Raw genomic sequence first — 54,035 nt, forward strand, 5'->3', positions numbered from 1 at the left:
CCCGGAAGCTAAGCCTTACAGCGCCGATGGTACTGCAGGGGGGACCCTGTGGGAGAGTAGGACACCGCCGAACAATTTTTGAGAAAACCCCCGGCCGGGGATACCGGTCCGGGGGTTTTCTGCGTTTGGGGGGTATTCAGGAACGGCCTTTATCCTCGACCGTTCCTTTTTGCCCTTCCCTTTTTACAGGCGTCCCGCCGATTTCAGAGCCAGGTAGGCGTCCGCCAAGGCCGGTGCCAGGTCGTCCGGTGTCGCGTCGACGACCGTTACGCCGTGGCGGCGCAGTTGCTCCGCTGTGCGGTGGCGTTCCGACTGGGCCTGGGCGGCCGCCGCGGCCTCGTAGACGGCGTCCGTGGTGCCGCGCGCCTTGGCCATGCCGGCGATGTGCGGGTCCGCCACGGAAGCCAGCAGCACCGTATGGCGTTGCGTGAGCTGAGGGAGGACCGGGAGCAGGCCCTCCTCGATCGGTGCCGCGTCCAGAGTGGTCAGCAGGACGATCAGGGAGCGGCGCGGTGCCGTGCGGAGTGCGGTGGCGGTCAGGCCGCGGGCGTTTGTTTCGACGATCTCCGGTTCGAGCGTCGCCATGGCGTTGACCAGGGCCGGCAGGACATCGCCGGCCGCGCGGCCCTGGACGAGCGCGCGTACCCGGCGGTCGTAGGCCAGGAGGTCGACGCGGTCACCGGCGCGGGAGGCCAGGGCTGCCAGGAGCAGGGCCGCGTCCATGGAGGCGTCGAGGCGGGGGGCGTCGCCGACGCGGCCCGCCGAGGTGCGGCCGGTGTCGAGGACCAGGAGGATGTGGCGGTCGCGTTCTGGGCGCCAGGTGCGTACGGCGACGTTGGTCTGGCGGGCCGTGGCGCGCCAGTCGATGGAGCGGGTGTCGTCGCCGGGTACGTACTCGCGCAGGCTGTCGAACTCCGTGCCCTCGCCGCGGGTGAGGACGCTGGTGCGGCCGTCGAGTTCGCGCAGGCGGGCCAGCTTCGACGGCAGGTGCTTTCGGCTGGTGAACGGGGGCAGGACGCGTACCGTCCAGGGCACCCGGTGGCTGCCCTGGCGGGCGAAGAGACCCAGAGGGCCGTACGAGCGGATGGTGATCCGTTCCGCCTGGCGGTCGCCGCGGCGGGTGGGGCGCAGTCGGGTCGTGACGCGGCGGCGTTCGCCCGCGGGCACCTTCAGGCGGTGACGGGAGGCTTCCACTTCCGTGCCGGGCTGCCAGCTGCTCGGCGGCCAGGCGTCCCGGAGGTGGGCGCGCAGCGGTCGGCGGGACGGGTTGGTGACGGTGAGGGTGACGTCCGCCGTGTCGCCGAGGCGTACCGAGGTGGCGCCCGAGCGGGTCAGGCCCAGGCGGCGTACGGGGGCTGCCAGGGCGTAGTCGCAGGCGCAGGCGACCGCCAGGGGTGCGTTGACCGCGAGGATGCCCGTCCAGCTCGAGTCCCAGATGCCGACGGGGAGGGATCCGAGGGCCGCGAGGAGCGCGGTGCGTCCGGTGAGTGCCATCAGCGGGGGACGGGGACGTGGGTGAGGATCGCGTTGATGACGGAGTCGGCGGTCACGCCCTCCATCTCGGCCTCCGGGCGCAGCTGGACGCGGTGGCGGAGGGTGGGGAGGGCGAGGGCCTTCACGTCGTCGGGGATGACGTAGTCGCGGCCGGTCAGCCAGGCCCAGGCGCGGGCCGTCGAGAGCAGCGCGGTGGCTCCCCGGGGGGAGACGCCGAGGCTGAGGGACGGCGATTCGCGGGTGGCCCGGCAGATGTCGACCACGTAGGCGGTGATCTCGGGGGAGACCGTCGTCCCGGCGACCGCGGTGCGGGCCGCCTCCAGGTCGGCGGCGTTCGCGACGGGGCGTACGCCGGCGGCGCGCAGGTCGCGCGGATTGAAGCCCTGGGCGTGCCGGGTGAGGACGTCGATCTCGTCCTGGCGGGAGGGGAGAGGGATGGTCAGCTTGAGGAGGAAGCGGTCCAGCTGGGCCTCGGGGAGGGGATAGGTGCCCTCGTACTCGACGGGGTTCTGGGTCGCGGCGACCAGGAACGGCTCGGGGAGGGGGCGGGGGGTGCCGTCGACGGTGACCTGGCGTTCCTCCATGGCCTCCAGGAGGGACGACTGGGTCTTCGGGGGCGTGCGGTTGATCTCGTCGGCGAGGAGCAGGTTGGTGAAGACCGGGCCGGGCTGGAAGGAGAACTGGGCGGTGCGGGTGTCGTAGACCAGGGAGCCCGTCACGTCGCTGGGCATCAGGTCCGGGGTGAACTGGACGCGCTTGGTGTCCAGTTCGAGTGCCGAGGCGAGGGTGCGGACGAGGAGGGTCTTGGCGACGCCGGGGACGCCTTCGAGGAGGACGTGGCCGCGGCAGAGCAGGGCGACGACGAGGCCGGTCACGGCGGAGTCCTGGCCGACCACGGCTTTGGCGATCTCGGCGCGCAGGGCCTCCAGGGAGGCGCGGGCGGCGCCGGGGTCCCCGGTGTGCGCGGCGTTGTCAGTGGTCGGGTCCATCATGGACGGCGTACCTCTCTTTCGAGGGCGTCGAGTCGGTCGGCGAGGGCGATGAGTGCCGCGTCGTCGCTGGGCGGCGGGCCGAAGAGGAGGGTGTGCAGGGCCTGTCCGTCGCCGTGCAGGTGGGCGGACAGGGCGGGGAGCAGTGCTTCGGGCGTGTGCGCCTGGGCTACGGGGACGCCGGCGAGGGGGGCGAGGCGGGTGCGGGTGGTGGAGCGAAGAGCGGCGGCCGCGCTGTCGCGGGCGTTCGCCGTTCGGTAGAGGCGGGCGCGGCCTTCGACGGTTTCGGAGGCGCGGATCGCCACGGGGAGTTTCTCGGGCACGAGGGGGCCGAGTCGGCGTGCCCGCCAGAGCGCGGCCAGGGCTGCCGCGACGAAGAGTTGCAGCGTGCCCCAGAGCCAGCCGGAGGGGAGCAGGTCGAAGAAGCCGCGCTGCTCGTCGGGGTCGGCGGCCGAGGCGTCGGAGAGCGAGGGGAGGTACCAGACCAGATGGGGGCGGGAGCCGAGGAGTTGGAGGGCGAGCGAGGCGTTGCCCTCGTCGTCGAGGCGGTCGTTGAGGAGGATGTCGGGCGCGCCGAGGACGACGGTGTCGCCGCCGCCGGAGGCGTCCGGGAGGCGCAGCAGGGTGGCGAGGCGCCGGCTGGGGTAGCACTCGTCGGCGTCGAGGTGGGTGGTGGTGTAGCGGACGCCGCCGGTGTCGGCACTGCCGGCGCGGCGGGCGGCGGGCAGCGAGCAGTCCGGTTCGAGCGTGGAGTCGAAGCTGGTGGCGGGGGAGGCGGTGACGCCGGGCGCGAGCCGTTCGACGGCGCCGCCGCCGGGGGCGACGAGGACGGTGCGGCCGCCGGTGTCGGCGAAGGCCGAGCGCAGTCGCTTCTGTTGACGCTCGGTCAGCAGGTCGGGGGCGGCCACCAGAAGGGTGGTGTCGGGGCCGACGGCGTCACCGGCCTGGGCCAGGGTGGTGACCACGCGCGTGGAGACGCCGCGGTCGGCGAGGAGTTCGGCGACGGCGCGGCTGCCGCCGGGGTCGGCGGAGCGCGGGTCGAGCTCCCCGTGGTGGGCGTCGGAGCGGATCACGGCGAGCACGACGGCCGCCGCGAGCAGCAGCACCACGGCGAGGGCGATGCCCCGCGCGCGGGTCCACACCTGGCGGGCGGTGGGGGAGGCCGAGGTGGACGGAAGCGTGGCCTCGGTCGTCATCCGACGGCTCCCTGGCGGGCGTTGTGGTCCGTGCTGTGGGTGCTGGTGCTCGCCAGTGCCGGCTTGGTGCGGTCGAGGTCGCGGTCGAGGTCCGCGATCCGGTGGTACGACTGCTCGGTCCCCGCGCGTCCGCCGTACGTCACGTCGTCGAAGTCCCGGGCGGCGGCGCGCAGCTGGTCGGTGTGGGCGGGCAGGGCGAGGCCGGCGTCCGAGGCGGCCTCGTCGGCGGTGCGGCCCGGGCGGACGTCGAGGAGGGCGCGCTCTTCGAGGGCGCGGACGATGGCCCGCATGCGTTCCTGGACGGCCTGGTTCCAGTGGCCCTGGGCGGCGTGCGCCTCGGCTGCGGCGCGGTGCTCGGCGGCGCTGCGGGGGCGGTCGTCGAACAGGGCGGGAGCGGAGGCGGGCCGGCGGCGGGGTGTGCCGAGCCGCCACCACAGGGCGCCCAGGACGGCGAGGACGGCCACGATGACGACGAGCAGGCCGAGCGTGCCTCCCGGGGTGGCCGTCGAGGCGGCGCCGAAGAGGCGGTCGACCCACTCCCAGAACGCGTTCAGGGCGCGCTCGAACAGGCCGGGGTCGTTCTCGTGGTACATGCGCTTGGACAGCTCGCGCCGTGCCGCCTCCCGCGCGGGGTCGCGCGGGAGGGTGACGGGCGGCTCGTCGCCGGAGCGCAGCAGTGTTCCCGCGCCGGTGTGCGACAGCGCAGTTGTGAGAACTCCCCCCGTGGAACTCACCGCATCAGCTCCCCGGGGTCGCGTCGGAGCCGTAGCCCCGGACGCCGGCGGCGCGGCCCAGTTCGAGGTCGAGGGCTTCGCGGCGGATGCGCTGGTCGATGTAGAGGAGCACGGTCACGCCGGCGTTGATCGGGAAGGTGATCATCGAGCCGATCACGGCGCCGATGCCGCTGACGACGAGGAACGTCCAGCCGACGTCGCCACCGCTGTTGAGGAAGCCGGAGACGCCGTCCCCGCTGAGGGCGGCGGCGAGGAAGGTGAACGGGATGATCACGATGGACGCGACGACGTTCGCGATGAGCGTGGCGAGCAGCTGGATGCCGAAGACCCGCCACCAGGAGCCGCGGACCAGCTTGGCGGAGCGGCCCAGCGCCTTCTTGATGCCCTGCTTCTCCAGCATCAGGGCCGGGGAGGCCAGGGAGAAGCGGATCATCAGCCACAGCGCGACGACTCCGGCGCCGAGCATGCCGAGGATGGTCAGCGCGGCTCCCGCCTCGTCGCCGCCCGCGATGATGACGAGGATGCCGGGCAGCGCACCGGCCGCGACGACGCCCAGGGTGACGAGGAGCAGCAGGAGGATCAGGCCGAACAGCCTCGGTACCTGCGGGCGGGCGTCGCGCCACGCCTCGCCGATGGCGACCGGCCTGCCGAGTACCGCGCGGCTGGTGACGGTCGTGAGGAGGGCGGTGGCCAGGACGGTGCCGACGAGGGACACCAGGAAGACGACGCCGGTGTTGAGCATCGTGTCGCGCATGGCGCGGCCCAGTTCGCCGACGGTGGCGTCCGGGTCGCTGAGGGCGTCGGTGCTGGTGTTGTCCAGGGCGAGGCCCTGAAGCAGGACGACGATGATCTCGGTGAGGACGGCGACGGTCAGGGAGATGCCGAGGACGGTGCGCCAGTAGGTGCGCATGGTGGAGACGGCGCCGTCGAGGATCTCGCCCACGCCCAGCGGGCGCAGCGGGATCACGCCGGGCTTGGCCGCGGGCGGGGGGCCGCCCCAGCCGCTGCCCCAGGCGCCGTGGCCACCGGGGCCGCCGTATCCGCCCGGATGGCCGCCTGGGCCGCCGGGGGGCGGGGTTCCCCAGCCCGGAGCGTGCGGTGGGGGCGGCGGGGTCTGGCCGGGTGCCGCGGGGCCGGTGGGAGCGGACCACTGGGCCGGTGGCGGCTGTTCCTTCGACCACTTCGTGCCGGGGCCCTGCGGCTCCTGGCCGGGCTGGTCCGCGGGCTGCGCGGGGCCGGGCCGGTCGGCGGGTTCGGCGGGGCCGGACGCGCCGGGCTCCTGCCCCTCGGACGAGGTGGATCCGGGCGAGGCCCAGCCCGGAGTGTCGTTCATCGTGGCTCCTTCACGGTGCCCGTCCGCGGTCGCGGCGGCGGGTTGGCAGCCATCGTGCCATGGGGTGGTCATCGCGTGACCGGCAGCGGCATGAGCTGCATACCTTCAGTTGTCCGCGTCACAGGGGGCAGACTGGCGGCATGGCTGATCAGCACGCGCAATCAGGCGAGGACAAACGGCCGAACGACAAGCCCGCGATTCGCTGGGAGGAACCACCCGAAGGTCCCGTACTGGTCCTTCTCGACCAGACGAGGCTGCCGGCAGAGGAGGTCGAACTCGTCTGCACGGATGCGTCGGCCCTGGTCGACGCGATCCAGTCGCTCGCCGTGCGCGGGGCGCCGCTGCTCGGCATCGCGGGCGCGTACGGCGTCGCGCTCGCCGCCGCGCGCGGCTACGACGTGGGCGAGGCGGCGAACGTCCTGGCGGGTGCCCGCCCGACGGCGGTGAACCTGGCAGTCGGCGTGCGCCGGGCCCAGGCCGCTCACGAGGCCGCACTGGCGCGGGGCGGGAGCACCGGTCAGGCTGCCGAGGCGGCACTGGCTGCGGCGCGGCAGCTGCACGAGCAGGACGCCGAGGCCAGCGCCCGGATGGCGCAGCACGGCCTGGCGCTGTTGGACGAGCTGCTGCCGGCCGGCGGGCACCGGATCCTGACCCACTGCAACACCGGTTCGCTGGTGTCGGGCGGGGAGGGGACGGCGTTCGCGGTGGCGCTGGCGGCGCACCGGGCGGGGCGGCTCAGGCGGCTGTGGGTGGACGAAACACGCCCGTTGCTGCAAGGTGCTCGCCTGACGGCGTACGAGGCGGCCCGCAGTGGAATCGCGTACACGCTCCTCACGGACAACGCGGCGGGCTCCCTGTTCGCCGCCGGAGAGGTGGACGCGGTGCTCATCGGGGCGGACCGCATCGCGGCCGACGGGTCGGTGGCGAACAAGGTGGGGAGCTATCCGCTCGCGGTGCTCGCGCGGTACCACCACGTGCCGTTCATCGTGGTGGCGCCGGTGACGACGGTGGACTTGGGTACGCCCGACGGTGCGTCCATCGAGGTCGAACAGCGCCCCGGCTACGAGGTGACCGAGATCACAGCGCCCCAGGTGCCGGTGACAGGAGCGGGGGGCGGGATTCCGGTGGCGCCGCTGGGGACGCAGGCGTACAACCCGGCGTTCGACGTGACGCCTCCCGAGCTGGTGACCGCCATTGTCACGGAGGAGGGCGCCGTGTCGCCCGTGACGGCTGAGGCGCTAGCCGAGATGTGTGCCAGGTCACGCCAGGTAACGATTAGCTAATGGGATGATTGCGTTTATGAAGGGACGAGTCCTTGTCGTCGACGACGACACCGCACTTGCCGAGATGCTGGGCATCGTGCTGCGTGGTGAAGGTTTTGAGCCGTCTTTCGTAGCCGACGGCGACAAGGCGCTGGCCGCTTTCCGTGAGACCAAGCCCGATCTGGTGCTCCTGGACCTGATGCTGCCCGGCCGGGACGGCATCGAGGTGTGCCGCCTGATCAGGGCGGAGTCCGGGGTGCCGATCGTGATGCTCACGGCTAAGAGCGACACCGTCGATGTCGTGGTGGGCCTGGAGTCGGGCGCCGACGACTACATCGTGAAGCCGTTCAAGCCGAAGGAGCTGGTCGCCCGCATCCGGGCGCGGCTGCGGAGGTCGGAGGAGCCCGCTCCCGAGCAGCTCGCCATCGGTGACCTCGTCATCGACGTGGCCGGTCACTCCGTGAAGCGGGACGGGCAGTCGATCGCGCTGACGCCGCTGGAGTTCGACCTGCTGGTCGCGCTGGCGCGCAAGCCGTGGCAGGTGTTCACCCGGGAGGTCCTGCTGGAGCAGGTCTGGGGCTACCGGCACGCGGCGGACACCCGTCTGGTCAACGTCCATGTGCAGCGGCTGCGTTCCAAGGTGGAGAAGGACCCGGAGAAGCCGGAGATCGTGGTGACCGTCCGCGGTGTCGGGTACAAGGCAGGACCGAGCTGACATGTCCAAGGACAGTGCCGCTTCGGCGCCGGGCCGTTCCGGAGCCCGGGCGGAGCGGCCTGTCGGCCGGAAGGCGCCGGGTTCCCGCTGGGACCGCTTCCTGGAGGGTGGGCTGCTGCAGGGCGGGGTGCAGGGCAGCCCGGTCCTCCGTCTGCTGCTGCGCTGGATACGCCGGCCCCTGCTGCCGGTCGTGCGGCTGTGGCGGCGCAACATCCAGCTCAAGGTCGTCGTCACCACGCTGCTGATGTCGCTGGGCGTCGTCCTGCTGCTGGGCTTCGTCGTCATCGGGCAGGTCCGCAACGGTCTGCTGGACGCCAAGGTCAAGGCGTCGCAGAGCCAGGCCACCGGCGGTTTCGCGGTGGCCAAGCAGAAGGCGGACGAGGCCGCGAGCGGGCCCGCCGACGACGCGACCACCCCGGACGGCCGTTCCGCGCAGAACGTCATCCAGTGGATGAGCGACCTCGTCTATTCGCTGTCGAGCGGCGGCCAGGGCGCCTTCGACGTGGTGACCCTCCCGCCGTCCGGCGCGGAGAGCGACACCGGCGGACGCGGGCCCCGGGCCTCCGGCGGGGTGGACCCGACGGCGAGCGTGCCCGAGGAACTGCGAGAGCGGATCGACCGCAGCACGAGCGCCGCGCAGAGCTACACCCGCATCGTCTACAACCCCAACACCGGCAAGGAGTCCCAGCCGGCCCTGGTCATCGGCAAGCAGGTCAACGACCCGAACAGCGACCCGTACCAGCTGTACTACCTCTTCCCGCTCACCCAGGAGGAGAAGTCGCTCAGCCTGGTCAAGGGGACGCTCGCGACGGCCGGGCTGTTCGTCGTCGTGCTCCTCGGGGCGATCGCCTGGCTCGTGGTGCGGCAGGTCGTCACGCCCGTACGGATGGCGGCGAGCATCGCCGAGCGGCTGTCCGCCGGGCGGCTCCAGGAACGTATGAAGGTCACTGGCGAGGACGACATCGCGCGGCTCGGCGAGGCCTTCAACAAGATGGCGCAGAACCTGCAGTTGAAGATCAACCAGCTGGAGGACCTGTCGCGGATGCAGCGCCGGTTCGTCTCGGACGTGTCGCACGAGCTGCGTACGCCGCTGACGACCGTGCGGATGGCCGCCGACGTCATCCACGAGGCACGGGAAGACTTCGACCCGGTGACCGCGCGGTCGGCGGAACTGCTCGCCGACCAGCTGGACCGCTTCGAGTCGCTGCTCGCGGACCTGCTGGAGATCAGCCGCTTCGACGCGGGCGCCGCGGCTCTGGAGGCCGAGCCGATAGACCTGCGCGACGTCGTCCGCCGGGTGGTCAGCGGTGCCGAGCCGCTCGCCGAGCGCAAGGGCTCGCGGATCCGGGTCGTCGGCGATCAGCAGCCCGTCGTGGCCGAGGCCGACGCGCGGCGCGTGGAGCGCGTCCTGCGCAACCTCGTCGTCAACGCCGTCGAACACGGCGACGGCCGGGACGTGGTCGTGAAGCTGGCCGCCGCGGGCGGCGCGGTGGCCGTCGCGGTGCGCGACTACGGCGTCGGGCTCAAGCCAGGTGAGGCCACGCGCGTGTTCAGCCGCTTCTGGCGGGCCGACCCGGCACGCGCGCGTACCACGGGCGGTACGGGACTGGGGCTGTCCATCGCCCTGGAGGACGCGCGGCTGCACGGCGGCTGGCTGCAGGCGTGGGGCGAGCCCGGTGGCGGCTCGCAGTTCCGGCTGACACTGCCGAGGACCGCCGACGAACCGCTGCGGGGCTCCCCGATACCGCTGGAGCCGACGGACTCGCGGCGCAACCGCGGCCTCGACGACGCCGGTCTGCCCCGAGGCGGCGGGGACGGCGACACGGCCGCCACCGTGCCCGTGCGGCAGCCGGGGCAGCAGGGGACCACGGGTTCCGCCCGCGACCCGATCGGGCAGCGCCTGTCCGCCGCGGCGCCCACGGCCGATCCGACCGCGCTGCCCGGCAACGGCGCGCGCGTGGTGCCGCGGGCCGCGGCGGGGACCTCAGGCGTCTCGGGACCGTCGGACGACTCGGGCGTGGGCCCGCACGACGGGCCGGCCGAGTCGCCCTCCGGGGCCGTGAACGGCCAGGACGACGTACACCGGGAAGACACGCCCACGGCACGGAGCCAGGACGCGAGCCGGCCGGCCGGTGGGCCGCAGGACCTGCACAGGCAAGGGGAGGCAACTCGTGGGCGCTGACCGCGTGGGAGGCGGCCGTCGGCAGCCGGGACGCGCGGTGGCGTACGCCGTGTGCGGCGCCGTGCTGCTGTCGGGGTGTGCCTCCATGCCCGACAGCGGGGACCTGCGGGGCGTGGAGTCCACCCCGCGGCAGGACACGCAGGTGCGGGTGTTCGCCATGCCGCCGCACGAGAACGCGTCGCCGTCCGAGATCGTGCAGGGCTTCCTCGAGGCGCTGACCAGTGACGACCCGAACTACGAGACGGCCGGCAAGTACCTCACCGAGGAGGCCGCGCGCACCTGGCGCCCCGAGCTGTCCACGACGGTGCTGGCGGACGCGCCGGAGACCAGGGCCGAACCCGTGGGCGGCCGTGAGGACGGCGAGGAGTTCGCGTTCACGATGACCGGCACCAAGGTCGCCACGGTGGACGCCCAGCAGTCGTACGTGCCCGTCACCGGCTCCTACAGCAGGCCGGTGCACCTGACGAAGGACCGCGAGAGCGGGCAGTGGCGGATCGACGCGTTGCCGCAGGGCGTCGTGATGGGCAGGTCGGACTTCCAGCGCAACTACATGTCGGCCAACAAGTACTACTTCGCGTCGAACGCCGAGGCCGGGGAGGGCCGGCAGCCGTCGGCCGTCGCCGACCCCGTGTACGTGCGCCGGCGCGTGGATCCGATGACGCAGATGGCGCGCTCGCTGCTCAACGGGCCGACGAGCTGGCTCGGACCCGTGGCCAGGTCGAGCTTCCCGACGGGGACGGATCTGCGGAAGGACGCCCCCGCGCTGACGCCCGACGACCAGAACAAGGTGACCGTGCCGCTGAACGCCCGCGCGGCCCGGGTCGGCCCGGGCAAGTGCGACGAGATGGCCGCGCAGATGCTGTTCACGCTGCAGAACCTCACGCCGACCGTCGACGAGGTCGAACTGCGGTCGGGCGGGAAGCAGTTGTGCTCGCTGACCGAGGCGCGGGCCGAGGCGGTGGCCGCGCTGGGCTCGCTGCAGCACCCCGACTACCTGTACTTCGTCGACGACGACCACCGGCTGGTGCGGCTGCCCACCGGCGTCGGCGCCACCAGGGCCGAACCGGTGCCGGGCGCCCTCGGCGAGGGCAGCACCGCGCTGCGCACGGTGGCCGTCTCCCGCGACGAGCACACCGCGGCCGGGGTGAGCCTGGACGGCAAGACGCTGTACGTCGGGGCGCTCGTGTCGGGCGGTTCGCTCGGGGAGCCCGTGTTGCGCAGCCGGGGCAAGACCGAGGAGGACCGGCTGACGGCGCCGAGCTGGGACGCGCGGGGCGACCTGTGGGTGGCCGACCGTGATCCCGCGAAGCCCCGGCTGCTGCTGCTGGAGAAGGGCGCCGGCGAGCCGGTCGAGGTGGAGACGTCCGGCCTCGACGGGCGGATCCGGGCCGTTCGCGTGGCCGCCGACGGGGTGCGGATCGCGCTCGTCGTGGAGCAGGACGGCAAGCGGTCCCTGCTCATCGGGCGGATCGAACGGGGCGAGAAGTCGGACGAGCGGCCGGCGGTCACCGTCCTCGAACTGCGCTCCGCGACCCCCGAACTGGAGGAGGTCACGGCCATGTCGTGGGCCGGTGACAGCCGGCTCGTGGTGGTCGGGCGCGAGGAAGGCGGCGTGCAGCAGATGCGGTACGTCCAGAGCGACGGTTCCACGCCCGAGGGGCAGGCGCCCGCCGCGCTGACCGGCGTCGAGGAGATCGCCGCGTCCCAGGACGACCGGCTGCCGCTGGTGGCGAACTCGGAGGACGGGATCGTACGGCTGCCGTCGGGCGCCCAGTGGCAGAAGGTGACGGAGGGGACGGCGCCGGTCTATCCGGGGTGACGGGGGCGGGCCGCGGGGCCGCAAGCCGGTGACTGCCGCCCCGAGTTGACCCGGACCCGAGTCCGCGGACGGGCGGCCGGAGTTTTCCACAGGCGGTTGTCCACAGGGGTGGCCCGGTCTCGTCGGTCTTGGCACAGTGGTGGGCATGCGGGGGTGGTGGCAGGACCTCACCGACCTGGTGCTGCCGGCCGAGTGCGGAGGCTGCGGAATGCCTCGCACGGTGCTCTGCCCGGAGTGCCGTGCCGCCCTGAACGGGGCCGTACCGAGCCGGGTGCGACCGGTGCCGGAGCCGCCCGGGCTGCCGGTGGTGCACGCGGCGGCCCGGTACGCGGACGAGGTGCGGGCCGTGCTGCTGGCCCACAAGGAGCGCGGCGCGCTGACACTCGCAGGCCCGCTCGGTACGGCTCTGGCGGGAGCGGTGCGGGCGGGGCTGGAGGAGGGCCGGGACGCTGATCCGGGGGCCCCGGTGCTGCTCGTTCCGGTGCCGTCCGCCGGCGGGGTGGTGCGGGCGCGTGGGCACGACCCGGCGCGGCGGATCGCGCTCGCGGCGGCGGGCGGGCTGAGGCGGGCCGGGACGCCGGCGCGGGTGGCCGCCGTGCTGCGCCAGCGGCGTGCCGTGGCCGACCAGTCGGGGCTCACCTCCCGGCAGCGCATGGCGAATCTGGCGGGGGCGCTGACCGTCGTCGCCGGTGGCGCCGGGCTGCTCGCCGGTGGTCGGGTCGTGCTCGTCGACGACCTGATGACGACCGGCGCGTCCCTCGCGGAGGCGGCGCGAGCCGTGCGGGAGGCGGCGGGGCGGGCGGCCGCCGATCGCCGGGGCGGGCGCGACAGCGAGGCGGACCGAGACACTCACGCGTCTGATCCGTACAGGAGCCGGGGCGGGACGGTCCCGCCGCCCGGCTGGGGCGGGGCCGTCCCCCATGGGGAAACGGCCGAACCGGATCCGGGTGCTCAGTCGCCGGTGTACGCGCGGGTGAGAGGGGAAGGCAGTGAGGAACGGAAGCCGGGAGCGCAGGAGAGGACGTACGGGCCCTCTACGGGCCCGCGAATGACCGGGACGAACCGCGCCGGGAACGTGATCCGCGCGGCCGTGGTCGCGGCATCGCCAGATTCTTTCGAATTAAACCGGAACTGACTGAGAACTTGCATCGTTGCAGGTAATGACAGCGTCAATTCACCGGAACGGAGGTACGCGGCGGTAGAGGGTGACGACATCCGTCCGGGCGAGATATGTTCGGTTGTGAGGGAAAGCCGCAGGCCACACCTCCCATATCCGAATGCCGTGCCACGGGTTTTCCACATTCCTCCGTGCCGGTGGAGTGGAGATCTCGCCCATGGGGGAGGAGGTGGAAGTCACCAAGTCCGAGGTTCCGGTTTCCGCCGGAGCCTGGTGCGAAAGGGAGATGCTCCGCACCGCAGCGGAGCGATCCGGGAACGGAGTTCTGCGTGGACATCGTCGTCAAGGGCCGCAAGACCGAGGTGCCCGAGCGGTTCCGCAAGCACGTGGCCGAGAAGCTGAAGCTGGAGAAGATCCAGAAGCTCGATGGCAAGGTGATCAGCCTCGACGTCGAGGTGTCCAAGGAGCCCAACCCCCGACAGGCCGACCGCTCTGACCGAGTGGAGATCACGCTCCGCTCCCGCGGGCCGGTGATCAGGGCGGAGGCAGCGGCGAGCGACCCGTACGCGGCGCTCGACCTGGCGGCGGAGAAGCTGGACGCCCGGCTGCGCAAGCAGCACGACAAGCGGTACTCCCGGCGCGGCGCGCGCCGCCTCACGGCCGCTGAAGTCGCCGACCACGTCCCCGGCGCGGCCACCCTCAACGGAACCGGCGCAGGCCGGCCGGAGGAGCCCCAGGCCGTGCCCACCAAGAAGATCGGCTCGCTGGAAGTGCAGGGTGACGGCCCCCTGGTCGTCCGCGAGAAGACCCACGCCGCAGCACCGATGACCCTCGACCAGGCCCTCTACGAGATGGAGCTGGTCGGGCACGACTTCTACCTGTTCGTCGACTCCGACACCAAGGAGCCGGCTGTCGTCTACCGGCGGCACGCCTACGACTACGGCGTGATCCACCTCAGGACGGACACCATGATCACGCAGGCGCCCTCACCCGATGCGGGCGGTTCGCTCGGCGGCTGACATCGCGGGGCGACAACAGCGGGCGGTGCCCCTGGAGCGCGTGTGCGCCCCAAGGGGCACCGGTGTGCGCCCGTCGCGCGCCCCCCGCACTGTCATCGCAGTGGCGTCCGGGCATGGAATCATGGCGGCAACGGCCCAACCGGTGGGCGGTTGCCTTGGGTTGGCGATGGCTCAGGACCGCAGGCCGCAGCCTTCAGGGGGAGGAACGATGGCGGACAGCTTCGGACCGATGCGTACCGAGGACGCCGACGACAGCATGGTCGGCACGGGCCCGGACGAGGGCGCCTCACGCAAGGAGCCGATCAGAGTCCTGGTCGTGGACGACCACGCCCTGTTCCGCCGTGGTCTGGAGATCGTGCTCGCCGCCGAGGAGGACATCCAGGTCGTCGGTGAGGCGGGGGACGGCGCCGAGGCGGTCGAGAAGGCCGCGGATCTGCTGCCCGACATCGTCCTGATGGACGTACGGATGCCGAAGCGCGGCGGTATCGAGGCGTGCACCTCCATCAAGGAAGTCGCACCCAGCGCCAAGATCATCATGCTGACGATAAGCGATGAGGAAGCCGACCTCTACGACGCGATCAAGGCGGGCGCGACGGGTTATCTCCTGAAGGAGATCTCCACGGACGAGGTGGCCACCGCCATTCGCGCGGTGGCAGACGGGCAGTCGCAGATCAGCCCGTCCATGGCGTCGAAGCTGCTCACCGAGTTCAAGTCGATGATCCAGCGGACGGACGAGCGCAGGCTCGTGCCCGCGCCCCGGCTCACCGACCGTGAACTGGAGGTCCTGAAACTCGTCGCCACGGGGATGAACAACAGGGATATCGCCAAGGAGTTGTTCATCTCCGAGAACACCGTGAAGAACCACGTGCGCAACATCCTGGAGAAGCTTCAGCTGCATTCCAGGATGGAGGCCGTGGTGTACGCGATGCGGGAGAAGATCCTGGAGATCCGCTGAGGCTCAGGCGAGCAGCCGGGCGAGCTCCAGGGTGAGAGGCTCGCGCAGGTCCGGCGCGTCGACCCGTTCCACGCGCACGTCCGTGCAGTCCACCCAGCTCGCCGCCTCGACCAGGGCCTGCGCCACCCCGGGGACCGCCTTCGGGCCGTCCAGCGTGACCTGCCGGGCCACCAGCGTGCGTCCCTCGCGGGCCGGGTCCACCCGGCCGACGAGCCGGCCGCCGGCCAGGACCGGCATCGCGAAGTAGCCGTACACCCGCTTCGGCTTGGGGACGTAGGCCTCCAGGCGGTGGGTGAAGCCGAAGATCCGCTCCGTGCGCGCCCGTTCCCAGATGAGGGAGTCGAACGGGGACAGCAGCGTGGTGCGGTGCCGGCCGCGCGGAGCCGTCTCCAGGGCCGCCGGGTCGGCCCAGGCGGGCTTGCCCCAGCCCGCCACCGTGACCGGGACCAGACCCGAGTCCGCGATCACCGCCTCGACCTGCTCGCTCTTGAGGCGGTGGTAGTCGGCGATGTCCGCGCGCGTGCCGACGCCCAGGGCCTGGCCGGCCAGGCGGACCAGACGGCGCACGCACTCGGTGTCGTCCAGCTCGTCGTGCAGCAGGGCGGCCGGGACGGCGCGCTCGGCGAGGTCGTAGACCCGCTTCCAGCCGCGGCGCTCGACGCACACCACCTCGCCGTACATCAGGGCCCGCTCGACGGCGACCTTCGTGCCCGACCAGTCCCACCAGTCGTTGGTCTTCTTGGCGCCGCCCAACTCCGTGGCCGTCAGCGGGCCTTCGGCGCGGAGCTGCTTGATGACCTGGTCGTAGACGCCGTCCGGGAGCTCGTGGTGCCAGTGCGGGCGGTTGCGGTAGGCGCGGCGGCGGAAGGCGAAGTGGGGCCACTCCTCGACGGGCAGGATGCACGCCGCGTGCGACCAGTACTCGAAGGCGTGCGGCCCGTCCGGCGACGCGCCGTCCTGCCAGTAGGCGCGCTCGACCGTCTTGCGGCCGACGGCGCCCAGGCGCGCGTACGGGACGAGTTCGTGGGAGCGGGCGAGGACCGAGATCGTGTCGAGCTGCACCGCGCCGAGGTGCCGGAGCACTCCGCGGACCCCGGCGCGGCGGTCGGGGGCGCCGAGGAATCCCTGGGCCCGCAGGGCGATGCGGCGGGCGTCGTCTGCCGAGAGTTCCGTGCTGGGGCGCGGGAGGGTCGTCATGACTCCGCACGATACGAGGTGGCACTGACAGCGCGCCCCGAGCTGCGGAAACTCGTCGCGGAGTACGCGCGGGTGCAGGGGGACGCGGTGCCGTCGACGGCGGTCCCGGGCCGATCCGCCCGCACGGCGCGACGGGTTGCCACCGCTCCTCGCGGTGGGTGAGCGCATGATCACGTTTCGCGTACATCGCGTGCGGGGCGCGGCACCATCCGGGGGTCCCGGACGTTGTTCATCGTGAAGCCGCCAGATGAAGCAGACAAAAACAGACGCAAGGCACCTGACGGTCGTCGTCCCGCCAGGCCTCCCGGCGCGCCCGGGTCCTCGCATACGATGGCCGTTGCTCAGTACGTCAAACGGAAACCGACCGTCCCAGGCCCGACCGGCAAGGAGACCAACCCCCGTGTCCGTCCTCTCGAAGATCATGCGTGCAGGCGAAGGCAAGATCCTGCGCAAGCTGCACCGCATCGCGGACCAGGTCAACTCCATCGAAGAGGACTTCGTCGACCTCTCCGACGCCGAGCTGCGGGCCCTCACCGATGAGTACAAGCAGCGGTACGCGGACGGCGAGAGCCTGGACGACCTGCTGCCCGAGGCGTTCGCCACCGTCCGGGAGGCCGCCAAGCGCGTCCTCGGCCAGCGGCACTACGACGTGCAGCTGATGGGCGGCGCCGCCCTGCACATGGGCTACGTGGCCGAGATGAAGACCGGTGAGGGCAAGACGCTCGTCGGCACGCTGCCCGCGTACCTGAACGCGATCTCCGGCGACGGCGTGCACATCGTCACCGTCAACGACTACCTGGCCGAGCGCGACTCCGAGATGATGGGCCGCGTCCACAAGTTCCTGGGCCTGGACGTCGGCTGCATCCTCGCCAACATGACGCCGGCCCAGCGCCGCGAGCAGTACGGCTGCGACATCACGTACGGCACGAACAACGAGTTCGGCTTCGACTACCTGCGCGACAACATGGCGTGGTCCAAGGACGAGCTGGTCCAGCGAGGCCACAACTTCGCCATCGTCGACGAGGTCGACTCCATCCTCATCGACGAGGCCCGTACGCCGCTGATCATCTCCGGCCCGGCCGACCAGGCCACCAAGTGGTACGCCGACTTCGCGAAGCTGGTCACCCGCCTCAAGCGCGGTGAGGCCGGCAACCCCCTGAAGGGCATCGAGGAGACCGGCGACTACGACGTCGACGAGAAGAAGCGCACGGTCGCCATCCACGAGTCCGGCGTCGGCAAGGTCGAGGACTGGCTGGGCATCGACAACCTCTACGAGTCGGTGAACACCCCGCTCGTGGGTTACCTGAACAACGCCATCAAGGCCAAGGAACTCTTCAAGAAGGACAAGGACTACGTCGTCATCGACGGCGAAGTCATGATCGTCGACGAGCACACCGGCCGTATCCTCGCCGGCCGCCGCTACAACGAGGGCATGCACCAGGCGATCGAGGCGAAGGAAGGGGTGGAGATCAAGGACGAGAACCAGACGCTCGCCACGATCACCCTCCAGAACTTCTTCCGCCTCTACAACAAGCTCGCCGGCATGACCGGTACGGCGATGACCGAGGCCGCCGAGTTCCACCAGATCTACAAGCTCGGCGTGGTCCCGATCCCGACGAACCGGCCCATGGTCCGCAAGGACCAGTCGGACCTGATCTACCGCACCGAGGTCGCCAAGTTCGAGGCGGTCGTCGACGACATCGAGGAGAAGCACCGCAAGGGGCAGCCGATCCTCGTCGGCACCACCTCGGTCGAGAAGTCCGAGTACCTCTCGCAGCAGCTCAGCAAGCGCGGCATCCAGCACGAGGTGCTGAACGCCAAGCAGCACGACCGCGAGGCGCAGATCGTCGCCCAGGCCGGCCGCAAGGGCTCCGTGACGGTGGCCACCAACATGGCCGGCCGTGGTACGGACATCAAGCTCGGCGGCAACCCCGAGGACCTCGCCGAGGCGGAGCTGCGCCAGCGCGGCCTCGACCCCGAGGAGCACATCGAGGAGTGGGCGCACGCCCTGCCCGAGGCGCTCAAGCGGGCCGAGGCGGCCGTCAAGGCCGAGAAGGAAGAGGTCGAGAAGCTCGGCGGCCTCTACGTGCTGGGCACCGAGCGGCACGAGTCGCGGCGTATCGACAACCAGCTGCGCGGTCGTTCCGGCCGTCAGGGCGACCCGGGCGAGTCCCGCTTCTACCTGTCGCTCGGCGACGACCTGATGCGCCTGTTCAAGGCCCAGATGGTCGAGCGCGTGATGTCGATGGCGAACGTCCCCGACGACGTGCCGATCGAGAACAAGATGGTCACGCGCGCGATCGCGTCGGCCCAGTCGCAGGTCGAGACGCAGAACTTCGAGACCCGTAAGAACGTCCTGAAGTACGACGAGGTCCTCAACCGGCAGCGCGAGGTCATCTACGGCGAGCGCCGCCGCGTCCTGGAGGGCGAGGACCTGCACGAGCAGATCCAGCACTTCATGGACGACACGATCGACGCCTACGTCCAGGCGGAGACCGCCGAGGGCTTCCCGGAGGACTGGGACCTGGACCGGCTGTGGGGCGCCTTCAAGCAGCTCTACCCGGTGAAGGTCACCATCGAGGAGCTGGAGGAGGCGGCCGGCGACCGGGCGGGCCTCACCGCCGAGTTCATCGCCGAGTCCGTCAAGGACGACATCCACGACCAGTACCAGGCGCGTGAGGACCAGCTCGGCTCCGAGATCATGCGTGAGCTGGAGCGCCGGGTCGTGCTGTCGGTCCTGGACCGCAAGTGGCGCGAGCACCTCTACGAGATGGACTACCTCCAGGAGGGCATCGGCCTGCGCGCGATGGCTCAGAAGGACCCGCTGGTCGAGTACCAGCGCGAGGGCTTCGACATGTTCCAGGCCATGATGGACGGCATCAAGGAGGAGTCCGTCGGCTACCTGTTCAACCTGGAGGTCCAGGTCGAGCAGCAGGTCGAGGAGGTCCCGGTCGAGGACGCCCGTTCCGAGGAGCCGGCGCAGCAGGACGCGGTGCCGGCGCAGGCCGGCGGGCGCCCGGAGATCCGCGCCAAGGGCCTGGACGCGCCGCAGCGGCGGAACCTGCACTTCTCCGCGCCGACCGTCGACGGCGAGGGCGGCACCATCGAGGGCGACTTCGCCACGGACGACGAGCCGGTGCGTTCCCCGGCCGACGGCCTGACGCGGGCGGAGCGCCGCAAGCAGGCGAAGGGCGGCCGCCGCCGCAAGAAGTGACGGGCGCTCCGCGAGGAGCGAAACGTGGTGAAGGGCCGGGCGCTGTGAGGGCGCCCGGCCCTTCACCGTGCGCGGTGGGACGCGGCCCGCTCAGTCGTCGGTGGCGCGGGGCGGGCGGGGGCCGCCCAGTTCCACGGCCGTGCAGCGCCAGCGCAGGTCGCGGCCCTGTTCCAGGCGGAAGGCCATGGCGCGCAGCCGGTCGCCGGCGCCGATGCGGGCGAACGCCTCGATGGCGCCGGGGCGCGGCTCGAAGTAGCCGATGTCGCGGACGACGGCGCCCGGGCCGCGGGTGCGCAGCGGGCGGCGCTCGGCGAGCCGGATCAGCTCGTCGTAGGCGGGCCCGGTGGTGTGCCGGAGCATCCAGTGGACGGGGCGCCGGCCGCTGAGCACGGCGAGGAGGCGGTCGGCGAAGACGTCGGTGGGCCGGGGCTGCGATACGGGCCTGCGGGGTGTCTGGGCGGGCACGACGGCGGGGCGGCCCGGAGCGGTGGCCGGTGCCGGGTGGTGGGCGCCGGTGACCGCCGCCGGTGGACGGGTCTCGGTGACCGTTGCCCCTGGACGGGACGCCGGTCGGCGGGTGGTGCCCGCGGTGGCCGGTGGACGGGTGCCCGCGGTGGTCGTGGGCGGGCGGGTGTCCGTCGGCCGCGGGGCCGGGCCGCGCGGGTTGCCCGGCGGGCGGTCGTCCGGGGCCGCCGTGGGGGCCGTGCCCCCGCCCGGGGTGCGGGGCGGCGGACCGGCCGGGCGGCGGGCGTCCGGGCGGCCTGGCGGACGCGTGGGCGGGCGGCGTCGGCTCCTGGTCATGACCTTGATCATGGGGTCCCCGTTCGGCGGGCCCGGTGTGGATACCAGGCAGTAACTTTCTGTTGGCTGATCTTGTACGGGGATGCCGGAGCGTCGTGCAAGGAGGCCGGGGGCGGCGCCGGGGGCCCGGACGATTCACTTATCCGGGTGACGGTGATGGTGCCGGGGCCCGTGCCTGCGCGGGCGCACCGGGTGAATCCATGGCGTGCGGTGGACGGCTTCGGGGGTGCGGGCAGGGACCCGAAAGGGGACGCCCGCACGTATCCTGAAGGCCCTCCGGGAGACGCGGGACCGCTGTGCCCAGGTCCCCGCGGAGCCCTACGACCTCGACGAAAGCGGCCGGCCATGCGCGTCTACGTCCCCCTGACCCTCCCCGGCCTCGGCGAGGCGCACAAGACGGGTGAGCTGGGGACCGGGCCGCTGGTGGCGTACGCGGTCACGCCCGCGCTGCGCGAGTGGTACCTCTCGGACGACCTGGAGGAACTGGAGTACGCCGCGCTGAACCGCGCCGCCCTCGCCTCCCTGCGGCTGCTCGCCGCCGACCCCGGGGCGCCCCGCCGCCGGGTCGTGGTCGCCGTCGACGTGCCCGACGGCGCGGCGAGCGCCGACCCGGACCGCGGCCTCGACCCGGCCGCGCTCGGCGAGGTGCGCGTCGCCGGGCCCGTGCTGCTGGCGAAGGCGGCGGCGGTGCACGTGGACGCGGACGACGCGGAGGCGGACGTGACCGCCGCGGCCCGGGCGCTGGCGGCGGCCGACGCCGGGGACGACGACGCGCAGTTCGTCGTGGACGGCGCCGACGACCACGAGCTGCTGTGGTTCGCGACGCAGGAGATCCCCAACCTGGTCGGCCCCGGCGCCTGACCGGCCCGCGGCTTCCTTGGTTGTCAGTGGCGGCGGGTACGTTTTCCGGCATGGGGATGAAGACAGGGGCGCACATCGTCTGGGACTGGAACGGGACGCTGTTCCACGACCTGGACGCGATCATCGGAGCGACGAACGCGGCCTTCGCCGAGCTGGGCCTGACGCCGATCACGCTGGAGCAGTACCGGGAGCTGTACTGCGTGCCGGTGCCGAAGTTCTACGAGCGGCTGATGGGGCGGCTGCCCACCGACACGGAGTGGGAGGTCATGGACGAGATCTTCCACCGCTACTACACGGAGCACCGGGTGCGGTGCGGGCTGGCCGACGGGGTGACGGAGCTGCTCACCGGCTGGCGCTCGGCCGGACACAGCCAGTCGATCCTCAGCATGTACGGGCACGAGGACCTGGTCCCCCTGGTCAGAGCCTTCGGGATCGAGACGCACTTCCTCCGCGTCGACGGGCGGACCGGACCGTCCGGCGGCAGCAAGGCCGAGCACATGGTGCGGCACCTCGGCGCCCTCGGCGGCGTCGACCCGGAGCGCACGGTCGTGATCGGGGACGCCGCCGACGACGCCCTGGCCGCGAGACACGTGGGAGCGCGGGCGGTGCTGTACACCGGGGGCTCGCACAGCCGGGCGAGCCTGGAGGTGGTCGGCGTGCCGGTGGTGGACACGCTGGCGGAGGCGGTCGCCGAGGCGGAGCGGCTCGCGGCCTGACGGACCCCTACGACAGGACCGCACCTCTCCCCTCTGTGCAGAACGTCAAACTTCCACCCCTGGTTTTGTACACATACGGCTCATGACGGGGCCCCTGTCATGAGCGATAGCCTTGGTGGCGTGATCAGCGCGATAGCTCGCGGGGGCACCGCCGCCCCTGCCCTGCGCCCGGACCGCACGGACGACATCCGTGACCGGGCGGCGGTCGCTGGTCTTCGCGGGCGGGAGGGGACATCGAGGTTCCCCGGGGCGCCGGACTCTTCCGGGGTGGTGGCGCCGCAGAGAGCAGCGTCACACCCGTCGGACGCGCCGAAGTTGGCTGACAAGCCCCCGCTCGTCTCACCTTGCGGCATAGCGTCGGAACCGACCGGACACCCCGCGTCGAGGCGTCGCGTCACAAGGGCAGAGACCGTACTTCCTTCTACGTCACGCAACGGCGCGCGACAGGAGCCAGAGGACAATGCAGACCAAGCTGGACGAAGCAAAGGCCGAGCTGCTCGAGAGGGCCGCCCGGGTAGCTGAGAACAGCCCGGTCGGGGGGCACCTACCGACTGGGAAGACGAACGAGGGCACATCCGGTACCCCGGACCACGCATCCGTGCTCGCGTTCCTCCAGCGCTACTACCTGCACACCGCACCGGAGGACCTCACCGACCGAGACCCGGTCGACGTCTTCGGCGCCGCGGTCTCCCACTACCGACTGGCCGAGAGCCGCCCGCAGGGCACGGCCAACGTGCGGGTGCACACCCCGACGGTCGAGGAGAACGGCTGGACGTGCAGCCACTCCGTCGTCGAGGTCGTCACCGACGACATGCCCTTCCTCGTCGACTCCGTGACGAACGAGCTGACCCGGCAGGGCCGCGGCATCCACGTCGTCATCCACCCGCAGGTCGTGGTGCGGCGCGACGTCACCGGCAAGCTGATCGAGGTGTTCTCCACCCGGCCCAGCGGCGACCTCCCGCACGACGCGCACACCGAGTCCTGGATCCACGTCGAGATCGACCGCGAGACCGACCGCGCCGACCTCAAGCAGATCACCGCCGATCTGCTGCGCGTCCTGTCCGACGTCCGCGAGGCCGTCGAGGACTGGGAGAAGATGCGCGACGCGGCCGTCCGCCTCTCCGAGGCGCTGGCCGCCGAGCCCCTCCCCGGCGACCTGGCCGAACCCGAGGTCGACGAGGCACGCGAGCTGCTGCGCTGGCTCGCCGACGACCACTTCACCTTCCTCGGCTACCGCGAGTACCAGCTGCGCGAGGACGACTCCCTGGCCGCCGTGCCCGGCACCGGCCTCGGCATCCTGCGCTCCGACCCGCACCACGCCGAGGAGGAGAGCCACCCCGTCAGCCCGTCCTTCGAGCGGCTGCCGGCCGACGCCCGCGCCAAGGCCCGCGAGCACAAGCTGCTGGTGCTGACCAAGGCCAACAGCCGCGCCACCGTGCACCGGCCGTCGTACCTGGACTACATCGGCGTCAAGAAGTTCGACGCCGACGGCAACGTGGTCGGTGAGCGGCGTTTCCTCGGCCTGTTCTCGTCCGCCGCGTACACCGAGTCCGTCCGCCGGGTGCCGGTCATCCGGCGCAAGGTCGCGGACGTGCTGACCCGGGCCGGTTTCTCGCCCAACAGCCACGACGGGCGCGACCTGCTGCAGATCCTGGAGACGTACCCGCGCGACGAGCTGTTCCAGACGCCCGTCGACGAGCTCCAGGCCATCGTCACCTCGGTGCTGTACCTCCAGGAGCGCCGCCGGCTGCGCCTCTACCTGCGCCAGGACGAGTACGGGCGCTACTACTCGGCGCTCGTCTACCTGCCGCGCGACCGCTACACCACCGGCGTCCGGCTGCGGATCATCGACATCCTCAAGGAGGAGCTCGGCGGCATCAGCGTCGACTTCACCGCCTGGAACACCGAGTCGATCCTGTCCCGGCTGCACTTCGTCGTCCGCGTCCCGCCGGGCACCGAGCTGCCGGAGCTGTCCGACACCGACAAGGAGCGCATCGAGGCGCGGCTGGTCGAGGCCACCCGCTCCTGGGCCGACGGCTTCGCCGAGGCGATGAACGCCGAATGCGGCGAGGAGCGCGCGGCCGAACTGCTGCGCCGGTACGGCAACGCGTTCCCGGAGGGCTACAAGGCCGACCACTCCCCGCGCGCGGCCGTCGCCGACCTGGTCCACCTGGAGCAGCTCAAGACCGGCGAGAGCGGCAAGGACTTCGCGCTCAGCCTGTACGAGCCGGTGGGCGCGGCCCCCGAGGAGCGCCGCTTCAAGATCTACCGCAAGGGCGACGCGGTCTCCCTGTCCGCGGTGCTGCCGGTGCTCCAGAGGCTCGGCGTCGAGGTCGTCGACGAGCGGCCGTACGAGCTGCGCGGCTCGGACCGCAGCGTGGCCTGGATCTACGACTTCGGCCTGCGCATGCCCCGCTCGCTCACCGGTGGTGACCACTTCGGGGACGACGCCCGCGAGCGGTTCCAGGACGCCTTCGCCGCCACCTGGACCGGCCAGGCGGAGAACGACGGCTTCAACGCCCTCGTGCTGAGCGCCGGACTTACCTGGCGTCAGGCGATGGTCCTCAGGGCGTACGCCAAGTACTTGCGCCAGGCGGGCTCGACGTTCAGCCAGGACTACATGGAGGACACCCTCCGCAACAACGTCCACACCACCCGGCTGCTGGTCTCGCTGTTCGAGGCGCGGATGTCGCCGGACCGGCAGCGCGCCGGACACGAGATCGTCGACGCGCTGCTGGAGGAGCTCGACGCGGCCCTCGACCAGGTCGCGAGCCTGGACGAGGACCGCATCCTGAGGTCCTTCCTCACCGTCATCAAGGCGACGCTGCGCACCAACTTCTTCCAGGAGGCGCAGGGCGGCAAGCCGCACGACTACGTCTCCATGAAGTTCGACCCGCAGGCCATCCCCGACCTTCCGGCGCCGCGCCCGGCCTTCGAGATTTGGGTGTACTCGCCGCGCGTCGAGGGCGTGCACCTGCGCTTCGGCAAGGTCGCGCGCGGCGGCCTGCGCTGGTCCGACCGCCGTGAGGACTTCCGTACGGAGATCCTCGGCCTGGTCAAGGCGCAGATGGTGAAGAACACCGTCATCGTGCCGGTCGGCGCCAAGGGCGGCTTCGTCGCCAAGCAGCTGCCCGACCCGGCCGTCGACCGGGACGCGTGGCTGGCGGAGGGCATCGCCTCCTACAAGACGTTCATCTCGGCCCTGCTCGACATCACCGACAACATGGTGGCCGGCGAGGTCGTGCCCCCCACGGACGTCGTCCGGCACGACGAGGACGACACCTACCTGGTGGTCGCGGCCGACAAGGGCACGGCGACGTTCTCGGACATCGCCAACGACGTGGCCCAGTCGTACAACTTCTGGCTGGGCGACGCCTTCGCCTCGGGCGGTTCGGCCGGGTACGACCACAAGGGCATGGGCATCACCGCGCGCGGTGCCTGGGAGTCCGTCAAGCGGCACTTCCGGGAACTGGGCGTCGACACCCAGACCGAGGACTTCACGGTCGTCGGCATCGGTGACATGTCCGGCGACGTGTTCGGCAACGGCATGCTGCTGTCCGAGCACATCCGCCTGGTCGCCGCCTTCGACCACCGGCACATCTTCATCGACCCGAACCCGGACGCGGCCGTCTCCTACGCCGAGCGCCGCCGCCTGTTCGAGCTGCCGCGCAGCTCCTGGGACGACTACAACACGGACCTGCTCTCCACGGGCGGCGGGATCTTCCCGCGCTCGGCCAAGTCCATCCCGGTCAACGCCCACGTCCGCCAGGCCCTCGGCATCGACTCGGGCGTCACCAAGATGACCCCGGCCGACCTGATGAAGGCGATCCTCCAGGCGCCGGTCGACCTGCTGTGGAACGGCGGCATCGGCACGTACGTCAAGGCGTCCACCGAGTCGCAGGCCGACGTCGGCGACAAGGGCAACGACGCCATCCGCGTCGACGGCAAGGACCTGCGCGTCAAGGTCGTCGGCGAGGGCGGCAACCTGGGCCTGACGCAGCTCGGCCGGATCGAGTTCGCGCTGCACGGCGGCCGGATCAACACCGACGCCATCGACAACAGCGCGGGCGTGGACACCTCCGACCACGAGGTGAACATCAAGATCCTGCTCAACGGGCTCGTCACGGACGGCGACATGACGGTCAAGCAGCGCAACAAGCTGCTCGCCGAGATGACCGACGAGGTCGGCCACCTGGTCCTGCGCAACAACTACGCGCAGAACACCGCGATCGCCAACGCGCTCGCCCAGTCCAAGGACATGCTCCACGCCCAGCAGCGCTACATGCGCCACCTGGTCCGCGAGGGCCACCTGGACCGGGCCCTGGAGTTCCTGCCCACCGACCGGCAGATCCGTGAGCGGCTCGGCGTCGGACACGGCCTGACCGGACCGGAGACGGCCGTCCTGCTCGCCTACACGAAGATCACGGTCGCCGAGGAGCTGCTGCACACCTCGCTGCCCGACGATCCGTATCTGCGCGGCCTGCTGCACACCTACTTCCCGGCACCGCTGCGCGAGAGGTTCGCCGAGCAGATCGAGAACCACCCGCTGCGCCGCGAGATCACCACGACGGTCCTGGTCAACGACACGGTCAACACGGGCGGTACGACGTATCTGCACCGGCTGCGCGAGGAGACCGGCGCCTCGCTGGAGGAGATCGTCCGCGCGCAGACCGCGGCCCGGGCCATCTTCCGGTCGTCCGAGATGTGGGACGGGGTGGAGGCCCTCGACAACAGGGTCGAGGCCGCCGTCCAGACCCGGATCCGGCTGCACTCGCGGCGGCTGGTGGAGCGCGGCACGCGCTGGCTGCTCAACAACCGGCCGCAGCCGCTGGAGCTCGCCGAGACCGTCGACTTCTTCGCCGAACGCGTCGAGCAGGTGTGGGCGCAGCTGCCGAAGCTGCTGCGGGGCGCGGACCTGGAGTGGTACCAGCAGATCCACGACGAGCTGACGGACGCCGGCGTGCCGGACGAGCTCGCCACGCGCGTGGCCGGCTTCTCCTCGGCCTTCCCGACGCTCGACATCGTCCTGATCGCCGACCGCATGGGCAAGGAGCCGCTGGACGTCGCCGAGGTGTACTACGACCTCGGTGACCGGCTGTACATCTCGCAGCTGATGGACCGCATCATCGAGCTGCCCCGCGCGGACCGTTGGCAGTCCATGGCCCGCGCGGCGATCCGCGAGGACCTGTTCGCGGCGCACGCGGCCCTCACGGGTGACGTGCTGGCGGTGGGCAACGGCTCGTCGACGCCGGAGCAGCGGTTCAAGAAGTGGGAGCAGAAGAACGCGGCGATCCTCTCCCGGGCCCGCACCACCCTGGAGGAGATCCGCAGCTCCGAGTCGTTCGACCTCGCCAACCTGTCCGTGGCGATGCGGACGATGCGGACGCTGCTGCGCACGCACCGGTAGTTCCGGCCCGCCGGTGACACCCCGGGGCGCCCCGAGCCGAGCCGGCCGGGGCGCCCTCGGCATACGGCCTGCGGGCTGTGCGGGGTGCCGGGGGTGTGGGGCGTCCGGGCTGTGCGGGGCGCCCTCGGCATACGGCCTGCGGATTGTGCGGGGTGCCGGGGGTGTGGGGCGTCCGGGCTGTGCGGGGGCGCCCTCGGCATACGGCCTCCGGGCTGTGCGGGGTGCCCGGGGCCTCGGCCGTCCGGGCGGCTCCGGTGGAGGAGTCGCCGGGCGCGGCCGAGGCTGGTGACGTGACTACAGGGCGTTCCAGCACGACGCGGGCCCCGACGGCCGGACCGGCTCCCGCCCCGGCCGCCTCCCGTCCGGTGCGGGCACCCGCGCTCATCGCGTGGGCGGCGGCCGGGCTCGTGGTCCTGCTGCTGCTCGCGGTGGTCGTCCGGCTCCCGTGGGCCGGTGACCTCGGCATCCACGCGGCGACGGTCGAACGCCTGCGGCACGACCTCACCGACCCCGGCAACCCGCTGGTCGACGCGGACACCCCGAGCCCCTACTACTCGCCGTGGACGCTGCTGCTCGGCTGTGTCGCACGGCTGACCGGCCTGTCGGTGTTCGTGGTGCTGCGGGTCGGCGCGCTGGTCGGGCTGGCGCTGCTGGTGACGGGGGCGGGGCGGTACGCGCGGACGCTGAGCGCGCACCGGGCGGCGCCCGCGCTCGCCGTGCTGAGCCTGCTGCTGCTGTGGGGCACGGCCCAGTTCGGCTGGAGCGGCTTCCTCGGCCTGAACTCGCTCGCGCTGACGGTGTCGTACCCGAGCGTGTTCGCCCTCGGTCTCGCCTTCCACTTCTGGGCGTGGCTGACGCGGGCGCTGCGCGGCCCGGCCGGGTGGGGGGCCTGGGCGGGACTCGGGGTGCTGTGGGCGGTGATCCTGCTGTGCCACCAGTTCACCGGGGTGGTGGCCTCGCTGGGCGCGCTCGCCGTGGTGCTCGCGACCCGGCCCGCGCGGATCACCCGGGAAACCCGGCGCGGGTGGCCGGTGTGGGCGCGGCCGGCCGTCGGAGCGGGGACGGGACTGCTGGTGCTGTGGCTGTGGCCGTACTACGACTTCTTCGCGCTGTCCGGCGCCGGGACGGACCTGGAGCACGTGCACCGGCCGCTGTACCGGGACCTGCTCGGGCGGTACTGGCTGGTGCTGCTCGGGGTGGCCGCGCTCGTCCCGCGGTGGCGGCGCGACCACCGGGACCCGCTGGTGCTGTTCTTCGCGCTGGGCGCGCTGGTGTTCGCCGCCGGTGGGCTGACCGGGCACTACTCCTGGGGGCGTGCCCTGCCCGCCGCGCTGATCCCGGCGCAGTTCGCCGCCGCGCTGGAGGCGGTCGAGGCACCGCCCAGGCTGCGCGCCGGGTGGGCGGTCCTGCTGGCCGCGGCGCTGGCCGTAGGCGCGTGGACGCAGGCCGGGACCGCCGGGTACGTCTTGCCCCGCGGCGCGCTGCCAGAGGCGGTCGCGGCCAAGCACCGGGAGCCGTGGGCCGGCTACGACTGGATCACGCCGTGGGTCAGCCCCGGCGACGTCGTCATGGCCCGCGTGCCCTTCCCGGCCCGGCAGATCCCCGCGTACGGCGCCTACACCGTCGCCCCCGGCTACCCCGACTTCTTCCTGCCGGACGAGGAGGCCCGGCAGGAGGCGGTACGGCGGTACTTCGCGCCGGGCACGGCGGCCGGGGAGCGGCGGGACGTCCTGCGGGAGTACGGGGTGCGGTGGGTGGTGGACCGGGGAGACGTACCGCCCGGCGCAGGCCTGCGGGAGGTGGCCCGGGGTCCGGGCGGGCAGGTGCTGTACGAGGTCGGGTGACGTCTGCCGAGCCCGGCGGGCGGGGCTACCGCAGCACGCCGGTCACCAGCCGCGCCGCCCGTTTCACGCGGGGCCGTGCCACCCGGCGTACGACGGGACGGATCACGCGCGCCGTCACGCCGACCGGCAGCCAGCGGACCTGGAGGCGGCCGGGCGCGTGGCCCTCCGGTTCGACGGTGACCCGGTGCGGGGCCGTGCCGGAGCGGTAGTCGACGCGGGCCGTCAGCGCGGGGAAGTCCAGCGGGGCCAGCAGCAGACCGGTGTGGCTCAGGCCCCGCTGCGTGAGGCGGAGCAGCGGGTGCCGGGTGCCCTCGAAGCCCTGCAGGGGCAGCGGGGTCGCCGCCAGGTCCAGCCGCACCCGACCCTCGAAGACGCCGGGGCGCACCGGGGAGAGGCGGAAGGGGACGACGAGGCGGCGCGGGCCGGGCGCGAGGTGCAGGGCCGCGCGCTGCGGGCCGACCGGAAGCCGCAGACCCGGGTCGTACGTCCGGATCGCCAGGTCGAGGCAGGCGCCGGGGCCGCGCCCGATCTCGGTGATCTCGTGCCGGAACTGGGCGCTCGGGAACGGCCGGGTCTCCAGCTCCAGGTCGGACACGTCCAGTTCGCGGCGCGCCCACTCGGTGCCGGGGACCTCCTCGCCCCAGTAGGCGCGGCCGTCGGCGTCCGTCGCCACGTGCCGGGGCGCCACCGCGTGCCCCAGCCCCCGGGCCGCGAGCCGCGCCTCGGGCATTCGGCGGTCGCGGATCAGCTGGATGACCACGCGTTCCGCGCGCGGCAGCCGGGCGTAGGCGTCCGGGTCGAGCGTCTCCAGGTAGGGCTCGACGATGTCCGCGAACGCCGTCAGCCACGCGTCGTCCCGGTAGGGCAGGTCCCCGGAGTACATGCGGAAGTCGTGCTTGAGGAACTTGTAGTCCTTGTCCGGGCGCAGCGCGCCGTGTCCGCTCTCGGCGAGGAAGGCGTCGACGAGGCGCTGCACGTGCACCCGGTCGCGGACGTTGTCCAGCCGGTCCCGCTGGTTGGAGATCGACGCCGCGCCGGCGGGCGCGTACGGCGCCACGTACCAGTGGTAGACCGGCTCCGGGATGATCGTGAACGCCCTGGCCAGGCAGTAGGCCCGCGCCGAGAACAACTGGTCCTCGTAGTGGATGTCCTCGGGGAAGAGCAGGCCGTGCCGGTCGAGGAAGGCGCGGGCGTACATCTTGCTGGTCGCCAGATGCTCGAAGAACAGCCGGGGGTCGGCCCCGATGCCGTCGAGGGTGCGGCGCTCGGCCACCAGGTGCGGCATCCAGGTGGAGCGGCGGCCGTTGTCCACCCGGATGCGCCGCACCGCGCCCATCGCGAAGTCGATGTCGCGTTCGCGGTGCGCGGCGAGCAGCAACTCCACGGCGTTGTCGGGCAGTTCGTCGTCGCTGTCCAGGAACATCAGGTACGGCGCCCGGGACGTCGCGATGGCGCGGTTGCGCGGCACGCCGCAGCCGCCGCTGTTCACCGGCAGCCGCAGATACCGGATGCGCGGGTCGTCGGCCGCCAGCCGGCGTGCCACGTCCGGGGTTTCGTCGGTGGAGTGGTCGTCGCTGATGACGATTTCGAGGTTCGCGTGGGTCTGGCGGCGCACGGAGGCGACGGCCCGGGGCAGGCGGGCGGCGTCGTTGTGGACGATGACGGTGACCGTGACGTCGGGGGTCATGCGAGCTCCTCGGGGCGCGGGGCCGGGGTGCGGTGCTCCAGGGGCAGGACCGGCGGCAGCGCCTCCTCGGGCTCGCCGAGCAGGACACGGCGCACCACGCGCTCGGCGGCGCGTCCGTCGTCGTACTCGCAGAACCGGCGCCGGAACGCGGCCCGCGCCTTCGCCGCGCACTCGTCGCGCCAGGCCTCCGTCGCCAGGATCTCGGTGAGCTCCTCCTGGGTGCGGGCGACCGGGCCGGGGGCGTCGGCCATCAGGTCGAAGTAGACGCCGCGGGTGGTGCGGTAGGTGTCCCAGTCGTCGGCGTGGACGACGATCGGGCGGTCCAGGTTGGCGTAGTCGAACATGATGGACGAGTAGTCCGTGACCAGCGCGTCGGCGGCCAGGCACAGGTCCTCGACGGGCTCGTAGGAGGACACGTCGATGATGCGGCCGGTGCGGCGCAGGCCGGTCAGCGGGGAGGCGGCACGCTCGTAGAAGTAGTGGCCGCGCACCAGCAGGACGGTGTTCTCGCCGAGGCGGTCGGCGAGCGCGGCGAGGTCCAGGCGGGGGGTCCAGCCGGCCTCGTAGTCGCGGTGGGTGGGCGCGTAGAGGACGGCCCGGCGGCCGGGCGGGATGCCGAGGCGGGCGCGGATGGCGCGGATGGCGTCGGCGCCGGCCGCGTAGTACACGTCGTTGCGCGGATAGCCGTGGTCGAGGGAGACGTAGCGGGACGGGTAGGCGCGCTGCCACATGCGGGTGGTGTGGCTGTTGGCGGAGACGCTGTAGTCCCACTTGTCGATGCGTTCCAGCAGGGCCTGGAAGTCCAGGCCCTGGGCGGCGGCCGGGTACGCCATCTGGTCCAGGCCCATGCGTTTGAGCGGGGTGCCGTGGTGGGTCTGGACGTGGATCGCGTCGGGGCGTTTGACCACCTCGTTGGGGAAGTTGACGTTGTTGACGAGGTACTTGGCGCGGGCCAGCACCTCCCAGTAGCGGCGCGTGCCGGGCACGACGTGGTCGGTGCCGGGCGGCAGCAGCGCGGCGTTCTCGGCGGTCACCACCCACACCGGGTGGATGTGCGGGGCGAGTTCGGCGGCCTTCGCGGCGATCGCGGCCGGGTTGCAGGCGACGCCCCGGTTCCAGTAGGCGGCGAAGACGGCCAGTTCGGGGTCGACGGGCCGGCCGAGCGCCCTGCGGTACTGGTGGTCGCGGACCTTGTCGCCCACCTGCCGTGTGCGGGTCCGCAGGGCCGACCTGGCGGCGCGGCGGGTGCGGTTGGCGGCCTGGAAGGCGCGGTACCTGGTGTAGGCGCCGTCCTCCAGCAGGCCCCGGCGGACGCCTTCGAGGCCGGCCGGACGCCGGTGGCCCTCCGGCTTGCGGCGCACGGCGGCGCGCGACGCCCGCCGGAAGAACTCCCGCGCCACCGCGTCCGGCATCCCGGCCCGCGCGAAGGTGCGCAGACAGTCCCGGACCATCAGCTCGTACAGCGCCGACCGGGCGGCCCGGCGGCCGTCGGCCAGGTCGAGCAGGGCCTCGTAGCGGTCGACCAGGGCGTAGTGCTCCTCCGGCGTGACCGGCGGGACGCTCTGGGCGCGCAGCCGGCGGTCCTCCAGGGTGATGTGCGGCAGACAGGCGACCTGGTCGGCGAGGAGGAGGGCGGCGCGGGCGGCGAACGGTTCGTCGGCCGAGTCGAGCAGCCGCTCGTTCGCCCGCCAGAACGCGGCGCGCACCGCCCGGTTGCCCAGCAGCGGCGTCAGGCGCAGCAGGTGCGCGCAGTCGTCCAGGGCGAGCGGGCCGCGTCCGGCACGCGCCAGGAGCGGGCCGTCCCAGGAGGGCAGGCCGGAGGTGCGCCAGGTGCTGCGGACGTGGTCCAGGAGCAGGACGTCCACCGTGTCGGGCAGTTCGGCGGCCCGCTCGGCCAGGGTGTGGGAGGCGCCGGCCGGCAGCCCGTCCTTGGCGTGGACGAAGTGCAGCCAGCGCCCGGTGGCCCGCGCCGCGCCCGCCGCCCGGGCCGCCGCGTCGCCGGTTCCCTCGGGCAGCGGCAGCACCATCATGTCGGAGGCGTGGTGTTCGGCGGTCTCCTGCGCCCAGTCGCCGACCGCGGCCACCACGACCTCGGTGCCGGGCAGGGGGCGCGCGGCGAGCGAGTCGAGGAGTTCGGCCAGGTGGCCCTGGGTGTTCGGCCCGTGGACGACGACGCTGAGCTCGGGCATCGCAGGACTCCTTCATCTCGTCTCGCCAGGCACGCCTGTGCGGCCATACTGGCATCAATGGGATGAAAGGGTTAATCCGGTTGGGCCTCGTGAGGGAAACGCCGGCGGGTCAGGAGCCGACGGCGGCGGCCTTGGCCTTCGGCTTCGGCTTGGCCTTGTCCGTGCCGCCGGTGAACGCCTCGTACTCCTTCAGGACCTCGTCCGTCGGACCGTCCATGCGCAGCTCGCCGCGCTCCAGCCACAGCACGCGGTCGCAGGTGTCCCGGATCGACTTGTTGTTGTGGCTGACCAGGAACACCGTGCCCGCGTGCTTGCGCAGTTCCCGGATGCGGGCCTCCGAGCGCTTCTGGAAGGAGCGGTCGCCGGTGGCCAGCGCCTCGTCGATCAGCAGGACGTCGTGGTCCTTGGCGGCGGCGATGGAGAACCGCAGGCGGGCGGCCATGCCGGAGGAGTACGTCCGCATCGGCAGCGTGATGAAGTCGCCCTTCTCGTTGATGCCGGAGAAGTCGACGATCTCCTGGTAGCGGTCCCTGATCTGCTCGCGGGACATGCCCATCGCGAGGCCGCCGAGGTGGACGTTGCGCTCACCGGTCAGGTCGTTCATCAGGGCGGCGTTGACGCCGAGCAGGGAGGGCTGGCCGCCCGTGTAGATGCGGCCGTTCTCCACCGGCAGCAGGCCCGCGACCGCCTTCAGCAGCGTGGACTTGCCGGAACCGTTGGTGCCGATCAGGCCGATCGCCTCGCCCTTGTACGCGACGAACGACACGTTCTTCACGGCGTGCACGCGGCGCACGCCGGCCGCCTTCTCGGTCTGCTTGCGGCGCAGGATGCGGTTGAGGGCGGCGGTCGCGGAGCCGCGGCCGGCGCCGGTGCCGTTGACGCGGTAGACGATGTCGACGCCGTCGGCGACGACGGTGGGAACGCGGTCCTCGGTGGTGTCAGCCACGGCCGTAGGTCTCCTCAGCCTTCCAGAAGTAGATGAAGCCGCCGACGCCGGCGAGCAGCGCCCAGCCCGTCGCGGTCAGCCACACGTGCTCGGGCAGCCGGCTCGCGTGGAAGCTGTCGATCAGCGCGAACCGCATCAGGTCGATGTAGACGGCGGCCGGGTTGGCCTGGAGCACCGGCAGGACCCAGCCCGGCAGGTCGTCGTGCCGGCTGAGCATGTGGTCGATGCTCCACATGACGCCGGAGGCGTACATCCAGGTGCGCAGCACGAACGGCATGAGCTGCGCGATGTCCGGCGTCTTGGCGCCCAGCCGTGCCATGGCCATCGCGACACCCGCGTTGAAGGTGAACTGCAGCGTCAGGGCCGGCACCGCCAGCAGCCAGGACGCGGCGACCGGGACGCCGAACACCAGCAGGATCACGGCGAGGGCGGCCATCGAGAACAGCAGCTGCTGGAGCTGCTGGAGGCAGAACGAGATCGGCAGCGCGGCGCGCGGGAAGTGCAGGGCCCGCACGAGGCCGAGGTTGCCGGAGATGGCGCGGGTGCCCGCCATGATCGAGCTCTGCGTGAAGGTGAAGATGAACACGCCGGTGACCAGGAACGGCACGTAGTCCGGCACGCCCCTGCTGGTCTGGAGCAGCACGCCGAAGATGAGGTAGTACACCGCCGCGTTCAGCAGCGGGGTCATGACCTGCCAGACCTGGCCCAGCTTGGCCTGGCTGTACTGGGCGGTCAGCTTGGCCGTCGCGAAGGCGGCTATGAAGTGCCGGCGCGCCCACAGCTGCCGCACGTACTGCGGCAGGGAGGGGCGGGCACCGCTGACGGTGAGGCCGTGGCGGGCGGCGAGCGCCGCCAGGTCGGGGCCCGGGGCCGTGGCCGGTGTCCGGGGCGGTGTGTCGAGAGCCTGGGTCACATCCGCTGCTTTCCGTCGGGGGGTGGCTGGCGGGGGCGGGCGGTCGCCGGTGGTCTCCCGCCGTTCACGCGGATGTCTCCGCGCGTTCGTCTACGTCGGGACGGGACCGTATCGTCGCAACGTGAGCGTAGGCCGATTCGACGTCGGGACGCAACCGTTCCGTCGTCACGCGGAGCCCGGGGTGCGTGAGGACGGGGCCGTATCGTCGCGACGCCCTATGCTGGCCGCATGACGACGAACGCCGACGAGCCCCAGCCACGTCCGCGGCGCCGGGCCCCCGCGGGGGCGGCCGTGCTGCGGGCGGACGTGACGGAAGCCATCCGGGCGGCCGTCTTCGAGGAGCTCGCGGCCGTCGGTTACGCGCGCATGTCGATCGAGGGGATCGCGCGGCGCGCCGGGGTCGGCAAGACGGCGGTGTACCGCCGGTGGCGGTCCAAGCTGCACCTGGTGCTCGACCTGGTCTCGGCGATCGCCGTACAGGGACTGCCCGCGCCGGACACCGGCAGCCTTGAGGGGGATCTGCGGCTGCTCTACGAGGTGACCGCGCGGGCGCTGCGGCATCCCGTCGCCTCGCAGGTCATCCCCGACCTGCAGGCCGAGGCGGCGCGCAATCCCGAGATCGCCGAGGCGCTGCAGAAGGCGTTGCGGGAGGGGCAGAACGGGGTCGCCAGCGGGATCGTGGCGGCGGCGGAGCGGCGGGGGGAGCTGCGGGCGGGGATCGACCACGAGCTGGCGCTCGACCTGATCTCGGGGCCGCTGTACTGGCGCTCGGTCGTCATTCGGGGGGCCAAGCCGGGGAAGGGGTACCTCGCGGCGCTGACGCGGGCTACGGCGGGGGCCTTGCGAGCGTTGTGACTGCCGTCGGCTGGGGTGGGGCGCCGGGACTGTGGCGGGTGTGGGTGTGGGTGCGGCGGCGTTGCGGTGGCCGTCAGGTGAGTGTGGGGTGCGGCGGCGTTGTCGTGGCCGTCACGGGGTTGCGCGGCCCGGCGTTTGCGGGGTGCCGCCGCGCCCACCCGTGCCGCCCTTGCGGCACGTATGCCCGCGGTGGGGCGCGTCGCCCGTCGCGGGTTTGCGGGGTGCCGGCCGCGCTCACCCGTGCCGCCCCTTGCGGCACGGGTGCCCGCGGTGGGCGGTGCCGGTGCGTCAGGCTCGGGCTGCCTGCGGGTGGTGGTGGGTCCAGCCCTGCCAGGCCGAGGTGACCATGTCCTGGACGTCGTGCTTGGCCTTCCAGCCCAGTTCGGTGGCCGCGCGGTCGGCCGAGGCGACGACTCGGGCCGGGTCGCCGGGGCGGCGCGGGGTGACCGTCGGGGGGCGGTCGTAGCCGGTGACGGCGTTGATCAGGTCGATCATCTCGCGCACCGAGACGCCCTCGCCGCGCCCGATGTTGAGCGTGAGGTCGCGGCCGGGGCCGGCGTGCAGGGCGCGGGCCGCCGCGACGTGGGCCTCCGCCAGGTCGACGACGTGGATGTAGTCGCGGACGCAGGTGCCGTCCGGGGTGTCGTAGTCGTCGCCGAAGATGCGCGGGGCCGCCTTCGCGGTGAGCCTCTCGAAGACCATCGGGACGAGGTTGGAGACGCCGGTGTCGGAGAGTTCCGGGGCCGCCGCGCCCGCCACGTTGAAGTAGCGCAGGGACGCGGTGGCCAGGCCGGTCGCGCGGCCGGTCGCGCGGACCAGCCACTCGCCGGCCAGCTTGGTCTCCCCGTACGGCGACATGGGCGCGCACGGCGTCTCCTCGGTGACGAGGTCGACGTCCGGCATGCCGTACACCGCCGCCGAGGAGGAGAACACGAAGGACGGCACACCGGCCGCCGTGACCGCCTCCAGCAGGACCCGCAGCCCCTCGACGTTCTCGCGGTAGTACTGCAGCGGCAGCTCCACCGACTCCCCGACCTGCTTCTTCGCCGCCAGGTGGACGACACCGGTGACGCCGTGGTCCGTCAGGGCGCGGGCGATCCGCGCGCCGTCCAGGACCGAGCCGACCACCAGCGGCACGCCGTCGGGCACCCGCTCGGCGACGCCCGTGGACAGGTCGTCGTAGACGACCGTCCGCTCGCCCGCCTCGGTCATCGCCCGTACGACGTGCGCTCCGATGTAGCCGGCGCCGCCGGTGATCAGCCAGGTCATGTCGGCCGTCCCCTCGTCTGTTGGCCCGAATGGGTGGTGCTTGGCGCGGTCGGGCCGCTCGCTATCAGTGAATCAGGCGGCGGAGCCTTCCGCGCACGACGGCCGTCACACCCCGCACGCCGGGCGCGACGCGCAGGGCGAGCGCCCCGGAGTTCGTGGCGTAGGGCCTGACCAGTACAAGTCCGTGGCGCGGGCTCCACACGGCGCGTCGGCGCAGTCGTCCGGCGCCCGTGAGCGCGTGCGCCGTCGCCTCGCGGCTCGCGCCGTCGCGGAAGCGCAGCCGCAGCCGCAACTCCCAGGTGCCCGCGCCGAGCCCGGCCGGGTCCACGGTGGTCTCCGCCGTCCAGGTGCCGGGCGCGGCGGGGACGAGCGCCGTCGTACGGCGGGCCGTGACGGTGCCGTCCTCGCGGCGCCGCCACCGCACCTCGACGGTGGCCGGGCCGGACGCCGCCAGCCTCCCGTACAGCTCGTGCAGGCGCAGCCGCAGCGGGGCGGCGCGGGCACGCGGGCGCAGTTCCGCGTCGACGGCGACGGGCAGGAGCCGCACCGGGCGCGTCAGCAGGGGCTCCAGCGTGACCTGCGGGAGGTCGGCCGACCAGACGGGCGTGCCGTCGGCGGCGCGCGCGTACGGCGGGCGCAGGCGTGCCGGGCGGGCCGCCAGCTCCCGCAGCCGGGGCAGGTCGCGCGGTTCGGGGGAGGCCAGGAGGACCCGGCCGATCAGCCGGCCGGGGGCGCCGGGGCGGCGCGACCAGTCGGCCGCGTCGTACTCCGCCAGGTACGCCCGCGTGTGCTCCCACCACGCGCGCCGGTAGCGCGGGTCGCGCAGGCCCAGCTCGCGGACGTACATGCGCAGCTCGTGGTCGAGGAACTTGGCGCGCACCGCCCGCGCGAGCGTCTTCTGCCCGGCGCCCAGCAGGATCTCGTACGCCGTGCGGCAGGCCCGGGTGCGCGCCTGCCAGTTGGTGATGTCGGCGCGGTCCAGGGAGATCGACAGCCGCTCGGCGGACCGGCGCACGTGCCACACGTACACCCGGTCCGGGACGAGGACGACGCGCGGGGCGGCGGCGAGGACGCGCGCGGTGAAGACGAAGTCCTCGTAGCGATAGGGGCCCTCGGGGAAGCGGATGCCGTGCTCGCGCAGGAAGCCGGTGCGGTAGAGCTTGTTGACGCAGAGCGTGTCGTGGACCAGCCGGGGGTGGTGCGCGGGACGTGCGACGACGGCGCGCGCCGCGTACAGCGCCGCCTGCCACGGCACCTCGCGCCCGGAGGGCAGCTCCCGGCGCACGCACAGCCCGCTCGCGACCTCGGCGCGCTCCTCGGCCGCCGCCGTGAGCAGGGCGTCCACGGCACCGGGCGGCAGGACGTCGTCGCTGTCGAGGAACATCACGTACGGCGTGGTCACCGCGTCGAGGCCGGTGTTGCGGGGGCTGCCGCAGCCGCCGCTGTTGACCGGCCGCCGCACGACCCTGAGGCGCGGTTCGGTCGCGGCGAGGCGGGTCAGCAGTTCCGCGCTGCCGTCCGTGGAGCAGTCGTCCACGGCGACGACCTCACGGACGGCGGGCCCCTGCGCGAGAGCCGAGCGCACGGCGTCGGCGACGTGCGCGGCGTCGTTGTAGCCGATGACGACGACACCGACCGGGCCGGAGAGGGCCACAGGGTCGGCGGGGTCGGCGGGGGCCGTGGAGTCGGTGCCGTGCGTGCTCATACCTGTCCATCATCGGCATGTGCGAGCGATTCGCCACAAAATGCGGCACCCGCCGAGCGTCGCTCAGCCGTGCCTCGCTCAGTCGAGCGTCGCCCAGCCGTGCGCTGCCGAGCCGTGCACTGCTTGGCCGCGCGGTGCTTGGCCGCGCCGTGCGGCCCCCGGATTCACGCCGCCCGCCGTCACTCGTTCTCGGCCCCCGCCGCGTCCAGGGCCGTGGTGAGCTCGTCCAGGCGGGAGCGCAGGGCGCGGATCTCGTCGAGGTCGAAGCCGGTCGCCTCCACGATCCGGCGCGGCACCCCGGCCGCGCGTTCGCGCATCGCGGTGCCCTCGCCGGTCAGCCGGACCTCCACCGACCGCTCGTCGCGCACGCTGCGCTCGCGGATCACCAGGCCGGCCGCCTCCAGCCGCTTGAGCAGAGGGGACAGCGTGCCGGAGTCGAGGCGGAGGTGCTCGCCGAGCTTCTTGACGGGCAGCTCGCCGTGCTCCCACAGCACCAGCATCACCAGGTACTGGGGATACGTCAGTCCGAGGTCCCTGAGGATCACGCGGTACACGCCGTTGAAGGCGCGCGAGGCCGCGTGCAGGGAGAAGCAGATCTGGCGGTCCAGACGGAGCCAGTCCGCGTCGGACGCGTTCGCGGGGTCCGGGTCGGGGGTGGAGGCGGGGGTCATGTCTCCAGAGTAGCCCTGGCGCGCCATTTGATTGCGCGCAATTAAGTTGTGTGCTCTACTTGTGGTCGTGAGGCGGCCGGTGAGGCCGCCGGAACACGACCGACTCAAGAGGGATGGTTCACCCATGGACGCGCTCTACACCGCTGTCGCCACCGCCACCCACGGCCGCGACGGCCGCGCCTACACCTCCGACGGCAAGCTGGACGTGCAGCTCGCCCCGCCGGTGGAGCTCGGCGGCAACGGCCAGGGCACCAACCCCGAGCAGCTTTTCGCCGCCGGGTACGCGGCCTGCTTCGCCAGCGCGCTCGGCCTGGTCGGCCGGCAGGCCAAGGTGGACGTCGGTGACGCCGCCGTCACCGGTGAGGTCGGCATAGGCAAGCAGGGCGCGGGCTTCGGTCTCGCGGTCACCCTCCGCATCGAGCTGCCGGAGGGCGTGGACGAGGCGACCGGCCGCAAGCTGGTCGAACAGGCCCACGAGGTCTGCCCCTACTCCAACGCCACCCGCGGCAACATCCCCGTCGACCTCGTCATCGAGTAACCCGGGCGGCGGTCACCCGGTCCCGGGGGCGGCCGGCCGAGGCGCGCCCCGGGCCGGCCGCCGCCGTCAAGGCCCGATCCGTGCCAGCACCTCTCCCGTCCGCCGGCTCCACGCGACCACCACCGCCTCCTCGGGCAGAGTGCGCCGCGGCGTCAGCAGCAGCCAGCGCACGTCGTACCGGCGGGCGATCGCGGTGCGCTCGCCGCGGGTTGTCCCCGGGGCGAGGTAGGCGCGGACGTCGGCCGCCCGCCGCAGCCGCTCCCGCTCGTCCAGGGCCGCGTCCGGCCAGGCGGGCACGGCGAGGTTCGGCCCGTACCCGGCGATCGCGTGCACCGCGTAGTACCCGTCGGCGATCACCACCTCGCCGGGACCGATGTGCCGCGCGGCCCACGTGTACGACGGCCAGTCCGGCGGCTGCTCGAAGCCCACCGGGTCCAGCGAACGCGGCACGACCGCCCCGGCCTGCACGGTGAGGAACCCCAGACAGGCCCCCGCCGCCGCGACCGCGCCCAGCGCGCGCCGCCACACCGGCCACGGCCGGGCCGCCGCCAGCTCCACCGCGAGCGCGCACTGCAACGGGACCAGCGTGAGCCCGAGGATCCTGCCGTAGGTGTAGTGGCCGCTCACCCAGCCGTACGCCACCACCAGGCAGTCCAGGGCGAACAGCAGCACCAGCGGGTCGCGCGCGCCGTGCCGCCGGGCCCGCAGCCACAGCGCCGGCAGTCCCAGCAGCGCCAGCCAGAAGTGCGCGCCGAGATCGTCGTACAGCCGCCGGTGCATCGCGTCCACGCTGCCGTCCCCGGCCAGCGCGAACACGTCGAAGTACGGCCACGACCAGGCGACCAGCGACGCGACCGCCGCCGCCAGGGCCCACCGGCCCACGACCGCCGCCCGCGGGCCCCGCTGCCGTCCCGCGACCAGCGCGACCGCGCCCAGCGCCGCCGCCACCGACGTGATCGGGTGGACCAGCACGATCAGCCCGTACAGGGCGCCGAGCGCCGCGTACCCGGTGAGGCTCGGCAGGCCGCTCGGGCCGACGAACCGCACCCGGGCCGGGTCCCGGGCCAACCGCCCGGTCAGGGCCCACGCCCAGAAGGTGAGTCCGGCCGCGAACGCCGACGGGTAGGGCAGGTTCCCGGTCATCGACATCAGCCCGAGGTAGCCGCTCCACCAGGCCCGCTCGGTGCCCCACAGCAGCGTCATCGCCGCCAGCGCCAGTACCGGCGCCCACGGCCGGGGCGTCAGCACCCGCACGAAGCGGCCGAGGCCGAACAGCAGCACCCCCAGGTTCAGCGGCCCGGCGAGCCGCACCACCTCCCAGCCGCCGAGCCCGGTCAGCCGGGCGAAGGCGCCCTGCGCGACGGCGTACGGCGAGTAGTACGGGCTGCCCGCGCCCGGCAGGTCCGCCGTCGGGTGGCGTGGGTGCAGCAGATCGGCGCCGAGGCGTTCGACGACCGCCGCGTGCTGTCCGGCGTCGCAGCACAGCGGCACCCGCCAGTACGCCAGCGACATCACGAGCCAGAACAGGAAACCGAAGACCTGGTACGGCGTGGGGTGCCGGGCGCGACCGCCGCGCAGTGCCGTGGCACCGCGCGCGGCCCGCCGGACGAGGACGCCGGCGCTCACCGGGGCGAGGAGGATCGGGGCGTTCGGGGCATTTGCCGTATGTTCCCGGTCGGGTCAACGGCATGACCCCGCCTCACCTCATCGTGTGATCGTCCGCCCCGTCGGCGGAGTGCGTCACCGCATCGAGTGAGCCCGCCCGGACTGCCCCTGCACCGGCAGCACCACCCGGCCCCGCACCACGGGCTCCAGCAGCAGCGGCAGCCCCAGCACCGGCAGCAGCCAGGCCAGCACGATCAGCCGCCCGCCCCAGATGTTGATGTCGGGATGCCCGGCCTGCGTCAGGATCCCGGTGAACGAGGCCGCCAGCACGTACACCCCGAACGCGCCCCGCCGCCCCGCGCCCCACGCGCCGGCCGCCAGGAACGCCAGGAACAGCGGCTCCCACAGCTGCCGCCGCAGCCACTCCACCCAGAAGTTGACCTGGAGCCGGAAGAACTCCGGCCACGGCCGCTCCCGGTCCGGCCGGGCGAAGTGGCCGGTGAGCAGGTCCTGCACGCTCTCCGACGCGGACGGGTAGTGCAGCAGCCGCGCCAGCAGCATCGTCCCGAGCGCCCCGCCCAGGCCGACCGCCGCGATCAGCACCGGCGCCCGCCCCGGCGGCCGTCCCCGGCGCCCGCGCACCACGGCGATCAGCGCGCCAGCCCCGGCCAGGCACACCCCGAGGAACAGCGCCTGCGAGTGCTTGACCGCGAACAGCGCGGCCAGCGACCCCGCCACCAGCGCGATCCCGGCCCGCACGCGGCCCGCCGACGCCAGCGCGCAGCCCCACAGCGCCGCCAGCGTCAGCGCCAGCAGCAGGCCCTCCGTCATCGGGCGCATCGCCGTCGTCCCGCACGGCAGGACGTAGAACAGCGCCTGCCCGGTCAGCGCGAGCGGCAGCGGCACCGCCAGCGTGCGCAGGACGAGGAACGCGAGGACACCGCCCGCGACCGTGACGGCCACGCCCGCCGCCCACACCCCCCACGTCACGCCGAGCACGGCGGTGAACGGCACCAGGAACGCCGGATAACCGGGCCGCGCCTCGAAGATCCGCATGAACCGTTCCGGCATGAACGGCACGGTGTGCCCACCGGTCTGCCCGGCCCGCCACCGCGCCGCCACGTTCCGCCACTCGCGCTCCCGGCACTCGGCCGTGACGCGTGGGCCCGGGTCGGGGCGGTGGAAGCGCACCACGTGCACGCTCTGCCTGCGGTGCGCGGTCGACGCCCGGCTCCCGCAGACGTAGTCGATGGTGGCCGCCGCCGCCTCGCGCGGGGACTCGCCGCGCAGACTCAGCGCGTACGACACGTAGTTCTTGCTGTCCGGGGTGTCCCGGCCGGTGACGTTCGCGAGCTGGAGCACGGCGAACACCGCGGCCAGGAGCAGCACCCAGGTGCGGGGCCTCACGAGGACGTCAGCACGTCGGAACCGGCGGCCGGGGCCGGCACCAGGGAGCCCGGTGCGGCGCCCGGCGCGGGCAGCGGCTCGCCGAGCAGCACCGTGCGCACCACCCGCTCGGCGGCCCGGCCGTCGTCGAACTCGCAGAACCGGGCCCGGAACGCGGCCCGCCGCCGCGCCGCCTCCTCGTCCCGCCACGCCCCCGACGCGAACAGCTCCGCCAGCTCCCGACAGGAGCGGGTGACGTGCCCCGGCGCCTGCGCCGTGATGTCGAAGTAGGCGCCCCGGCTCGCCGTGAACGCACCCCAGTCGTCGGCGTGGACCACGATCGGACGGTCCAGGTTGGCGTAGTCGAACATCAGGGCCGAGTAGTCGGTGAGCAGCACGTCGGAGGCGAGCATCAGGTCCTCGACGTGCGGCTCGTCCGTCGCGTCGATCAGCACGCCCCGCCGGTGCAGCTCGGCCACGCCCAGGCCGCGCGCCGGGCCGGCTGCCAGCGACGGGTGCAGCCGGACCACGAGGGTGTGTTCCGCGCCCAGACCGGCGGCGAACCGGGCCAGGTCGACGCGGTCGACGTACCCGCCCCGGCGGTAGTCGCGCGGGGTCGGCGCGTACAGCACCACCGTGTCGCCCTCGGGGACGCCGAGCCGGGCGCGCACCGCACGGCCGTGCCCGGGACCGGCGTTCACCAGCACGTCGTTGCGCGGGCTGCCGGTGCGCAGGGAGGTGAAGTGGCAGGGGTAGGCCCGCTCCCACACCAGCTCGGAGTGCCGGTTGGCGACCAGGCTGTAGTCCCAGCGGTCGGCGCTGCGCAGCATGCGGGGCACGTCCAGACCGAGCCGGGCGCCGGGCTTGCCGAGCAGGTCGGCGCCCATGTACTTCAGCGGCGTGCCCTGATGGGTGTGGACGTGGACGCTGCCGGGGCGCTTGGCCGCGGTGCCCGGCCAGATGACGTTGCCGACGAAGTACGTGGCGCGTTCGGTGACGCGGCGGTGCCGTGCGCTGCCGAGCACGACGTACTCGGTGTCCGGCGGCAGCAGCGCCGCCGTCTCCTCGTCGCGCACCACCCACACCCCGCGGACGTGCGGGGCGAGTTCGCGGGCCTTGTGGTAGATCGCCGCAGGGTCGCCGAGCACGCCCCGGTGCGAGAACGCCGCGTACACGGCCAGGTCCGGGTCCGGCGGGCGGCGCGCGTTCAGCGTGGAGCGGACCCGCCCGAGGCGGGCGCCCGCGGCCCCGCGCGCCCGCCGTGCCCTGCGCGCCAGCTCGCGCGCCGCCCTGCCCACCTGCCGACGGGCCTGGTAGGCGACGTAACCGCCCTCCAGGACGCGCAGTTCGGCGGGGACCTCGGCGCCCTCGGGCCGGTGCGCGCGGAACAGTTCGGCCGTGCGGCGGAAGAACTCGGCCCGGTCGGACGGCGGCAGCCGGTCCGGCTTGGCGAGGATGTCCAGGCAGTGCTCGCCCATCTTGCGGTGCAGGTGGGGCCGCCAGCCGGCCAGTCGCGGCCGGTCGGCCACGAACGCGAAGACCCGCTCGTACTGGTCGTGGATGTCGAAGTGCTTGCGGCTGGTGGTGGACAGGATGTTGCCCTGGCGGCGCTGCCGGTAGTACAGGCAGATCCGGTCCAGGGTGGCGATCCGCGCGGCGCTGAGCATCACGGGGAACGTCCAGGGCGTGTCCTCGTAGTACCCGGGCGGGAACGTGAAGCCCTCCCGCTCCACGAAGTCCCGCCGGTAGACCTTGTTCCACACCACCATCAACAGGTCGAGGATCTCCGGGTGTTCGGCCGCCGAGAACGTGCCGTCCGCGCACTCGGCGAGCACATGCGCCAGCACGTTGCGGCGCGTGCCGCCCCACCAGTAGGTGCGGGCGTAGTCGAAGACCAGCACGTCCGGGTCCGAGGTGCGGGCCAGCCGGTCGGCCAGCGCGTCCAGCGCGCCCGGCGTGAGGGTGTCGTCGCTGTCCAGGAAGAACAGGTAGTCGCCGGTCGCGTGCGGCAGCCCCGCGTTGCGGGCGCGGCCCAGGCCCACGTTCTCCGGCAGGTGCAGCACCCGGACGCGGTCGTCGCGGGCCGCGTACTCGTCGAGGATCGCGCCGCAGCCGTCCGGCGAGCAGTCGTCCACGGCGATCACCTCGAAGTCGCCGAAGGACTGCTCCAGGACCGAGTCCAGGCACTCGCGCACAAAGCCCTGCACCTCGAAGCAGGGCACGATGATGCTGAAGCGGGGCATGTCAGCTCCTGACCGGGGTCGTCGCGGCGGGGGCGGGAACGCGCTCGGCGAGCGGGCGCACGGGCGGCAGCGCCTCGGGCGGCTCACCCAGCAGCACCCGCCGCACGACGCGCTCGGCGGCCCGGCCGTCGTCGAACTCGCAGAACCGGGCCCGGAACGCGGCGCGCAGCCTGGCCGACTCGCGCCCCGCGTACGAGCCGTCGCGGAACACCCGCGCCAGCTCCTCGGGCGTGCGCACCACCGGCCCCGGCGGGCTGTCCATCAGGTCGAAGCAGACGCCCCGCGTCTCCCGGTACACCTCCCAGTCGTCGGCGTACACGACGATCGGCCGGTCCAGGTTGGCGTAGTCGAACATGATCGACGAGTAGTCCGTGACCAGCGCGTCCGCGGCCAGGCACACGTCCTCCGAGGAGCCGTGCGCGGTCACGTCGATGATCCGCCCGCCGCCCCGCGTGCCGCCCCGGTCGTAGAAGTAGTGGGCGCGCAGCAGCACGACGACGTCCTCGCCGGCCGCCTCGCAGAACGCCTCCAGGTCCGGGCCGGCCGCGAAGCCGGTGTGGTGGTCGCGGTGCGTCGGCGCGTACAGCACGGCCGTCTTCCCCTCCGGGACGCCCAGGTCGCGCCGGACGCGGGCCACGTCGTCCGCGGTCGCCGTGCAGTACACGTCGTTGCGCGGATAGCCGTACTCCAGATGCTCGTACGAGCCGGGGAAGGCCCGCTCCCACACCTGTGTGGAGTGGCGGTTGGACGACAGGTTGTAGTCCCAGCGGTCCACCCGGCCCAGCAGCTTGGCGAAGCTGCCGGTCGCCGCCGCGACCACCGGGTACGTCGACTGGTCGACGCCCATCGTCTTCAGCGGCGTGCCGTGCTGGGTCTGCAGATGGACGCTGCCGGGGCGCTTGACGACGCCCTCGGCGAAGTTGGCGTTGTTCACCAGGTACTTGGCGCGGGCCAGCACCTCCCAGTAGCGGCGGCTGCCGATGACGGCGTGCTCCACGTCGTCCGGCACGGTGTGCGCCCGGTCGGCCTCCACCAGGAACACCGACCGGATGTGCGGGGCGAGTTCGCGAGCCTTGGCGTGGATCGCGGCCGGGTTGCAGGCGTAGCCGCGGCCCCAGTACGCGCAGTACACGGCGAGGTTCTCGTCCAGCGGCCGGCGCAGGTGCCGCCGGTACAGCAGGCGGGTGCGCGGCATCCGGGGGCGCGGCACGCGGCGGACGGCGCCCGTCACGGCCCGGTTCGCGCCGCGCAGCACCTGGAACGCCGTGTACGCCCCGGCCGCCAGCAGCCGGTGCTGCACGCCGAGGCTGCCGCCTGGGGCGCGGTACCCGGCCGGGCGGTGCAGCCGGTAGAGCCGGCTCGCGGTCCGGAAGTGGGCCCGGCGCCCGGACGGCAGCCGGCGCGGATGGGCGGCCGTCTTCAGCACCGCCGCGAAAAGCTGCTCGAACAGCGGGGTGTACCGCTGCACGCACAGGCCCAGCTCGGTGGCCCGCGTGAGCACCAGGTCGGCCTGGCCGAGCAGGTCGGTGTGGTGGTCGCCGGGCAGGTTCAGCCGGTTGCCCTGCCGACGCGCCCGGTGCCGTACGACGACCGAGCGCAGCACCGCGATCCGCCCGGCGTGCAGCCCGGCCAGGCCGCCGAAGCCGACGTCCGTGAAGTGGCCGTCGGGAAAGACGAGTCCGTGTGCGGCGAGATACGTGCGCCGGTAGGCGGCGCTCCACGCGGGGAGCCGCACGCCCGTCAGCTCCGGGGTCTCGATCGGCGCGAACGCCTCGTCCGGGGCGCCCGCGAGCAGGTGCGCGGCCGGGTTGCCGGGCTCGCCCTCCCACCAGGGCGCGCGCTCGTACGCGAAGTGCAGCACGTCCACGTCGCCGGTCCGGGTGAGCCGGTCGTCCAGCTCCGCGAGGGCGCCCGGGACGAGCAGGTCGTCGCCGTCGAGGAACAGCAGGTACGCGCCCGCCGCCGCCCGCAGCCCCGCGTTGCGCGCCCCGGCCAGACCGGCCGACGGCGGCGAGTGCACGGGCATCACCCGGGGGTCCCGCGCGGCGTACTCGGCCGTGACGTCCGCCGCTGGGGAGTCCGGCGTGTCGCAGACCGGGATCAGCTCGAAGTCGCCGAAGGACTGGACGAGGACGGAGTCCAGCGCCTGGGACAACCGGCCCGCGACCCCGTGGGACGGAACGATGATGCTGAAGCGGGGCATGCTGCTCTTTCTCTTCTGCTGTGCCGCTCCGGCGCGCGGCGCGGACCGCCTCATGCCGGACGTGGTCCGGGGCGCCCCGCCGGACGCCGGGTGGGCGGTCGGCCGGGCGGTCGGCTGGGGGCGGGCCGCGAGGTGCCGGAGGGCATACGGGACGGCAACGGGCATCCATGGGTCGGCGCGGGGGTTCGGCCCGGGAACGGCCGGTGCGGCGACTTGGTTACGGGCCCTGCGTCATCCGGGGGACGCCGCGAAGGAGAGCGGGGGCGGGCCGGTGACGGCCCGGCCCCGCGAGAGGGTCGCTGCGGCGGCTACTTGACGGCGCCCGCCATCACGCCGGACACGAACTGCCGCTGGAACGCGAAGAACACGGCCAGCGGGATCACCATCGAGATGAAGGCGCCCGGCGCCAGCACGTCGATGTTGTTGCCGAACTGCCGTACCTGCGTCTGCAGGGCGACCGTGATCGGCTGGCTCCCGGAGTCGGTGAAGATCAGCGCGACCAGCATGTCGTTCCACACCCACAGGAACTGGAAGATGCCGAGCGAGGCGATCGCCGGACCGCCCAGCGGCATCACGACACGGGCGAACAGCCGCAGTTCGCCCGCCCCGTCCAGCCGGGCCGCCTCCAGCAGTTCCCGCGGGATCTCCGCGAAGAAGTTCCGCAGCAGGAACACCGCGAAGGGCAGCCCGAAACCCACGTGGAAGAGGATCGCGCCGACCATGGAGCCGAAGATGCCGAGCTTGCCGAAGAGCTCGGCGATCGGGATCAGCGCCACCTGCACCGGCACGACCAGCAGCCCGACCACGGCCAGGAACCACCAGTCCCGGCCGGGGAACTCCATCCACGCGAACGCGTACCCGGCCAGCGAGCCGATGACCACCACCAGCACCGTCGCCGGCACCGTGATCAGCACGGTGTTCACGAGGGAGTCGGTGATGTCGCCGTTCTCCAGCAGCTTCTCGTAGCTGGTGAAGGTCAGCTTCGCGGGCTCGGTGAACACCGTCCACCAGCCGCTCTCGTTCATGTCCTCCGGGGTGCGCAGCGAGGACAGCAGCAGACCGATCGTCGGCACCAGCCAGAACAGGCCGACGACGATCAGGAACACCCGCAGCAGCCCGCCGCTGACGCCCTCGGCCAGCCGCGCGCCCAGCGACCGCTCCGCCCCGGCGTCCGTGCCGGGCGGCGGGGCCGCCTTGCCGACACCCGTGTCCGCGGTCATCGCCGCACCTCCCGCCTGAGCCGCCTGACGTTGAACCACATGACGGGGATGACCAGGAGCAGCAGGAACACCGCGATGGCGCTCGCGATGCCCGGCTGGTCCTCGGAGAAGCCCTTGCGGTACAGCTCCAGCGCCAGGACGTTCGCGTCGTCCTGCGAGGAGCCCGGGGCGATGATGAAGACCAGGTCGAAGATCTTCAGCACGTTGATCATCAGGGTGACGGCGACGACCGCGAGGACCGGCGCCAGCAGCGGCACCGTGACTCTGCGGAACACCTGCCACTCGGTCGCCCCGTCCACCCTGGCCGCCTCCAGCAGCTCCCGGGGGATGCCCGCGAGCCCGGCCGCGATCAGCACCATCGCGAAGCCGGCCCACATCCAGATGTACGCGCCGATGATCGCCGGGGTGACCAGCGACGGACCGAGCCAGTCGAGACCGTTGTACGCCTCCTTGAAGTTGTCCGCCGGGAGCCGCAGTTGCGCCCCGTCCGCCGACGCGGGCAGCGTGAACGTGCCGTCACCGGCCGCCGTCGTGGACGCGACGACCTTGCCGTCCTTGACCGCCTCGATCCGCATCCCGGCGTAGCCGAGCTCGCCCGCGTCGACGCCGTTGAGCCGGCCGACGCCCTTGCCGCGCGTGAAGTCCTGCCAGGTGGTGCCGACGACCTTGTCCGGCTCCGCCTTCGGCGGCGCGGCGTTCTTCGCGCCGTCGGGCATCAGGTCCGGGGCGACACCGACGAGCGGCAGGACGACCGTCCCGCCGGCGCTGACCGGCTCCTTGGTGACGAAGGCGCCGCCGCCCGCGGCCCGGAGCGGCGACTCGCGGCCCGGGTGCGCCTTCGGGAACGCCGACGCCTGGGTGAACGTGTCGTGCACGCCCACCCACACCGCGTTCGCGACGCCCTTGTCCGGGTCCTGGTCGTACACCAGACGGAAGATGATGCCCGCCGCCAGCATCGAGATCGCCATCGGCATGAAGACGACCAGCTTGAACGCCGTGCCCCAGCGGACCCGTTCGGTCAGCACCGCGAAGATCAGACCGAGCGCCGTCGCCACCGTCGGCGCGAACACCACCCAGATGATGTTGTTCTGCAGCGCGGTGCGGATGCCCTGGTCCGTGAACAGGGCCTCGTAGTTGTCGACACCGGCGAAGCCGTCGCCGGACTGGTCGTAGAAGCTGCGGACGACCGAGTACCCGATCGGGTAGACCACGAGCGCGCCGAGCAGCACGAGGGCGGGCAGCAGGAACAGGGCCGCCACGGTCCGCCGGGTGCCGGTCACACTCTTGCGCGACTTGGGTGCGGCAGGGGTCGGAGGGACCCCTGCCGCCGTGTCCGACGTCATCGCCGGATCAGCCCCCGTACGCCTTGGCCGCTTCCGCCTCCAGCTTGGCCTGGGTGCCCGCGACGTCCTTCGGGTTCTTCAGGAAGTCCTGGAGGATCTTCCACTCGCCCTTGCCGGGCGTTCCGCCGAAGGCCTGCGGGGCCTGGTCCGACATGTCGAAGCGGAAGTCGTCGCCGGCCGCGATCAGCGCCTCGGCCATCTTCCGCTGGACGTCGTTCGGGTACGACGCCGCGTCGACGTTCTTGTTCGGGGAGAGGTAGCCGCCCAGCTTCGCCTGGATCGCCGCCGCGTCCGAGGAGGCCAGGAACGTCGCCAGCGCCTGCGACGCCTTGGAGTCCTCCAGGAGCACCGCCGCGTCGCCGCCGGACACCACGGGCGCGGTGTCACCGACCCTCGGGAACGGGAACACCTTCGCGTCCGTGCCCACCTTCATGTCGGTCTCGGCGATGTTCACCTGCACGAAGTCGCCCTCGAAGACCATGCCGGCCTTCGGCTGGGCGCCGCCGGTGAAGGTCTGCGTCACGGACGCCGGGAACTCCGTCTGCAGCGCGCCGCTCGCGCCGCCCGCGATGTACTCCGGCTTGCCCCAGATCTGGGCCAGCGTGGTCAGCGCGTCCTTCACGGACGGGTCCGTCCACTTGATCTCGTGCTGGGCCAGCTGGTCGTACTTCTCCGGGCCCGCCTGCGACAGATAGACGTTCTCGAACCAGTCCGTCAGCGTCCAGCCGTCGGCGCCGCCGATCGAGAACGGCGTGACGCCCGAGTCGTAGACCGTCCGCGCGGTGGTCAGCAGCTCGTCCCACGTCTTGGGCTCGCTCGCGCCCGCGTTCTCGAAGACCTGCGCGTTGTACCAGATCAGCGACTTGTTGGCGGCCTTGTAGTAGACGCCGTACGGCTTGCCGCCGACCTTGCCGATGTCCTGCCAGCCCTGCGAGTAGTTCTTGGCCAGCTGGTCCTGCGCCTCCTTGCCCAGCGGCTTGGCCCAGCCCTTGTCGACCGCCTGCTTGATCGCGCCCGGCTGCGGCAGCATCGCGACGTCCGGCGGCTGGCCGCCCGCGATCTTCGAGCCGAGGAAGTTGACGATCGGGTCCTGCGCGGGGACGAACGTGACCTTCGCGCCCGTACGTTTCTCGAACTCCGCGAGGACCTTCTTGAAGTTGGCCTGCTCGGCGCCGGTCCAGACCGCGGCGACCTCCAGGCTCTGGCCGTTCAGCTTGGGAAGGGTGACGGTGGTCGCGGTCTTCTCGCCGGTGTCGCCGCTGCCGCCGCTGTCGTCGTCGCCGCCCCCGCACGCCGTGAGCGAGAGCGCCAGCGCTCCGGCCAGGGCGGCTGCCGCGGCCTTCGCGGCTCTGCGGGTGCGGGGGGTTGCCGTGGAGTGCTTGGGAGACCTGTTTGTCCGGAATGTGCCGCTCGTGATGCGCATCACTGCCCCGTTCTTCGTTCCTCGTCGAACGTGTCGAAGCGCTGTCCCGTGCGGTCTGGTCTACGCCCGGGGGATGGGCCGTGCAAGGGCGCGTCCGCCGTGAAGCGGGACATCGTGACCCCGTCGTGACCAGTGCCAGGCACGGGTGCTGCCTTCGCGGGAGCTGTGCCCCCGGACCCTCTTATCGGCCCGAACGGCTCCGTCCTCAAATGCCGGACGGGCGCTTTTTCTCACGTCCTCACAGGAGCGAGGGGACCTCCGCCGCCGACACCTGGCGCGCCGCCCGCTCCAGGGCGCTGGCCAGCAGGGCCAGGTCCGTCGGGCCGTTGCCCAGTTCCCGCACCGGACGGCGGGTCGGAGGGTCGCCCATACGGTGCCACTCCAGGGGGACGACCGTCGGACGGAGGGTCGCCGTGCGCGGGATGCGGCCCGTGACCCGGCCGCCCTGGAACGGGGTGACCCGGCCGTCCGCCGAGGTCAGCCGCCCGCGGCCCGGTGCCGGTTCCTCCGGGCCCGCGGTGGGCGCGTCGAGCTCGACACGCAGGCCGGCCCGCCGGACCGGTTCCGTCTCCGCCGTACGGCCGCCCGCCGCCGACGCCGCCACCAGGTGCACGCCGAGCCGCTCGCCCTCCCGCGCCACCGCCTCCAGCGCCCGCATCACCGAACCCGCCGCCGGGCGCCCCGGCGAACCGAGCGCGGGCGAGACCAGCGCGTCCAGGTCGTCCACGACGACGACCAGCCGGGGCAGCGGCGGCGCCGCCTCCGCGCGCCGGCCGGCCGCACCCGGCCGCAGCCGCAGCGTCGAACTGGGCGGGGCCTCCAGCTCGCCGGTGCTCGAACCGTCCCGCGCGGCCGCCGCCGTGCGCTGCGCGACCATCCGGCCCGACAGCTCACGGCCGGTGTGCCACTCGGTGAAGTCGGAGCGGCCCAGCAACTCGGCCCGGCGCTTCAGCTCCGCGCTCAGCGACTGCGCGAACTCCCGCATCCGCACCGGGTCGTTGGCGGTCAGGTGCGTGGTGACGTGCGGTACGTCCGTGGCGACGTGCAGGCCCTCGCCGTGGCCGCCGGCCGTGCCCACGGTGCCCCGGCCGTCGACCAGCACCATGCCCAGCCGGTCCGGGCGCTCGGCGGCGGCCAGCGACGCCACGACCGCCCGCAGCAGCTCCGTACGGCCGCTGCCCGGCGGGCCTTCGATCAGCAGGTGCGGTCCCTCGGCGGCGAGGTCCACGCCGACCGGGCCGCGCGGGCCGGCGCCCAGCACGGCGCAGGCGCGTCCGCCGAGCGCCTCCGGGTCGTCGGCCGCCGCCGCCCAGCGAGCCATCAGGGACGCCGGGGTCGCCCGGGCCAGCCCCAGCTCGTCCAGCAGCCGCGCCGCCTGGGGCAACGGGGCCGACACCCGCGCGCGCTCCGCCACGCCGCCGTCCGGGCGCAACGGCGCCAGCGCCCGCGCGAACCGCTCGGCCCAGGGCAGGGACACGGCGTCCACGGTGCCGACCGTGCCGTGCCCGACCGGGCCGACGTGATCGCCGGACCCGCCCGCGCGGGCCACCCGCAGCAGCCGCAGCGCCGTCGCCACGTCACCGCTGAGCAGCGCGACCGCGCCGCACTCGCGGAACACCGACGACGCCGCGCAGGCCGCCTCGTACGTGTCCGTCACCGGCGAGGCGGGCGACGCCGCCGCGGTCTCGGCGAGACACACCACGTGAATCCCGGCCCGTGGGCCCTCCAGCGCCAGCCGCGCCACGGACTCGCGCACATCGGCGCCACCGGGGTCGCCGTCGATCACGAGCACGGTGTGCGGACCCTCGTGAGCGGCAGATTCCCGCCCGCCCCCGGGGCCGTCGTCCGGCCGGGCCCAGGAGGGGCGGCGGGAGACGGGGCGGGACTGGGGCGGGATTCCGGGGCCGGAGGCGGGCGCTGGACCGGTCGCGGGGGCGGCGGCGGGCGCCGGGGCCCCCGAGGTGGCGGGGGCCGCCGGGGTGCGCGGGATGCCCGTGGCGGCGCGAGGGCCGGGAGTGCCCGGGGAGCCTGGGGCTTCCGGGGTGTCTGAGGTGCCCGTGGTCGCGGTGTGCGGCCGTGCGTGGGCCGTGCCCTGCGCCGTGTCCATGCCCTGCGCCGTGTCCGCCAGGTGGTCCTCCAGACGGCGGAGGAGTTCGTCGATGCGGGCCGCGGCCTGCTCGCGGTCGTAAGCGAGCAGCAGTCGGCAGTCCTGGCCGTGGCCCGGACGCAGGTGGGGCAGCCAGCCCAGCCAGGACCACTCGGCCGTGCGCTCCTCCAGGGAGCGGGAACGGTCGGCCGAGATCAGCGTGATCTCCAGCGTGTCGGGGGAGTGCAGCGCGGCGAGCTGCGCCAGCACCGTGCGGGCCAGCCCCGCGAGCCGCGCGCGCGGCCCCGCGAGACCGAGTGCGCCGACCTCGCGCAGCCCGGCGGTCACCGGCACCGCGGGCAGCAGGCTCCCGTCGGGCGCCGTCCGGTCGGCCGTGCCGAGCCGCACCGTGAGCGCCTCCGGGTGACCCGGACCGCGCTCCCACAGCCGCGGGCCCGGTCCCAGTGCCGTCAGCAGCAGCGCGGCCGGGTCCGGCCAGGTCTCCGGCACGCGCGTGGCGGCGGAGGGCGCCTGCGCGGTCGTGTCGGCCGGTGCGTCGGCGTCGTGGCTGTCGCGGTCCGCGGTCCGCTGCTCGGCCCGCCCGCCGGCCAGCCGCCGCGCCCACGCGGACAGCCCACCGCGCCGCCGCACCCCCTGCGGCACGTCGGTACCGCGCACCGGGGTGCCCTTGCGACCGGCCGTCCCGTTGACTTCGTACGCGTCGGCGCCGTCGTGGACCTGGTACACGCCCGTGCCGCTGTACGTCACCTCACCGGGCGGGGTACGCCGCTCGAGGCCGGGGCTGCGTGGGTGCGGGGCGCCGGGGCCGTGGGCGCCCTGGGCGTCGGCGCCGGGGGAGTCGTAGGCGCCGCCGGCGCCACCGGGACCGTGGGCGCCC

Annotated in this window: 35 protein-coding genes and 1 pseudogene; 14 read left to right on the forward strand and 22 right to left on the reverse strand. The window is 73.1% G+C overall.

The window, feature by feature from the left end:
* Window positions 1-183 precede the first annotated feature (183 nt).
* The 5 genes from QC282_RS27480 to QC282_RS27500 are packed head-to-tail and all read right to left on the reverse strand — an operon-like array spanning window position 184 to window position 5,746.
* Entirely contained in the window at window positions 184-1,494 is a 1,311-nt protein-coding gene (locus QC282_RS27480; RefSeq protein ID WP_279552268.1) for a DUF58 domain-containing protein, read from the reverse strand.
* Entirely contained in the window at window positions 1,494-2,483 is a 990-nt protein-coding gene (locus QC282_RS27485) for a MoxR family ATPase (protein WP_279552301.1), read from the reverse strand. The genes QC282_RS27480 and QC282_RS27485 overlap by 1 nt, the downstream gene beginning before the upstream one ends.
* On the reverse strand, window positions 2,483-3,679 hold the full coding sequence (locus tag QC282_RS27490; protein ID WP_279552269.1) for a DUF4350 domain-containing protein: 1,197 nt from the start codon (window positions 3,677-3,679) through the stop codon (window positions 2,483-2,485). Before QC282_RS27490 ends, QC282_RS27485 begins: the two co-directional genes overlap by 1 nt.
* A complete protein-coding gene (locus QC282_RS27495) occupies window positions 3,676-4,380 on the reverse strand; it encodes a DUF4129 domain-containing protein (RefSeq protein ID WP_279552302.1) in 705 nt (234 codons plus the stop codon). The genes QC282_RS27490 and QC282_RS27495 overlap by 4 nt, the downstream gene beginning before the upstream one ends.
* A 37-nt stretch (window positions 4,381-4,417) precedes the next feature.
* Window positions 4,418-5,746 carry a glycerophosphoryl diester phosphodiesterase membrane domain-containing protein gene (locus tag QC282_RS27500; protein WP_279552270.1) on the reverse strand — a complete coding sequence of 443 codons (1,329 nt, stop codon included), beginning with the start codon at window positions 5,744-5,746 and terminating at the stop codon, window positions 4,418-4,420.
* Window positions 5,747-5,886: 140 nt separating this feature from the next.
* Between QC282_RS27500 and mtnA the strand changes: the two genes are divergently transcribed.
* The 7 genes and pseudogenes from mtnA (at window position 5,887) to QC282_RS27535 (ending at window position 14,815) form a co-directional block, all read left to right on the forward strand.
* Window positions 5,887-7,029, forward strand: coding sequence for an S-methyl-5-thioribose-1-phosphate isomerase (gene mtnA, locus QC282_RS27505; protein WP_279552271.1), 1,143 nt, complete (start codon window positions 5,887-5,889; stop codon window positions 7,027-7,029).
* A 4-nt stretch (window positions 7,030-7,033) separates the two neighbouring features.
* Entirely contained in the window at window positions 7,034-7,723 is a 690-nt protein-coding gene (mtrA, locus tag QC282_RS27510; protein ID WP_279552272.1) for a two-component system response regulator MtrA, read from the forward strand.
* Window position 7,724: 1 nt separating this feature from the next.
* A pseudogene (mtrB, locus tag QC282_RS27515) lies at window positions 7,725-9,704 on the forward strand (MtrAB system histidine kinase MtrB); the annotation flags it as partial.
* Between the two features lie 190 nt (window positions 9,705-9,894).
* Window positions 9,895-11,724, forward strand: coding sequence for an LpqB family beta-propeller domain-containing protein (locus tag QC282_RS27520; RefSeq protein ID WP_279552274.1), 1,830 nt, complete (start codon window positions 9,895-9,897; stop codon window positions 11,722-11,724).
* A gap of 145 nt (window positions 11,725-11,869) precedes the next feature.
* Window positions 11,870-12,859, forward strand: coding sequence for a ComF family protein (locus QC282_RS27525; protein WP_279552275.1), 990 nt, complete (start codon window positions 11,870-11,872; stop codon window positions 12,857-12,859).
* A 311-nt stretch (window positions 12,860-13,170) separates the two neighbouring features.
* Window positions 13,171-13,860 (forward strand): ribosome-associated translation inhibitor RaiA, encoded by a 690-nt coding sequence (raiA, locus tag QC282_RS27530; protein WP_279552276.1) that lies wholly within the window; start codon window positions 13,171-13,173, stop codon window positions 13,858-13,860.
* 208 nt (window positions 13,861-14,068) lie between these two features.
* Window positions 14,069-14,815, forward strand: a complete 747-nt coding sequence (locus QC282_RS27535) for a response regulator transcription factor (protein WP_279552277.1) — start codon at window positions 14,069-14,071, stop codon at window positions 14,813-14,815.
* 3 nt (window positions 14,816-14,818) lie between these two features.
* Here QC282_RS27535 and QC282_RS27540 read toward each other — a convergent pair whose 3' ends face one another.
* Window positions 14,819-16,012: a winged helix-turn-helix domain-containing protein gene (locus tag QC282_RS27540; protein WP_279552278.1), complete on the reverse strand. Its 1,194-nt coding sequence runs from the start codon at window positions 16,010-16,012 to the stop codon at window positions 14,819-14,821.
* Between the two features lie 400 nt (window positions 16,013-16,412).
* On the opposite strand from QC282_RS27540, the gene secA reads away from it, so the two are divergent.
* Window positions 16,413-19,226, forward strand: coding sequence for a preprotein translocase subunit SecA (gene secA / locus QC282_RS27545; RefSeq protein ID WP_279552279.1), 2,814 nt, complete (start codon window positions 16,413-16,415; stop codon window positions 19,224-19,226).
* A 90-nt stretch (window positions 19,227-19,316) separates the two neighbouring features.
* Here the strand turns inward: secA and QC282_RS27550 are convergent, their stop codons facing one another.
* Window positions 19,317-20,039 carry an Rv3235 family protein gene (locus QC282_RS27550; protein ID WP_279552280.1) on the reverse strand — a complete coding sequence of 241 codons (723 nt, stop codon included), beginning with the start codon at window positions 20,037-20,039 and terminating at the stop codon, window positions 19,317-19,319.
* Between the two features lie 333 nt (window positions 20,040-20,372).
* Here QC282_RS27550 and QC282_RS27555 point away from each other — a divergent pair, with 333 nt between their 5' ends.
* From QC282_RS27555 to QC282_RS27570, 4 genes are all read left to right on the forward strand, one after another.
* Window positions 20,373-20,888: a hypothetical protein gene (locus QC282_RS27555; protein WP_279552281.1), complete on the forward strand. Its 516-nt coding sequence runs from the start codon at window positions 20,373-20,375 to the stop codon at window positions 20,886-20,888.
* A 50-nt stretch (window positions 20,889-20,938) separates the two neighbouring features.
* Window positions 20,939-21,604: an HAD family hydrolase gene (locus QC282_RS27560; protein ID WP_279552282.1), complete on the forward strand. Its 666-nt coding sequence runs from the start codon at window positions 20,939-20,941 to the stop codon at window positions 21,602-21,604.
* A 460-nt stretch (window positions 21,605-22,064) separates the two neighbouring features.
* Complete coding sequence (locus tag QC282_RS27565; RefSeq protein WP_279552283.1) at window positions 22,065-27,011, forward strand: NAD-glutamate dehydrogenase; 4,947 nt, start codon at window positions 22,065-22,067, stop codon at window positions 27,009-27,011.
* Between the two features lie 365 nt (window positions 27,012-27,376).
* The gene (locus QC282_RS27570) at window positions 27,377-28,855 is read left to right on the forward strand and encodes a hypothetical protein (RefSeq protein WP_279552303.1); all 1,479 of its coding nucleotides are present in this window, start codon (window positions 27,377-27,379) and stop codon (window positions 28,853-28,855) included.
* Between the two features lie 25 nt (window positions 28,856-28,880).
* On the opposite strand, the gene QC282_RS27575 is transcribed toward QC282_RS27570, so the two are convergent.
* The 4 genes from QC282_RS27575 to QC282_RS27590 all read right to left on the reverse strand — a co-directional run bounded on the left by QC282_RS27575 (window position 28,881) and on the right by QC282_RS27590 (window position 34,590).
* Window positions 28,881-30,542 carry a glycosyltransferase family 2 protein gene (locus tag QC282_RS27575; RefSeq protein ID WP_279552284.1) on the reverse strand — a complete coding sequence of 554 codons (1,662 nt, stop codon included), beginning with the start codon at window positions 30,540-30,542 and terminating at the stop codon, window positions 28,881-28,883.
* Window positions 30,539-32,731 carry a CDP-glycerol glycerophosphotransferase family protein gene (locus QC282_RS27580; protein WP_279552285.1) on the reverse strand — a complete coding sequence of 731 codons (2,193 nt, stop codon included), beginning with the start codon at window positions 32,729-32,731 and terminating at the stop codon, window positions 30,539-30,541. Before QC282_RS27580 ends, QC282_RS27575 begins: the two co-directional genes overlap by 4 nt.
* A 109-nt stretch (window positions 32,732-32,840) precedes the next feature.
* Complete coding sequence (locus tag QC282_RS27585; protein ID WP_279552286.1) at window positions 32,841-33,677, reverse strand: ABC transporter ATP-binding protein; 837 nt, start codon at window positions 33,675-33,677, stop codon at window positions 32,841-32,843.
* Window positions 33,670-34,590, reverse strand: a complete 921-nt coding sequence (locus tag QC282_RS27590) for an ABC transporter permease (RefSeq protein ID WP_279552287.1) — start codon at window positions 34,588-34,590, stop codon at window positions 33,670-33,672. Before QC282_RS27590 ends, QC282_RS27585 begins: the two co-directional genes overlap by 8 nt.
* Before the next feature lie 228 nt (window positions 34,591-34,818).
* Here QC282_RS27590 and QC282_RS27595 point away from each other — a divergent pair, with 228 nt between their 5' ends.
* Entirely contained in the window at window positions 34,819-35,445 is a 627-nt protein-coding gene (locus QC282_RS27595; RefSeq protein WP_279552288.1) for a TetR/AcrR family transcriptional regulator, read from the forward strand.
* A 288-nt stretch (window positions 35,446-35,733) separates the two neighbouring features.
* On the opposite strand, the gene galE is transcribed toward QC282_RS27595, so the two are convergent.
* The 3 genes from galE to QC282_RS27610 all read right to left on the reverse strand — a co-directional run bounded on the left by galE (window position 35,734) and on the right by QC282_RS27610 (window position 39,090).
* Entirely contained in the window at window positions 35,734-36,714 is a 981-nt protein-coding gene (galE, locus tag QC282_RS27600; RefSeq protein ID WP_279552289.1) for a UDP-glucose 4-epimerase GalE, read from the reverse strand.
* Window positions 36,715-36,778: 64 nt separating this feature from the next.
* On the reverse strand, window positions 36,779-38,419 hold the full coding sequence (locus QC282_RS27605; protein WP_279552290.1) for a glycosyltransferase family A protein: 1,641 nt from the start codon (window positions 38,417-38,419) through the stop codon (window positions 36,779-36,781).
* A 179-nt stretch (window positions 38,420-38,598) separates the two neighbouring features.
* The gene (locus tag QC282_RS27610; protein ID WP_279552291.1) at window positions 38,599-39,090 is read right to left on the reverse strand and encodes a MarR family transcriptional regulator; all 492 of its coding nucleotides are present in this window, start codon (window positions 39,088-39,090) and stop codon (window positions 38,599-38,601) included.
* Window positions 39,091-39,214: 124 nt separating this feature from the next.
* Between QC282_RS27610 and QC282_RS27615 the strand changes: the two genes are divergently transcribed.
* Window positions 39,215-39,628 (forward strand): organic hydroperoxide resistance protein, encoded by a 414-nt coding sequence (locus tag QC282_RS27615; RefSeq protein ID WP_279552292.1) that lies wholly within the window; start codon window positions 39,215-39,217, stop codon window positions 39,626-39,628.
* Between the two features lie 66 nt (window positions 39,629-39,694).
* Here the strand turns inward: QC282_RS27615 and QC282_RS27620 are convergent, their stop codons facing one another.
* The 8 genes from QC282_RS27620 to QC282_RS27655 all read right to left on the reverse strand — a co-directional run.
* On the reverse strand, window positions 39,695-41,254 hold the full coding sequence (locus tag QC282_RS27620; RefSeq protein WP_279552293.1) for a hypothetical protein: 1,560 nt from the start codon (window positions 41,252-41,254) through the stop codon (window positions 39,695-39,697).
* A gap of 114 nt (window positions 41,255-41,368) precedes the next feature.
* Window positions 41,369-42,640, reverse strand: a complete 1,272-nt coding sequence (locus QC282_RS27625) for a hypothetical protein (RefSeq protein WP_279552294.1) — start codon at window positions 42,638-42,640, stop codon at window positions 41,369-41,371.
* The gene (locus QC282_RS27630; RefSeq protein ID WP_279552295.1) at window positions 42,637-44,862 is read right to left on the reverse strand and encodes a bifunctional glycosyltransferase/CDP-glycerol:glycerophosphate glycerophosphotransferase; all 2,226 of its coding nucleotides are present in this window, start codon (window positions 44,860-44,862) and stop codon (window positions 42,637-42,639) included. Before QC282_RS27630 ends, QC282_RS27625 begins: the two co-directional genes overlap by 4 nt.
* A gap of 1 nt (window position 44,863) precedes the next feature.
* Entirely contained in the window at window positions 44,864-47,065 is a 2,202-nt protein-coding gene (locus tag QC282_RS27635) for a CDP-glycerol glycerophosphotransferase family protein (protein WP_279552296.1), read from the reverse strand.
* A gap of 308 nt (window positions 47,066-47,373) precedes the next feature.
* Complete coding sequence (locus tag QC282_RS27640) at window positions 47,374-48,285, reverse strand: carbohydrate ABC transporter permease (RefSeq protein WP_279552297.1); 912 nt, start codon at window positions 48,283-48,285, stop codon at window positions 47,374-47,376.
* Window positions 48,282-49,628, reverse strand: a complete 1,347-nt coding sequence (locus QC282_RS27645; protein WP_279552298.1) for a sugar ABC transporter permease — start codon at window positions 49,626-49,628, stop codon at window positions 48,282-48,284. Before QC282_RS27645 ends, QC282_RS27640 begins: the two co-directional genes overlap by 4 nt.
* 7 nt (window positions 49,629-49,635) lie before the next feature.
* The gene (locus tag QC282_RS27650; protein WP_279552299.1) at window positions 49,636-51,051 is read right to left on the reverse strand and encodes an ABC transporter substrate-binding protein; all 1,416 of its coding nucleotides are present in this window, start codon (window positions 51,049-51,051) and stop codon (window positions 49,636-49,638) included.
* Window positions 51,052-51,289: 238 nt separating this feature from the next.
* Window positions 51,290-54,035, reverse strand: a 2,746-nt coding sequence (locus QC282_RS27655; RefSeq protein ID WP_279552300.1) for an FtsK/SpoIIIE domain-containing protein, incomplete at its 5' end; no start/stop codon positions are given.

Origin of the sequence: Streptomyces sp. DH24, from assembly GCF_029813775.1 — a bacterium.
In the GTDB taxonomy this organism is placed as follows: Bacteria; Actinomycetota; Actinomycetes; order Streptomycetales; family Streptomycetaceae; genus Streptomyces.

Excerpts from the sequence above, each read along its gene's own strand:
- QC282_RS27480 (WP_279552268.1), bottom strand. The coding sequence starts at position 1,494 with ATGGCACTCACCGGACGCACCGCGCTCCTCGCGGCCCTCGGATCCCTC.
- QC282_RS27485 (WP_279552301.1), bottom strand. The coding sequence starts at position 2,483 with ATGGACCCGACCACTGACAACGCCGCGCACACCGGGGACCCCGGCGCC.
- QC282_RS27490 (WP_279552269.1), bottom strand. The coding sequence starts at position 3,679 with ATGACGACCGAGGCCACGCTTCCGTCCACCTCGGCCTCCCCCACCGCC.
- QC282_RS27500 (WP_279552270.1), bottom strand. The coding sequence starts at position 5,746 with ATGAACGACACTCCGGGCTGGGCCTCGCCCGGATCCACCTCGTCCGAG.
- mtnA (WP_279552271.1), top strand. The coding sequence starts at position 5,887 with ATGGCTGATCAGCACGCGCAATCAGGCGAGGACAAACGGCCGAACGAC.
- mtrA (WP_279552272.1), top strand. The coding sequence starts at position 7,034 with ATGATTGCGTTTATGAAGGGACGAGTCCTTGTCGTCGACGACGACACC.
- QC282_RS27525 (WP_279552275.1), top strand. The coding sequence starts at position 11,870 with ATGCGGGGGTGGTGGCAGGACCTCACCGACCTGGTGCTGCCGGCCGAG.
- QC282_RS27535 (WP_279552277.1), top strand. The coding sequence starts at position 14,069 with ATGGCGGACAGCTTCGGACCGATGCGTACCGAGGACGCCGACGACAGC.
- QC282_RS27540 (WP_279552278.1), bottom strand. The coding sequence starts at position 16,012 with ATGACGACCCTCCCGCGCCCCAGCACGGAACTCTCGGCAGACGACGCC.
- QC282_RS27550 (WP_279552280.1), bottom strand. The coding sequence starts at position 20,039 with ATGATCAAGGTCATGACCAGGAGCCGACGCCGCCCGCCCACGCGTCCG.
- QC282_RS27555 (WP_279552281.1), top strand. The coding sequence starts at position 20,373 with ATGCGCGTCTACGTCCCCCTGACCCTCCCCGGCCTCGGCGAGGCGCAC.
- QC282_RS27560 (WP_279552282.1), top strand. The coding sequence starts at position 20,939 with ATGGGGATGAAGACAGGGGCGCACATCGTCTGGGACTGGAACGGGACG.
- QC282_RS27565 (WP_279552283.1), top strand. The coding sequence starts at position 22,065 with ATGCAGACCAAGCTGGACGAAGCAAAGGCCGAGCTGCTCGAGAGGGCC.
- QC282_RS27575 (WP_279552284.1), bottom strand. The coding sequence starts at position 30,542 with ATGACCCCCGACGTCACGGTCACCGTCATCGTCCACAACGACGCCGCC.
- QC282_RS27580 (WP_279552285.1), bottom strand. The coding sequence starts at position 32,731 with ATGCCCGAGCTCAGCGTCGTCGTCCACGGGCCGAACACCCAGGGCCAC.
- QC282_RS27595 (WP_279552288.1), top strand. The coding sequence starts at position 34,819 with ATGACGACGAACGCCGACGAGCCCCAGCCACGTCCGCGGCGCCGGGCC.
- galE (WP_279552289.1), bottom strand. The coding sequence starts at position 36,714 with ATGACCTGGCTGATCACCGGCGGCGCCGGCTACATCGGAGCGCACGTC.
- QC282_RS27605 (WP_279552290.1), bottom strand. The coding sequence starts at position 38,419 with ATGAGCACGCACGGCACCGACTCCACGGCCCCCGCCGACCCCGCCGAC.
- QC282_RS27610 (WP_279552291.1), bottom strand. The coding sequence starts at position 39,090 with ATGACCCCCGCCTCCACCCCCGACCCGGACCCCGCGAACGCGTCCGAC.
- QC282_RS27615 (WP_279552292.1), top strand. The coding sequence starts at position 39,215 with ATGGACGCGCTCTACACCGCTGTCGCCACCGCCACCCACGGCCGCGAC.
- QC282_RS27630 (WP_279552295.1), bottom strand. The coding sequence starts at position 44,862 with ATGCCCCGCTTCAGCATCATCGTGCCCTGCTTCGAGGTGCAGGGCTTT.
- QC282_RS27635 (WP_279552296.1), bottom strand. The coding sequence starts at position 47,065 with ATGCCCCGCTTCAGCATCATCGTTCCGTCCCACGGGGTCGCGGGCCGG.
- QC282_RS27640 (WP_279552297.1), bottom strand. The coding sequence starts at position 48,285 with ATGACCGCGGACACGGGTGTCGGCAAGGCGGCCCCGCCGCCCGGCACG.
- QC282_RS27645 (WP_279552298.1), bottom strand. The coding sequence starts at position 49,628 with ATGACGTCGGACACGGCGGCAGGGGTCCCTCCGACCCCTGCCGCACCC.
- QC282_RS27650 (WP_279552299.1), bottom strand. The coding sequence starts at position 51,051 with ATGCGCATCACGAGCGGCACATTCCGGACAAACAGGTCTCCCAAGCAC.